This window comes from Sphingomonas sp. S-NIH.Pt3_0716, from assembly GCF_003950715.1.
GTDB classification, from domain to species: domain Bacteria; phylum Pseudomonadota; class Alphaproteobacteria; order Sphingomonadales; family Sphingomonadaceae; genus Sphingobium; species Sphingobium yanoikuyae_A.
In genome coordinates, this window is record NZ_QLJK01000036.1 from 1 (window position 1) to 48,455 (window position 48,455).

At 62.7% G+C, this 48,455-nt stretch carries 37 protein-coding genes and 1 tRNA gene; 17 read left to right on the forward strand and 21 right to left on the reverse strand.

From position 1 onward, the window contains the following. The 5 genes from rnpA to BRX37_RS22180 form a co-directional block, all read right to left on the reverse strand. A partial coding sequence (rnpA, locus tag BRX37_RS22160) for a ribonuclease P protein component (RefSeq protein ID WP_125989498.1) occupies positions 1-356 on the reverse strand: 356 nt, incomplete at its 3' end. A 32-nt stretch (positions 357-388) separates the two neighbouring features. Next, a complete protein-coding gene (rpmH, locus tag BRX37_RS22165; RefSeq protein ID WP_004210039.1) occupies positions 389-523 on the reverse strand; it encodes a 50S ribosomal protein L34 in 135 nt (44 codons plus the stop codon). Positions 524-693: 170 nt separating this feature from the next. Further along, complete coding sequence (locus tag BRX37_RS22170; RefSeq protein ID WP_169862883.1) at positions 694-1,461, reverse strand: DsbA family protein; 768 nt, start codon at positions 1,459-1,461, stop codon at positions 694-696. Continuing rightward, complete coding sequence (locus BRX37_RS22175; protein WP_125989539.1) at positions 1,458-2,804, reverse strand: M48 family metalloprotease; 1,347 nt, start codon at positions 2,802-2,804, stop codon at positions 1,458-1,460. Before BRX37_RS22175 ends, BRX37_RS22170 begins: the two co-directional genes overlap by 4 nt. Before the next feature lie 149 nt (positions 2,805-2,953). Then, positions 2,954-5,689, reverse strand: coding sequence for a ribonuclease E/G (locus tag BRX37_RS22180; protein ID WP_318276864.1), 2,736 nt, complete (start codon positions 5,687-5,689; stop codon positions 2,954-2,956). Positions 5,690-6,208: 519 nt separating this feature from the next. Between BRX37_RS22180 and BRX37_RS22185 the strand changes: the two genes are divergently transcribed. After that, the gene (locus BRX37_RS22185; protein WP_099234107.1) at positions 6,209-7,489 is read left to right on the forward strand and encodes an N-acetylmuramoyl-L-alanine amidase; all 1,281 of its coding nucleotides are present in this window, start codon (positions 6,209-6,211) and stop codon (positions 7,487-7,489) included. Between the two features lie 136 nt (positions 7,490-7,625). Continuing rightward, complete coding sequence (locus tag BRX37_RS22190) at positions 7,626-10,160, forward strand: penicillin-binding protein 1A (protein ID WP_125989500.1); 2,535 nt, start codon at positions 7,626-7,628, stop codon at positions 10,158-10,160. A gap of 33 nt (positions 10,161-10,193) precedes the next feature. On the opposite strand, the gene BRX37_RS22195 is transcribed toward BRX37_RS22190, so the two are convergent. Continuing rightward, complete coding sequence (locus tag BRX37_RS22195; protein WP_125989502.1) at positions 10,194-10,628, reverse strand: hypothetical protein; 435 nt, start codon at positions 10,626-10,628, stop codon at positions 10,194-10,196. 227 nt (positions 10,629-10,855) lie between these two features. Here BRX37_RS22195 and prfB point away from each other — a divergent pair, with 227 nt between their 5' ends. Both prfB and BRX37_RS22205 read left to right on the forward strand, forming a co-directional pair. Next, positions 10,856-11,983, forward strand: a complete 1,128-nt coding sequence (prfB, locus tag BRX37_RS22200; protein WP_004210053.1) for a peptide chain release factor 2 — start codon at positions 10,856-10,858, stop codon at positions 11,981-11,983. Beyond that, on the forward strand, positions 11,983-12,702 hold the full coding sequence (locus tag BRX37_RS22205; RefSeq protein WP_125989504.1) for a class I SAM-dependent methyltransferase: 720 nt from the start codon (positions 11,983-11,985) through the stop codon (positions 12,700-12,702). The genes prfB and BRX37_RS22205 overlap by 1 nt, the downstream gene beginning before the upstream one ends. 520 nt (positions 12,703-13,222) lie before the next feature. On the opposite strand, the gene BRX37_RS22210 is transcribed toward BRX37_RS22205, so the two are convergent. The 6 genes from BRX37_RS22210 to BRX37_RS22235 form a co-directional block, all read right to left on the reverse strand. Beyond that, a complete protein-coding gene (locus BRX37_RS22210) occupies positions 13,223-13,741 on the reverse strand; it encodes a sterol desaturase family protein (RefSeq protein ID WP_125989506.1) in 519 nt (172 codons plus the stop codon). A 115-nt stretch (positions 13,742-13,856) separates the two neighbouring features. After that, positions 13,857-14,597 carry a TorF family putative porin gene (locus BRX37_RS22215; RefSeq protein ID WP_010336908.1) on the reverse strand — a complete coding sequence of 247 codons (741 nt, stop codon included), beginning with the start codon at positions 14,595-14,597 and terminating at the stop codon, positions 13,857-13,859. Between the two features lie 270 nt (positions 14,598-14,867). After that, the gene (locus BRX37_RS22220; RefSeq protein WP_125989508.1) at positions 14,868-16,163 is read right to left on the reverse strand and encodes a mechanosensitive ion channel family protein; all 1,296 of its coding nucleotides are present in this window, start codon (positions 16,161-16,163) and stop codon (positions 14,868-14,870) included. Further along, positions 16,160-17,368 carry a cystathionine beta-lyase gene (gene metC, locus BRX37_RS22225; protein ID WP_125989510.1) on the reverse strand — a complete coding sequence of 403 codons (1,209 nt, stop codon included), beginning with the start codon at positions 17,366-17,368 and terminating at the stop codon, positions 16,160-16,162. The genes BRX37_RS22220 and metC overlap by 4 nt, the downstream gene beginning before the upstream one ends. Next, a complete protein-coding gene (gene sseA / locus BRX37_RS22230; RefSeq protein ID WP_017499054.1) occupies positions 17,365-18,213 on the reverse strand; it encodes a 3-mercaptopyruvate sulfurtransferase in 849 nt (282 codons plus the stop codon). Before sseA ends, metC begins: the two co-directional genes overlap by 4 nt. A 66-nt stretch (positions 18,214-18,279) precedes the next feature. Further along, positions 18,280-19,536 (reverse strand): hypothetical protein, encoded by a 1,257-nt coding sequence (locus tag BRX37_RS22235; protein ID WP_125989512.1) that lies wholly within the window; start codon positions 19,534-19,536, stop codon positions 18,280-18,282. Between the two features lie 109 nt (positions 19,537-19,645). Between BRX37_RS22235 and queF the strand changes: the two genes are divergently transcribed. The 4 genes from queF (at position 19,646) to BRX37_RS22255 (ending at position 23,682) form a co-directional block, all read left to right on the forward strand. After that, a complete protein-coding gene (gene queF / locus BRX37_RS22240) occupies positions 19,646-20,098 on the forward strand; it encodes a preQ(1) synthase (protein WP_125989514.1) in 453 nt (150 codons plus the stop codon). Between the two features lie 27 nt (positions 20,099-20,125). Beyond that, the gene (locus tag BRX37_RS22245) at positions 20,126-20,413 is read left to right on the forward strand and encodes a hypothetical protein (RefSeq protein WP_125989516.1); all 288 of its coding nucleotides are present in this window, start codon (positions 20,126-20,128) and stop codon (positions 20,411-20,413) included. 163 nt (positions 20,414-20,576) lie between these two features. Then, positions 20,577-23,225, forward strand: coding sequence for a M1 family metallopeptidase (locus BRX37_RS22250; protein ID WP_125989518.1), 2,649 nt, complete (start codon positions 20,577-20,579; stop codon positions 23,223-23,225). 49 nt (positions 23,226-23,274) lie between these two features. Then, the gene (locus tag BRX37_RS22255) at positions 23,275-23,682 is read left to right on the forward strand and encodes an NUDIX hydrolase (protein ID WP_125989543.1); all 408 of its coding nucleotides are present in this window, start codon (positions 23,275-23,277) and stop codon (positions 23,680-23,682) included. Positions 23,683-23,719: 37 nt separating this feature from the next. Here BRX37_RS22255 and BRX37_RS22260 read toward each other — a convergent pair whose 3' ends face one another. From BRX37_RS22260 to hspQ, 7 genes are all read right to left on the reverse strand, one after another. Continuing rightward, positions 23,720-24,790: a phytase gene (locus BRX37_RS22260; protein WP_125989520.1), complete on the reverse strand. Its 1,071-nt coding sequence runs from the start codon at positions 24,788-24,790 to the stop codon at positions 23,720-23,722. Between the two features lie 11 nt (positions 24,791-24,801). Then, positions 24,802-26,202, reverse strand: coding sequence for a purple acid phosphatase family protein (locus tag BRX37_RS22265; RefSeq protein ID WP_125989522.1), 1,401 nt, complete (start codon positions 26,200-26,202; stop codon positions 24,802-24,804). 76 nt (positions 26,203-26,278) lie between these two features. Then, positions 26,279-29,080 (reverse strand): TonB-dependent receptor, encoded by a 2,802-nt coding sequence (locus tag BRX37_RS22270; protein ID WP_125989524.1) that lies wholly within the window; start codon positions 29,078-29,080, stop codon positions 26,279-26,281. Between the two features lie 132 nt (positions 29,081-29,212). Continuing rightward, the gene (locus BRX37_RS26890) at positions 29,213-29,353 is read right to left on the reverse strand and encodes a hypothetical protein (RefSeq protein ID WP_017499045.1); all 141 of its coding nucleotides are present in this window, start codon (positions 29,351-29,353) and stop codon (positions 29,213-29,215) included. 145 nt (positions 29,354-29,498) lie between these two features. Next, the gene (locus BRX37_RS22275) at positions 29,499-31,463 is read right to left on the reverse strand and encodes an OPT family oligopeptide transporter (RefSeq protein WP_125989526.1); all 1,965 of its coding nucleotides are present in this window, start codon (positions 31,461-31,463) and stop codon (positions 29,499-29,501) included. A 90-nt stretch (positions 31,464-31,553) separates the two neighbouring features. After that, positions 31,554-32,342 carry a GDSL-type esterase/lipase family protein gene (locus tag BRX37_RS22280; protein WP_125989528.1) on the reverse strand — a complete coding sequence of 263 codons (789 nt, stop codon included), beginning with the start codon at positions 32,340-32,342 and terminating at the stop codon, positions 31,554-31,556. Then, positions 32,299-32,670 (reverse strand): heat shock protein HspQ, encoded by a 372-nt coding sequence (gene hspQ / locus BRX37_RS22285; RefSeq protein ID WP_004210078.1) that lies wholly within the window; start codon positions 32,668-32,670, stop codon positions 32,299-32,301. The genes BRX37_RS22280 and hspQ overlap by 44 nt, the downstream gene beginning before the upstream one ends. A 146-nt stretch (positions 32,671-32,816) precedes the next feature. Between hspQ and BRX37_RS22290 the strand changes: the two genes are divergently transcribed. The 6 genes from BRX37_RS22290 to BRX37_RS22315 all read left to right on the forward strand — a co-directional run bounded on the left by BRX37_RS22290 (position 32,817) and on the right by BRX37_RS22315 (position 43,756). Continuing rightward, positions 32,817-32,906 (forward strand) — tRNA-Ser (locus BRX37_RS22290). 153 nt (positions 32,907-33,059) lie between these two features. Then, the gene (locus BRX37_RS22295) at positions 33,060-34,382 is read left to right on the forward strand and encodes a tyrosine-type recombinase/integrase (protein WP_080727372.1); all 1,323 of its coding nucleotides are present in this window, start codon (positions 33,060-33,062) and stop codon (positions 34,380-34,382) included. A 244-nt stretch (positions 34,383-34,626) separates the two neighbouring features. Further along, positions 34,627-37,776: a helicase-related protein gene (locus BRX37_RS22300; protein WP_037522932.1), complete on the forward strand. Its 3,150-nt coding sequence runs from the start codon at positions 34,627-34,629 to the stop codon at positions 37,774-37,776. A gap of 24 nt (positions 37,777-37,800) precedes the next feature. After that, positions 37,801-38,640, forward strand: coding sequence for a DUF4391 domain-containing protein (locus BRX37_RS22305; RefSeq protein ID WP_051887078.1), 840 nt, complete (start codon positions 37,801-37,803; stop codon positions 38,638-38,640). Continuing rightward, complete coding sequence (locus tag BRX37_RS22310) at positions 38,637-40,742, forward strand: site-specific DNA-methyltransferase (RefSeq protein WP_125989530.1); 2,106 nt, start codon at positions 38,637-38,639, stop codon at positions 40,740-40,742. Before BRX37_RS22305 ends, BRX37_RS22310 begins: the two co-directional genes overlap by 4 nt. 11 nt (positions 40,743-40,753) lie before the next feature. Next, a complete protein-coding gene (locus tag BRX37_RS22315; RefSeq protein WP_037523492.1) occupies positions 40,754-43,756 on the forward strand; it encodes a restriction endonuclease in 3,003 nt (1,000 codons plus the stop codon). 55 nt (positions 43,757-43,811) lie between these two features. Here the strand turns inward: BRX37_RS22315 and BRX37_RS27455 are convergent, their stop codons facing one another. Continuing rightward, complete coding sequence (locus BRX37_RS27455; protein WP_318276867.1) at positions 43,812-44,201, reverse strand: helix-turn-helix transcriptional regulator; 390 nt, start codon at positions 44,199-44,201, stop codon at positions 43,812-43,814. After that, entirely contained in the window at positions 44,122-45,624 is a 1,503-nt protein-coding gene (locus tag BRX37_RS22325) for a hypothetical protein (protein ID WP_125989532.1), read from the reverse strand. The genes BRX37_RS27455 and BRX37_RS22325 overlap by 80 nt, the downstream gene beginning before the upstream one ends. A gap of 156 nt (positions 45,625-45,780) precedes the next feature. Between BRX37_RS22325 and BRX37_RS22330 the strand changes: the two genes are divergently transcribed. The 3 genes from BRX37_RS22330 (at position 45,781) to BRX37_RS22340 (ending at position 47,637) form a co-directional block, all read left to right on the forward strand. Continuing rightward, on the forward strand, positions 45,781-46,236 hold the full coding sequence (locus tag BRX37_RS22330) for a hypothetical protein (protein ID WP_037523493.1): 456 nt from the start codon (positions 45,781-45,783) through the stop codon (positions 46,234-46,236). Between the two features lie 118 nt (positions 46,237-46,354). Next, positions 46,355-47,056 (forward strand): nucleotide-binding protein, encoded by a 702-nt coding sequence (locus BRX37_RS22335; RefSeq protein WP_164522509.1) that lies wholly within the window; start codon positions 46,355-46,357, stop codon positions 47,054-47,056. Next, positions 47,053-47,637 carry a hypothetical protein gene (locus BRX37_RS22340; RefSeq protein ID WP_125989537.1) on the forward strand — a complete coding sequence of 195 codons (585 nt, stop codon included), beginning with the start codon at positions 47,053-47,055 and terminating at the stop codon, positions 47,635-47,637. The genes BRX37_RS22335 and BRX37_RS22340 overlap by 4 nt, the downstream gene beginning before the upstream one ends. The last annotated feature ends 818 nt before the right edge of the window (positions 47,638-48,455 follow it).

A 48,455-nucleotide genomic window follows, 5' to 3' on the forward strand; every position in this document is an offset into this window, starting at 1 on the left:
GCGCTGGGCATGATATCGACCTCGCCCTGGCCTTCGGGCCGGGTCAATATCTTGCCCAGCGCCTTTTCCAGTTCGCTGCGCAGCAGCGCGAAGTCGCGCTCCACGCCTTCGGCACGGCCGATCAGCACATGGTCGGCACCAGCCACACCATGCACAGGCAGCAGTTCGCGTGCCAGGACGCGAAAACGGCGCTTCATCCGATTGCGGATGACAGCGCCGCCTATCTTCTTGGTCACCGTGATGCCGATACGCATCGCCGGATCGCCATCGCCGCGCTCACGCACCAGCAGGACGAATCCCGGCATGGGCGCGCGTCGGCCCCGATTCGCCGCCAGGAAATCCGCGCGCTTGCCCATGATGGCAGGCGCGGCCGGCGGCGTCAGGTCGCTCAGGCGCTCAGGCTCTTGCGGCCGCGGGCACGACGGGCGCGCATGATGTTGCGGCCACCGGGGGTCGCCATGCGAGCGCGAAAACCGTGACGGCGCTTCCGAACCAGATTGCTCGGCTGAAAAGTGCGCTTCATCGTTCATTCCTCAAACAAACTAGAGAATCAGGTATGACAAAAAAGGGCCGCCACACGGGGCGACCGCAAGTCAGGGGCCGTCCGATAGGGAAATGGGGCGGAGAAGTCAATGGCGCTGCGCCGCGCTTCCCCGCAAACCCCTGCTTGTCCCGCCCGAACCGCTCTCGGGCTTACTTCCCGCGGGCGCTCGTCACCGCGTCCTTGAGCGAATCATAGCCGACCGCGCCGTTCAGCACCTGGTTGCCGATGACGAAGGTCGGCGTGCCGCTCGCCTGGAGCTTCTGAGCCAGGGCGATGTTCGACTGCAGCTCGGCATCATATTTGCTCGACGCCATCGCCGCTTCGGCATCGGCCTTGGTGATTCCGGCCTGGGTGGCGGCGCCGATAATCGATTCGCGGGTCACCTTGCCAGCGCCATAGAGCGCCTTGTGATAGACCATGTAGCGATTGCGCTCGGCCGCCAGCAGCGACACCTTGGCCGCGTCGGAGCTTTCCTCCGACAGGATCGGCAGTTCGCGATAGACGATCTTCACCTTGGCATCGGCGCCGACCAGCTTGGCAAGGTCGGGCAGCGAGGCGCGGCAATAGCCGCAGGCATAGTCGAAAAACTCGACCACGGTGACATCGGCATTGGCCGCGCCTTCCCATGCGCCGGCATAGGGCGTTTCGATCGTCTGGCGATTCGCGTCGATCGTGCCTTCCATCCGCTTGGCCTGCAGCTTCTCGATCGCCTGCGGGATGATCTCGGGATGCTCCAGGATATAGTCGTGGACGATCTTTTCGATCGCGGCCTTGTCGCCGGTGGAGACGCTGCCGGGCGCCTGTACGGCAAGGGCGGTGCCGGCGGCGCCAGCGATCAAGGCGAGGGCGCCCAGGGTCATCTGCATTTTCCTGTTGGATAGGGCCGCACGAAAGCTGGGCCGGGTCTGATCTGTCATCTTCTCTTCCGCTTCTGCTCGACGGCAGCCCGCGAGACCATCGCGATATCCTGCGCCCGCAGATAGTCAACCGTTCCGGGCTTCAAACCCTGCATCGCCGCGTCCGCACTGCGCAGCGCCATACTGTCCTGCCCGATCATCGAAAAGCGCTCGGCACTGGCCAGCGCGGCGCGCGGCGTGTCGCCGCGATGCTCGTAGACGACGCCCAGTTGATACCAGGCGAAGGGATTTTCGCGGTCTCGCGCGATCGCATTGCGCAGCACGGTCTCTGCCTCGGCATAATTTTTCTCATCCTCGGTCGCGATCAGGGCATGGCCCAGCAATACCGCGATCAGCGGCTGCTGCGTTTTGGCGACGGCCTCGCGCAGCGGTGGAATCGCCTCGCCAGGCCGCCCGCTCTCCAGCAGGATCTGGCCCTTCAGCTCCAGGAAATAGGGATCATGCGGCGCCGCCGTCAGCAGCGCGTCCGCCTCGCTCAGCGCCTTCTCGGGATATGCGCTCTTATGCCAGGCATAGGCGCGCGCATAATGGGCCGGGATCGACCGGTCGCTCTCGGGATATTTGAGCAGCGTCTGCTGCGGCTCCGATACGAAGCCGATCAGCTTCGCCTTGATCCGCTCGAACCGCGCTTCCAACTGGGGATTGGGTGGCGTGTCCCAGGCCGGATCGACCGTATAGACCTCGCGCAGCACATTGATGCGCTCGCCCGACAGCGGATGGGTGCGGCCGTAACTATTTTCCTGCGGAATCGCGAGGCGATATTCCTGATTCTGCAGCTTCTTGAAGAATTCCAGGCTGCCCTTGCCGCTCAGATGCGCGGCGCTCAGATAGCGCGCGCCGGCAAGGTCGGCGGAGCTTTCCTGCGCGCGCGAGAAAGCCAGATATTTGGACATGCCGACCTGCTGGCCCAGGCCCATGATGCCCATGCCGGCCTCCGCGCCGCCTGCCGCGATCGCCGCCGCACCCAGCACCAGGCTCAGCAAGGTGATGCTGGTCGCCTCCTTGATGCCGTCGGTGCGGATGACATGGCCGCCCTCGATATGGCCCAGTTCATGCGCGACCACGCCCTGCAACTGGTTCACATTGTCGGCCTGCGCGATCAGCCCGCTATGCACCCAGACATATTGGCCGCCCGCGACGAAGGCGTTGATCTCCGGATCATTGATCACCATTACCTGGACATTGCGCGGCTGCATGCCCGCCGCCTCGACCAGATCGCCCGACATGTCCGCCATGAAGGCTTCGGTCTCGGCATCGCGCAATATGCTCTGGGCCAGCGCCGGCCGCGCCATCAGCATCAGCGACCCCAGCAGGAGCGCCGTCAGGCGCAGCCACCGCGTCATCATGCAAAGCCTTGATGGGGAAGGGGAACAGGCATTGGCCCGATTTATGCCCTTCTCGCCCTGAACATCAAGTGAAGCCACGAAAAACGCCGCCATCCGACCCCTGGGGCTGGATGACGGCGTGTTTCATTCAGGTCTGAACTTCTGCCTTATTGGCCGAAGGTGCGCTGCCACCAGCCACGGCGCGGTTCGCCATTCTCGTCGCTCTCCGCCTCTGTGGCGGGGTCGGCAGTGACGGCTTCGCTGGCCGGTGCAGCCGCAGCCGGTGCCTCGGCCGGCGCTGCAGCGGCCTCGGTCACGGCCGGCGCGGCCTCGACGGCAGCTTCCTCGGCGACCGGTTCGACCTTCTTCTTGCGGGTGCGCTTGGGCTTGGGCTTTTCGGCCGCTTCCTCGGCAACCACCTCGACGGCGGGCGCTTCGGCGGCAGCAGCGGCTTCGGCCTCGACATCCGCCTTCTTCTTGCGGGTGCGCTTGGGCTTGGGCTTTTCGGCCGCTTCCTCGACGACCGGCTCGGCGGCGGGCGCTTCGGCAACGACTTCGGCCGGGGCCTCGGTCGCTTCGACGGCAGCCGGCTCGGCCGCCGCGTCCTTCGCCTTGCGGGCACGGGGGCGACGGCGCGTCTTGGGTGCTTCCTCGGCCGGAGCTTCTTCCGGCGCTGCATCGGCAACCGGAGCTTCCTCGACAGGCGCGGCCGCTTCGGCTTCGATCACCGTCTCAGCGCCGTCCTCGCCAGCGGTCTCACCGGCTTCGGCACCCGCTTCGCCACCTTCGCGACGGCGACGACCGCCACGGCGACCGCGGCGACCACGACGGCGGCTGCCGCCTTCATCCTCGCCTTCGGCGGCCGGTTCGGCGGCAACAGCCTCGGCATCGGTCTCGACGTCAGCCGATTCCTCGCCTTCCTCACCGTCTTCGGCGCCATTGTCTTCGCCGGTCTCGCCCTGCGCATCATCGCGCTGGCCACCACGGCGACGGCGACGGCGGCGACGGCGGCGACCGCCTTCCCGTTCCTCGCCCCGGTCACCGCGCTCGCCACGCTCCTGGCGTTCGGGGGCGGCTTCCTCCTCGATCTCTTCCTCTTCCTCGTCCTCGATCACGTCGAGGTCATCCTCTTCCTCCGCGAGCGGGGCATAGGTGACGACGCGTTCGGGGCGCGGACCGCTGGGCTCGACCGACATGCGGGCGCCCTCGATCTCGCCATCGGGCAGAACGACGATGCGCACGCCATAGCGCTGTTCGATCTCGTCCAATTCGCGACGCTTGTTGTTGAGGACGTAGAAGGCGGCTTCCTGGCTGGCGCGCAGGGTGATGACGCTGCCACGACCGCGAGCGGCCTCTTCCTCCAGCATGCGCAGCGCGCCAAGGCCCGCCGACGATGCGGTGCGGACCAGGCCCGTGCCTTCGCAATGCGGGCACTGGCGGGTCGATGCTTCCAGCACGCCGGTGCGCAGGCGCTGGCGGCTCATTTCCATCAGGCCAAAGCCCGAAATGCGGCCGACCTGGATGCGGGCGCGATCGTCCTTCAGCGCCTCCTTCATCGCCTTCTCGACCTTGCGGATGTTGGAGTTCATCTCCATGTCGATGAAGTCGATGACGACCAGGCCTGCCATGTCGCGCAGGCGCAGCTGGCGGGCGATTTCGCGCGCGGCTTCCAGATTGGTGGCGACGGCGGTCTGCTCGATGCCATGCTCGCGGGTCGACCGGCCCGAATTGATGTCGATCGACACCAGAGCTTCGGTCGGGTTGATGACCAGATAGCCGCCGGACTTGAGCTGCACGACGGGGTTGTACATCGCCGCCAGCTGGTCCTCGACGCTGGCGCGCTGGAACAGCGATACCGCGTCCGCATATTGCTTCACGCGCCGGGCATGGCTCGGCATCAGCAGCTTCATGAAGTCCTTGGCGGCCTTGTAGCCATGCTCGCCCTCGACGATCACTTCCTCGATATCCTTGTTGTAGATATCGCGGATCGCCCGCTTGATGAGGTCGCTGTCGTTATGGATCAGCTCGGGCGCGGCGGCGCGCAGCGTCTTCTCGCGAATCTCGTCCCACAGCCGGGCGAGATAGTCGAAGTCGCGCTTGATCTCGGGCTTGGTGCGCTGCAGGCCGGCGGTGCGGACGATGCAACCCATCGACGAAGGCAGCGCCATTTCGGCGATGATCGACTTCAGCCGCTTGCGGTCGGCCGCATTGCTGATCTTGCGCGAAATGCCGCCACCATGGCTGGTGTTGGGCATCAGCACGCAATAGCGACCGGCCAGCGACAAATAGGTGGTCAGCGCCGCGCCCTTGTTGCCGCGCTCTTCCTTGACGACCTGCACCAGCAGCACCTGGCGGCGCTTGATGACGTCCTGGATCTTGTAGCGGCGGCGCAGCGCCATGCGCTTGCGGCGCAGCTCGTCGGCCGCGTCGTCGCCCTTTTCGCGCTTGCGCCGGTTCGGGCGGCCGCCTTCGTTGCTTTCGCCTTCGCTGGCTTCGGCTTCGTGGGCGCCTTCCTCATCGTCATGATGGGTCGCTTCCACGACCTCGACGCCATCGTCGCCGGCGGCGTCCTCATCCTCGTCATAATCGGCGCGCAGCGCGGCCTCTTCCTCGGCATGCGCGCGTTCCTCGCGCAGCAACGCCTCGCGGTCTTCGCGCGGAATCTGGTAATAGTCGGGATGGATTTCGCTGAAAGCGAGGAAGCCGTGGCGATTGCCACCATAATCGACGAAGGCCGCCTGGAGCGAAGGCTCTACGCGGGTGACCTTGGCGAGATAGATATTGCCCTTGAGCTGCTTGTGCTCAGCGGATTCGAAGTCAAATTCCTCGATCCGGTTTCCCTTGACGACCGCGACCCGGGTTTCTTCCCGGTGGCGCGCATCGATCAGCATACGCATTGTCATTTATGTGTCTCCGGCGATGGCGGCCGCAGGCACTGGGCCGGGCCGCCACGCGATAGTGATGGGACGGCCGTGCGCGCGCCGGGTTCGGCGCGCGAGGCGGCATCGTCCAGGTTTGAAGGAAGAATTGCGTGTCTGCTGCGTCGGCAGGGCCGGACAGTGCGCCGGGCCGGACCATCCACGCCACAGCACCCGGTATCGGGGCCAGCGTGGAAGGAAAGTCATGCCTCATGCAGCGTCAACCTGTTGCGCATCGGCTCGAGCGACAGGCGCGCGCCGATGCAAATAATCAAGATCCGCAAAGGACCTTATTGATATGGTCGGTCCTCCCGGAATGTGAAGGGGTAGCAGTCATGGACGCGGGGAGCAACGGTCCCTGAAAAGATTATGTCTTTATGATGACCTTGATCGGCCGGTCGGCGATTCATGCTGAAACCGATATTAACCGTTTCATTTTACCCCGTCACAACAGCCGATGCTTAATCCGAAATTCAGCGTGGGGACGCTGGACGGATAGACGTCATGAAAATGGGCTGGACGGCCGATGGGCGCGCGTTGCACAAGCGGCGCATGCTCAACATAATTGCGCTGGCAACGACGATGCTGGCCGCGACCCCCGGCGATGCCGGCGGCATCGCGGCCGTGGATGTGCAGGGCGACCGCGTCACCGTTCGGTTCGACGATCGGGTGGAGGGCGCGTCCGCCTTCCTGCTCGACGGGCCGCGCCGCATCGCGCTGGATGTCGCCGGTGCGCAGGCCGGTGCCAGCCGCTATGCCGGTTCCAATGCAGCGGTCAGTGGCATTCGCCAGGGCCAGCTCAGCGACACCATGGCGCGCATCGTGCTCGACCTGACGACGCCGGCGACGCTGGGCGATCCGCAGATCGCGGCTGACGGCAAGTCGCTCAGCTTCTCGCTCCAGAATGTGACCGATGGCCGGTTCCGCACGGCCGTGGGGCAGGGGCGGCTGCGCTTCGACGCGCCCGCCAATATGAGCGCCCGGCCGCAAAAGCGCATTCATTCGATTACCGTGCCGATCCCGCCGGTCGCACGCGGCGTCGATCTGCCCGCGATCGAGGGCGTGCGCGACGGATCGCGCCCGCTGGTGGTGATTGATGCCGGCCATGGCGGTCATGATCCGGGCGCCATCAACAAGGATAATGGCAAGCGCGAAAAGGATGTGACGCTGGCGATCGCGCAGGCGATCCGGGACCAGCTGGTCAAGTCCGGCCGGGTGCGCGTGGCCCTGACCCGCGACGATGACCGCTTCCTTGTGCTGCAGGAACGCTATGGCATCGCCCGCAAGCTGGGCGCCGATCTCTTCATCTCGGTCCATGCCGATTCGGCGGAAAATGCCGATGCCCATGGCGCCACCGTCTACACCCTCTCCGAAACCGCGTCGGACCGGGAGGCGGCCCGGCTCGCCGCGCGCGAGAACAAGGCCGACGTGCTCAACGGCGTCAACCTCGGCAACCAGTCGGGCGACGTCTCCTCGATCCTCATCGATCTGACGCAGCGGGAATCGATGAACATCTCGGCCAATTTCGCGCGGCTGCTGCAGCGTGAGGCGGCACCCTATGTGCCGTTCCGCAGCGCCTATCACCGCTTCGCCTCGCTGATGGTGCTGAAGGCCCCTGACACGCCCTCGGTCCTGTTCGAGACCGGCTATATCAGCAATGCGGATGATGCCCTTTTCCTCTCCTCGCATGAGGGGCAGCAGGCGATCGCGCGCGGCGTCGCCCGCGCCATCGACGTCCATTTCGCGCGCAAGCTCGCCATGGGCAGCGGCCGGTCGGGCGGCTGACGCGCCTATCCGCGCATCGGTGCTGGTATTGAAGGACTTTTGACCGGGAGTCAGGATGTAGAGCCTGATTCACGCCATCGATGGAAACGCAAAGCGCTTCCATCTCAGGCGATCAGGCTCTAGAGCCTCTTCCACCATGGAAGAGGCCCGTTCCAATCCGCCCGCATCGTCCTTCGCCTATCGCCTGCGCCGTGGCGCCGGGGGCATTGCCGACCGGTTGAAGCCCTTGTGGCAGCGCCGCTTGTTCCGCTGGGCCGCGATCCTGCTCGGCGGCTTCCTGCTCGCCATCTTCCTGTTCTGGCTGATCTTCGCGCGCGGTCTGCCCGACGCGGCGACGCTGCTGGAATATGAGCCGCCGCTGCCGACCATGGTGCGCGACATCAATGGCCAGCCGGTCCACAGCTATGCGCGCGAGCGCCGGGTCCAGCTGCAATATAGCGATTATCCTCAGCAGCTGATCCACGCCTATCTGGCGGCGGAGGACAAGACCTTCTTCGAACATCATGGCGTCGATATTCCCGGTTTTGCCGGCGCGGTGTTCGACTATGCCAGCAAGCTCGGCTCGGGCCAGCGCGCCCGTGGCGGCTCCACCATCACCCAGCAGGTGGCGAAGAATCTTCTGATCGGCGATGAATATTCGCCCACCCGCAAGGTGAAGGAGATGATCCTCGCTTGGCGCATGGAAAATGTCCTGACCAAGCAGCAGATCCTCGAACTCTATCTCAACCAGATTTTCCTCGGCCGGAACGCCTATGGCGTGCAGGCGGCGGCGCGCGCCTATTTCGACAAGGACGTCGCCGATCTCCAGCTGCATGAAATGGCCTATCTGGCGATCCTGCCCAAGGGGCCGGCCAATTATCGCCCGGAAAGCACTACCGGCCATGCCCGCGCGATCGATCGTCGCAACTGGGCGCTGGGCGAGATGGAGAAAAATGGCTGGATCAGCGCGGCCCAGCGCGACGCCGCCATCGCCCTGCCGCTCGGCACCGTTGCCGCCCATGGCTCCAGCTTCGACGCCAATGCCGGCGGCTATTATATGGAGGAGGTGCGTCGTCGCCTGATCCAGCAGTTCGGCGAAAAGGCGGAGGATGGCCCCAACAGCGTCTATGCCGGCGGCCTGTGGGTGCGCAGCCCCTATGATCCGGTGGCGCAGGACCATACCCAGACCGCGCTGCGTAACGGCCTGTTGCGCTTTGGCGCCGGCCGCGGCTGGTCCGGCCCGGTCGGTCATATCGACCCCGACAAGGGCTGGGAACGCGAACTGGCCGCCAGCTTCATCAGCGTCGATTATGCCGGCTGGCGCGTCGCCGCCGTCATCAGCCGCGACAGCAGTGGCGCGCAGATCGGCTTTGCCGACGGCACCACCGGCACCCTGCCCGCCAGCCTGGCGCAGCTGCCCTATCGCCGTACCGGCGGCCCTGCCATCTCGGCGATGAAGCCGGGCGACCTGATCATCGTCGCCCGCGACGGCGCCAGCTGGGCGCTGCGCAATATTCCCGAAGTGTCGGGCGGCATGGTGGTGGAGGAAGTGCATTCGGGCCGCATCCGCGCGATGCAGGGCGGCTTCGACTATCGCCTTTCTTCCTACAACCGCGCGACCCAGGCCCAGCGCCAGCCCGGCTCGACGATCAAGCCCTTCGTCTATGCCGCCGCGCTCGACAATGGCATGACGCCGGCCTCGATCATCGTCGATGGCCCCTTGTGCGTCTATCAGGGCGCCGGCCTTGGCCAGAAATGCTTCCGCAACTTCTCGGGCGGCAGTGCCGGGCCGCAGACGATGCGCTGGGGCGTCGAACAATCGCGCAACCTGATGACCGTGCGCGCCGCCAGCCAGACCGGCATGGACCGGGTCGTGCGCACCATCAAGAATATGGGCATCGGCGACTATCAGCCCTATCTCTCCTTCGCGCTGGGCGCGGGCGAGACGACGGTGGAGCGCATGGTCAACGCCTATGCCACGCTCGCCAATCAGGGGCGCCAATTCGCGCCCAAGCTGATGGACTATGTCCAGGATCGGCGCGGCAAGGTGATCTGGCCCGAACGCTGGCATCCCTGTGACAATTGCAACATGGCCAATTGGGACGGCAAGCCGATGCCGCGCTTCGGGTTCGAGGGGCGTCAGGTGATGAACCCGATGACCGCCTATCAGGTCGTCCACATTACCGAGGGCGTGATCCAGCGCGGCACCGCGACCGTGCTGGCGGACCTCAAGCGCCCGCTGTTCGGCAAGACCGGCACCACCAATGGCCCGACCAATGTCTGGTTCGTCGGCGGCTCGCCCGACCTCGTCGCCGGCGTCTATATCGGTTACGACCAGCCGCGGAGTCTTGGCGGCTGGGCACAGGGCGGCCGCATCGCCGCGCCGATCTGGAAGGAGGCGATGGCTCCGATCCTGGAGACCATGCCCAAGACGCCGTTCATCGCCCCGGCGGGCATCCGCATGGTCGCGATCGACCGTCGCTCGGGCAAGCGCGTCTATGGCGCCTGGCCGACCGACGAGCCCAAGCCGGCGGTCATCTGGGAAGCGTTCAAGCCCGAATCCGAACCGCGCCGCACCATCCGCAAGGAGGAAGCAGAGGCCCAGGCCAAGGTCGCGGCCAAGGCGGATGCCGTCCGCACTCGCCAGCGCAACGACGCCGACTTCCTGCAGGACCAGGGCGGTATCTATTGAGGGACGGGCGCGTCGGCGCCCGCCCTCTTATCCTCAGCAGTGGCGCGGATTGGCGTCGCGGATCGACAGGCTGGTGGCGCCGCGCCGGCCCTCCAGCGCCTGCGCCAGCAATATCTGGGTTGATCGCACAGCATAGCAGAAGGCGCAGGCGATCGCGTCGCTGCAGGCATAGGGAACGGGGCCACTCCAGCGCGCCTGCAACAGGTCGATCAGCAGATTCTCGTCTTCGCTCAGCCGCGGTCCCCGGCCGGTGCGCAAGCCATGGCCGGTCACCTGCTCGCCCAGCCGCAACAGGCTGTCGAGCGCCGGGGATAGTTGTTCGCAGCCATAGCGCCGCAGCCGCAGGTGCAACTGGGCCATCGCCGGCCGGTGTCGGCGTCGCGCCGCTGCCCAGCAACGCACGGCGTCGAGCAGGATATAGAGGGTGGCCGGGCTGTGCGTCGCCGGCATGGGGGTGGTCGGGTTCATGGGATCGCCTTTCATCGAAAAGGTTTTCCCCCTTGATGCGCCGCCCTCGCGTGGGGCGGTCTGCGCCATCGGGCTAAGATGCCATTATGTCCGGCAGATTTCGGACCGTTGCCGCGCCCGCCCTCCGGCGGATTGATCTTCCCAAAAAGCCCGGCCTGGGATAGGGGCAGGCGTTTGATGCGTTCGGGTAGCTGACGCTGGACGCCACGAGATTCTGGAGACCTCCCATGCGCGCCGAAGCGCAGCAATATATCGACCGTATCGACGCCGCGCTGGACCTGCTGCGCCGCTTCCTCGACTGGGACCGTGCGCTGCGCCGGCTGGACGAGCTGAATGCCCGCGTCGAGGATCCGACCCTGTGGGACAATGCCAAGCTGGCGCAGGAGGTGATGCGCGAGCGCACCCGTCTTGACAGCGCAATCGGCGCCACCCGCGCGATCGAGGCGGAAAAGACCGACAATGCCGAACTCATCGAAATGGCCGAGGCCGAAGGCGATGAGGATATGGTCTCCGAAGCCATCGCCGCGCTGAAGGCGCTGGCCGAGCGCGCCGACGAGGACAAGATCAAGGCGCTGCTGGCGGGCGAGGCCGATGCCAGCGACACCTATCTGGAAATCCACGCCGGCGCCGGCGGCACCGAAAGCCAAGACTGGGCCGAAATTCTCAGCCGCATGTATCGCCGCTGGGCCGAACGGCGCGGCTATAAGGTGGAACTGGTCGACTATCAGGCGGGCGAAACCGCCGGCATCAAGTCGGCCACCTTCCTCATCAAGGGCGAGAATGCCTATGGCTATGCCAAGACCGAAAGCGGCGTCCACCGCCTCGTCCGCATCAGCCCCTATGACAGCGCGGCGCGCCGCCACACCAGCTTCTCGTCGGTCTGGGTCTATCCGGTGATCGACGACAATATCGATATCGAGGTCAAGGAATCCGACCTCAAGATCGATACCTATCGCGCCTCGGGTGCGGGCGGCCAGCACGTCAACACCACCGACTCCGCGGTCCGCATTACCCACGTGCCCTCGGGCATCATCGTGGCGTCGCAGAATGACCGTTCGCAGCACAAGAACCGCGCCACCGCGATGAACATGCTGAAGGCGCGCCTCTATGAAGCGGAACTGCGCAAGCGCGAGGAAGCGGCATCGACCGACTATGCCGCCAAGACCGAGATTGGCTGGGGCCACCAGATCCGCTCCTATGTACTCCAGCCCTATCAGCTGGTGAAGGATCTGCGCACTGGCGTCACCTCGACCGCCCCGGACGATGTGCTCGATGGCGCGCTCGATCCGTTCATGGCCGCTGCCCTGTCGCAGAAGGTCACGGGCGAGAAGGTCGATGTGGAGGATGTCGACTGATGATCCGCATGGTGCTGGCGGGGCCGTTGCTCCTGCTGGCAGCCTGCGGGCCGCTGGCAGGCGGCAATCAATCGGAACGCGCGGCCGGTGCCGCGTCCTTCCCCCGCGCCGACCGGCCGGTGGCGCCGATCGTGTCGACCCGCTGGTCGAGCGAAGAAGCGCGCGACCGGGTCAATGAGGCGGAGGATATCATGGACCGGGCCGGTATCCGGCCGGGCATGACCATTGCCGATATCGGCGCGGGCGAGGGCTATTACACCGTGCGCCTGGCCAAGCGCGTCGGCGCCAGGGGCCGGGTGCTGGCCGAGGATATATTGCCCGAGGTGATCGATGCGCTCAGCCGTCGCATCACCCGCGAAAACTGGACCAATGTAAGCGTGAAGCTGGGCGCGCCGGAAGATCCCAAGCTGCCTGAAAACAGCTTCGACCGCATCTTCATGGTCCATATGTATCATGAGATCGCCGAACCCTATGCGTTCCTCTGGCACCTCAGCCCCGCGCTGAAGGCCGATGGCGAACTGATCGTGGTTGATGCGGATCGGCCGACCGACCAGCATGCCACGCCCCGGCGCCTGCTCACCTGCGAACTGGCGGCGATGGGCTTCCGGCTGGAGGAGATGATCGCCAAGCCAACCGCCGGTGGCTATATGGCCCGTTTCCGTCGCAGCACCGCCCGCCCCGATCCGTCCAGCATCGTCCCCTGCGCGCTGCGCGGATAGGGGCCTGCCCAGTCCGGTTCGCGACGCGACAGTTTCATATCCGCCGAAGTTCACACCCTTATCGGGGTGATTCACCCTATTTGCGCCTGCCGCGCGCCGGTGGCGCGCCTGTAACGCGACAGTCGAGCAGAACGCGACGCGTCGCTGATGCGCGCCCGAAGCGACAGTGACGCGACAAGGGCGCGCCAGTCAGGCGTCGGCCAGCCATTGGCGGGATGTCGCGCATGGATTGGCGGGCACTTTCGTCCATGGACAAGGGTGGAGCAGAGAATGACCGAATAGGAAAGGGCGGCTGACGACCATTTTCCCCCGTTCCTTCTCCCTTGGAGGGAGAAGGATACGAAGCCTTGCCGCATAGCGGCTAGGCGAAGTTGGATGAGGGGGGCTATGTTGCTCCATTCATGCGAGGCGGCATCCCCCTCACCCAGCTACGACTAGGCAGCAAGCTGCCAAGTCTGCGCAGCCCTCTCCCTCAAGGGAGAGGGGTAGAATGTCCCCTTACCACCCATATCGCGCGGATCTAGTCCCGCGTGCCGGGCTGCCAATCCCTGGCCGCGCGCACGCCGGCCCGGCCGCGTCGCGCCAGTTCGCGTTTCAGGTCCGTGGGATGGGGCGCGATCAGGAAGCCGAAGCTGACGGTCCCTTCCTTGGTTTCGACCGCATGGTGCAGCCGATGCGCCTGGACGATCCGCTTCATGTAGCGCGAGCGGGCGACATAGCGGTGGCGCACCCGCTGGTGGACGATGATGTCGTGGAAGCCCAGGTAGATGGCGCCATAGGCGGCGACGCCGGCGCCCACGGCCGTCGCCCAGTTGCCCCAGCCCCATTGCACCCCGCCCAGCAACAGCAGGATGGAGGGCATGGCGAAGATCACGAAATAGAGGTCGTTGGCCTCGAAGAAGCCGGTGCGGGGGCGGTGGTGGCTGGCATGGAGGAACCAGCCCAGCCCATGCATCACCCAGCGGTGCATCACATAGGCAAAGCCCTCCATCAGCGCGATCGTGACGACGAAGAGCAGCAGGAGGGCGATCGGAGGCATCGGCGCCTTATAGGCAGCGGCGCGGGCCAAGGCGACCCGTAAAGACCGCATATAGGAAAGGGCCGCGATCCCCCCTGGAGAGCGCGGCCCTGTTCATCCCCGAAGGGAAAGCGGATCAGAAGGAAGCGGTGAGCGAACCGACCACGCCGGCCTTGCTGATATTGTGGCCTGCCGACGAATAAAGCGACTTGTCGGTGTCGACATAGGATACGCCGAAGGTCAGGTGGCCCCAGGTGTAGGTCGCGCCGATATTCCAGTCGGTATATTCCTTGCCGATGGTCAGGTAGCTCGGGCCGAAGCTGTGGCCCAGATGCGCCGACACGCCCAGCGGGGTGTTGGGGATCGAGGCCGAGACGTCGCCGGCGAGGTAGAGATTGTCTTCCTTGCCATTGCCGACGGTCAGCGCCTTCGCCTTGGGGGCGTAGTTAGCGGTCAGCTTGGCGGTGGCGGGGCCGAACGTGCCCTTGATCGAGGCATAGGGCTCGACGAAGTCGGTGTTCGCACCGGCATTGCCCGGATAGTAATAATAGAGGACGCCGACGTCGATCGTCGCGCCGCCGACCGTGGTCGAATAGCCGCCGATCAGGTCGAGTTCCTGGTCCGAGCCGTTGGCGACATATTCGTCGATCGAACTGCCCCAGGTCGAGACATAGAAGCCCGATTCATGGGTGACGGTGATGCCGCCCTGCAGCGCGAACTTCTTGTTGGTCTGCGAGATGCCACGGAAGCGATAGTCGCTGACGACGGCGGCATTGCCGGTGACGGTCACCGCGGGAGCGGGCTCATCCTGGGCCATGGCGGGTGCCGACAGCGCAACAAGAGCGAAGGCCGAGAGGCCGAGAATGGACTTACGCATGATAATCCCCTTGATGGTTCTGCGATCGTCCCGCCTGCGTCCAGGCGCCTGCCTCTATGCTTCCCCAGGGGAAGTGGGCCAGCTTGCCTCAACAAGTTTGGCCATGCCTGCGCGCGCTGCGGCGCACAAGATATTATTGCTGTTTCATGTCTTTTATGTCTTTTATTGTTGCTACGACGCAACAAGGCGCGCGGCCGCGTTCGCCGGATGTCCGGCGTATCTGCATGATAAAGCGTGATTTATCGGGTATTCGCGCGCGGTTGCGGTCGCTCAGGACGGGGAATGATCCGAAATGTCGGGCTTATTCATTGCTGGATCATGTCTGTCCTGCGGCTGCCGCAATTCGATGATCTGGCGCGGATAGGGGACGATGATGCCCTGTGCCTTGAACTTGTCCAGCACCCGCATCAGCACGTCGGATGTCACCCCGCCCACGCCATTTTCCGGATCGTTGATCCAGACGCGGATCTCATGCTCCAGCCGATATTGGCCGAGCGCGGTCAGCCATACCTTGGGCTCGGGATGCTTGAGCGCGCGCGGGCTTTCCTCGGCCGCTTCCAGCATCAGTTGCTGGGCCAGCGCGATGTCGCTGTCATTGCTGATCCCCACCGGGATGCGGACGCGGATATTGCGGTCGGAATAGGACCAGTTCTCCACCTCCTGCGTCATCAGATTTTCGTTGGGGATGAGATGCTTCTTGCCGTCGCGAGTGATGATCGACACGGCGCGCACGCCGATCTTGCTGACCCAGCCGAAACTGTCGCCGACCGCGATCACGTCACCCGGCTTGATCGACCGGTCCATCAGCAGGATGATGCCGGCGATCAGATTGCCCACCGTCTTCTGCAGGCCGAAGCCGACCGCCAGGCCCAGCGCCCCGGAAAAGACGGTGAAGGCGGTGAGGTCGATGCCCAATATGTCGATGCCGATGAAGAAGGCGGCGATGATGACGGCGATGCCGGCCAGCTTCTGGCCCAGCAACTTCTGGGTCGGGTCGAGATCGGGCGCCTTCTGGATGCTGCGCCGGATCAGCCGGTTGGCAAGGCGTATGCCGGCAAGCAGCGCGACCAATGTCGCCGCAACCGACAATAGGTCGAGCAGGCTGATGCGCCGCTTGCCCAGCGTCAGCGCGACATCATCGAGCATCGACCCGACCGGCGCGATGCCGCCGCTGCTGCCCGATATCACCATGACGAACAGCAGCAGGGCGAGCGGGGTAATCGCCCAGCGCGGGAAGCTGAGCGCCTGCAGCAGATGCAGCGCGAACAGGGCGACGGCGAGGGCGAGCGCGGCGCCCAGGATCAGATGGGCGATGCTGTCCGCCGGCCACAGCGCCAGTGCCGTCGCGAACAGCGGCGCGCTGATCGCATGGCGCAGCATCGGGCGGACATGGGTGGATGCCAGTTCGCTGAGGGCAGGCAGGCGCTCGCGGATGCGCGGGGCCAGCAGCCGCGCCAGGCCATAGGCCATGGCATGGAGCAGCAGCGCGATGCCGACCGCGATCAGCGGCTGGGTGATGTCCGCATTGCCCGGCAGCCGGGCCAGCCATGCGGACAGCTGCGTCATCCGCGTGCCGCCCGGAAGCGGGCGAGACCGGCGTCAAGGTCGGCGATCAGGTCGGCGGGATCCTCCAGCCCGATCTGCAGCCGGATGACCGGGCCTTCCGCCTGCCAAGTGGTGGCGGTGCGATAGCGGGCCGGATCGACCGGCAGGGCCAGGCTCTCGAACCCGCCCCAGCTATAGCCGATACCGAAATGGGCGAGCCCGTCGATCAGCGCAGCACGGGCCGCCTCGTCGCCGCCCTGCAGCACGAAGCTGAACAGGCCGGTCGAGCCGCTGAAATCGCGCGCCCACAATTCATGGCCGGGGCAGTCGGGTAGCGCCGGGTGCAGCACGCGGGCGACATCGGGCTGCTCGGCCAGCCACTGCGCGATCGTGAGTGCGCTCGCCTGATGCTGGGCCAGGCGGACGCCCAAGGTCCGCAGGCCGCGGCTGGCGAGCCAGGCATCGTCGGGGCTGGTCATCTGGCCGAACAGATAGGCGGACTGGCGGACCTTCGAGAACAGCGCCGCGGCGGCGGTGATCGACCCCATCATCACGTCGCTATGGCCGACAATATATTTGGTGCAGGCGAGGATCGAAATATCGACGCCATGGGCCAGCGCCGGGAAGAAGAGCGGCGTTGCCCAGGTATTGTCGAGCAGGGTGGTGATGCCGCGATCGCGTGCGATGGCAGTGATCGCCGGCACGTCCTGCACCTCGAAGGTCAGGCTGCCGGGGCATTCCAGGAAGATGGCGCGGGTGCGATCGGTCAGCAGCTCGGCGATGCCGGCGCCGATGGTCGGATCATAATAGAGCGTCTCGACGCCGAAGGGTTTCAGCACCTGCTCGCAGAAATTGCGGGTCGGGTCATAGGCGCTGTCGACCATCAGCAACTGGTCGCCCGGCCGCAGCACCGCCATCAGCGCGCAGGCGATCGCCGCCACGCCCGAGGGGAAGAGCATCGTGCCCTCCGCGCCCGGCTCCATTTCGGTCAGCGCGTCGGCCAGGCTCCAGCTGGTCGGTGTGCCCTTGCGCCCGTAGAAGAGCCGCTCATGCGTGCTGCTGCCGGCCGCCTTCCGAAGATGGGCGACATCGTCATAGAGGATGGTCGAGGCGCGCCACACGCCCGGACTGACGATCGCGCCGGGTTGCCCCGCCATGCCGGTCCAGTCGGCGCGGCGCCCGGCCTGCGCCAGCTTGGTCAGCGGCCTTCTGCTGTCTTCGCTCATGCGGCCGGTCCGGTCGCCTTGGGCGTGGCGGGGTCGAACCCCCATTCCGACCAGCTGCCGTCATAGAGGCTGACGTCATTCTTCCCGAGTGTTTCGAGCGCTGCAAGGATGATCGCCGCAGTCACGCCGCTGCCGCAGGTGGTGATGATCGGCCGGTCGAGATCGGTGCCGGCATCGAGCAGCAGCTGGCGCAGTTCCTCGCCCTGCTTCAGGCTGTTGTCGGCGGTGAAGAAGGCGGAGGAGGGGATGTTGCGGCTGCCGGGAATATGGCCCGACGCCATGCCGGGGCGCGGTTCGGCCTCGGCGCCGGTGAAGCGCCCCGCGCCGCGCGCGTCGAGCAGTTGCGCGGTGCCGCTGTCGAGATTGGCGAGGATGTCCGCCTTGCTACGGACCTGTGTGCGGTCGAGCCGGGCGACGGCGTTGCCCGGCGCGATGGCGGGCGTGCCGCTGTCGACCTGGCGGCCTTCGGCGACCCATTTGGGCAGGCCGCCGTCCAGGATCGCAGCCGATGCGCCCAGGCCATAGACGCGCATCATCCACCAGCCGCGCGCCGCGCTGTGGGTCGGGCTATTGTCATAGACGACGATGCGGCTGTCGGCGTTGACGCCCAGCGCCTGCATGCGCTGCGTCATCAGCGCGTCGGGCGGCAACTGGCCCGGTACCGGATCGGCGGGATCGCTGAGGCTCGGCAGGTCCATATAGGCGGCGCCGGGGATATGGGCCGCGTCGAACTCGGCGCGCGGGTCGCGCGGCGTGCCGGGCAGGAACAGGCTGGCGTCGAGAATGACGAGATCGGGCTTGCCGATTTCGCCGGCCAGCCAGTCGGTGGAAACGAGAATGTCCATGCGGCCCCTTTTGCCTTGTCCGACAGGCACTTTAGGAGCGCCTGGCCGGACAGGAAAGGGAAATGCTCAGGCCGGCGGCACTTCGGCGGCGGCGCGGGCGGCCGGCCGGCGAAATTGGCGCGGCCCCTGGTCGAGGCGGAAGGGCGACAGGCGTTCGGCGGGCGGATCCTGTTCCTGGCCGACGATGAAGGCGCGGCCGGTGCGGCCGGTGCCTTCGGGCGCTTCCTCATCCTCGCCCCAGCGATAATGGGCGTCGAAGGCGGCGATCGGCACCAGTAGCGACCGCTCGCCCATCGTCACCGGCACGATCTCGTCCTGGGCCAGGCGCAGCTCGTTGGTCATGCGCACGGTTTCGCCCGGCGCGATCGAGACGATCGAATGCAGCGGCATGCCGGTCTCGCCACCGAAGAAATGGCGCAGCAACGCATCCTGCTGCGCACCCGCATTGCCCAATATGCCGCGCACCATGATGTCGCGGGCCGGGCGATCGCCGCGATTATGGAGCAGCAGCGTGTAGCCGATGGTCACACCGATCAGCGAGGAGCGGGCGAGGCTGATGTCGAGGCCGAGGTCGATCCAGGGGCGGTCGCCGGCGTCGCTGGCCGGCGCCGATGCTACGGGTTCGGGGGCGGGTGCTGGCGTGGGCGCGGGAGCAGGCGCCGGAGCAGGCGGGGGCGGCGCGCTCGCCGGCGCGGCGTCGACGTCCTCCGCCGCACGACGGCGCCGCATCAGCAGGAAGCCGGCGATCACCGCCAGCGCGGCGATGGCAGCGGCGATCCAGGGCCAGCTCAGCCCCTGCGCTTCGCTTGCCGGCGCGGGTTCGGCAGTGGTGACGCTGTTGTCGGCCGTGACCGGCTCGGGCGCGGACAGGGCGGCCGGTGGCGGCGTTTCCACCGCATTGGCGGCATTGTCCGGTTCCGCCAATGCGGGCGCCGGGCTGGGCTGTGCCGGCGTGGCGTCGCGCGCGGCCGGGCGTTCGGCCGGGGTAGGGGCGGGCGTCGTGCGCGGTGTTTCGGTGCGCGTCGGCGCTGGCGTCGGTGCCGGGCGCTGCGAAGCAGGGGCAGGGGGGGTCGCGGGCGCGCGTTGGGTCGGCGCCGGCGTCACCGTGGGCGCGACGATCGGCGGCAGCGACGGAGTGGGCGTCGGGGTCGGCGTTGCCGTGCCCCGGAATACGTCGAGTTCCGGGCCTTGACGGCGCGGGTCATCGGCCGGCGGCGGCGGCGCGGCGCGCTGCAGATTGACGACCGGATCGCTGCCGGTGGCTTGTTGTGCCAGCGCAGGCGTGACTGCCAGCAGCGGCAGGGCGGGAAGGAAGAAACGCATAGACCCCATGGCCCTGCCAAGGCAGAAATTTTGCTGAACGCCAGATGAACGGATGGCCTTGCGCGCCGGACCGATGACAAATTGCGTGTAATCGACTACATGCGCCCTCATGACCGATACCCCGCTCCATCTCGGCCGCGCCAGCACCCTGCCGCAGCGGCCCGAGGACGCCGTCCTCGACTATGTCCCCAATCCCCGTCCGGGCAAGCCCTATCTGGTGCGCTTCACGGCGCCCGAATTCACCTCGCTCTGCCCGGTGACCGGCCAGCCGGACTTCGCCCATCTGGTGATCGACTATGCGCCTGGCGCGACCATCGTCGAATCCAAGGCGCTCAAGCTGTTCCTGGGCAGCTTCCGCAACCATGCCGGCTTCCACGAGGATTGCACCGTCGGCATCGGTGAGCGGCTGTTCATCGAAATGCAGCCGATCTGGCTGCGCATCGGCGGCTATTGGTATCCGCGCGGCGGCATCCCGATCGACGTCTTCTGGCAGTCGGGCGAGCCGCCCGCCGGCCTGTGGCTGCCGCCGCAGGACGTGCCGGGCTATCGCGGCCGCGGCTGAATATCTGATCCATAGGCTGCGCCGATCATGCAGGATGCCGCAAGCCTCATGGCTTTCTATCGTAATCGTCGGGCGGAACTGGACCCGTCCGACGGTTCGCGCTGGCATTTGCTGATCAAGGAAATTCGCCTGCGCGAAGCATGCGGCATAGACGAAGCCTATGCCATCGCCTTGACTGATCCCATCTGGCGGCGCTGGCTTGAGCGCCAAATTAATAGCAATCCGGCTTGCTGGAAGGCGGCATTGCGGCACGTGCGCGATAACGGCGATCGCTCGCTCATCGCCCAGCGAGACGGAAGGCTTTTCGTCCGATAGCCACTCTGCCCTTGTTGGACGAACGCACAACAGGCTTCGACCAACGACATTCTCTTGCGGATAGTTCACTTGACCCCCCGCGGGAAAGGGCCGATCCGGTTTGCATGTTGCGCGTGACTATGTCTCATTGCGCCATCCAAGCCGTATCGGAGTGCCTTCCCCCATGCCCTTGTCGAAAATCCTGCCGTTCCTGATGGCGGCCGCGCCGCTGGCGATCGCCGCGCCCGCGCTGGCCCAGACCGCGCCTGCCGGCCCCGCCGCCGGCGTCACCACCCAGCTGCCCCGTGGCGCCGCGCCCAGCCATTATGCGATCGAGGTGACGCCCGATGCGGCGAACCTCAAATTCACCGGCAAGGTGACGATCGATGTCACTGTCGCCACGGCCATGCCGGCGCTGGTGCTGAACGCGGCCGACCTGACCGTCTCAAGCGTCACCCTGACCCCGGCCAAGGGCAAGGCGATCACCGGCACCGCCAAGGTGGATGCCGATGCCCAGACCGTCAGCCTTGACTTCGGCAAGCCGGTGCAGCCGGGCAGCTACAAGCTGACCATGGTCTATGCCGGCATCATCAACCAACAGGCGAACGGCCTGTTCGCGCTCGACTATACCGACAATGCGGGCGCCGCGAAGCGCGCGCTCTTCACCCAGTTCGAGGCGCCCGACGCCCGCCGTTTCGTGCCGAGCTTCGACGAGCCGAGCTACAAGGCGACGTTCGACCTTTCCGCCGTGGTCCCGGCGGACCAGCTGGCGGTCGGCAACATGCCGGTCAAGGCGACCAAGGACATCGGCGGTGGCAAGAAGCTGGTGACGTTTGGCACCAGCCCGAAAATGTCGTCCTATCTGCTCTTCTTTGGCCTAGGCGAACTGGATCGCGCGACCAAGATGGCGGGCAATACCGAAGTCGGCGTCATCACCGGCCGGGGCAATACCGGCAAGGCGCAGCTGGCGCTCGATGCGTCGGCGGCGATCCTGCCTTATTATAACGATTATTTCGGCGTACCCTTCCCGCTGCCCAAGCTCGACAACGTCGCGGGCCCCGGCCAGAGCCAGTTCTTCAGCGCGATGGAGAATTGGGGCGCGATCTTCACCTTCGAGCGCACCCTGCTGGTCGATCCGCGCTTCACCTCCGAAGAGACCAAGCGCGCCATCTATGAAGTGGCCGCGCATGAAATGGCGCATCAGTGGTTCGGCGATCTCGTCACCATGGCCTGGTGGGACGATCTCTGGCTGAACGAGGGTTTTGCGAGCTGGATGGCGACCAAGGTCACCGACAAGCTGAACCCGGAATGGGAAGCCCTGCTGTCGCGCGTCGATGGCCGCGAGCGGGCGATGAGCCTCGACGCGCTCAAGACCACCCACCCGGTCGTGCAGAAGATCACCACCGTCGACCAGGTGAACCAGGCGTTCGACGCCATCACCTATCAGAAGGGTGAAGCCGTCATCACCATGCTCGAGGGCTATGCCGGCGAGGATGCGTGGAAGGCGGGCATCCAGTCCTACATGAAGAGCCACGCCTATGGGAACACCGTCACCGACGATCTGTGGAAGGCGGTCGAGGGCGCGGGCGCCAAGGGCCTGGTCAGCATCGCGCATGATTTCACCAGCCAGCCGGGCATCCCGCTGGTCAAGGTGGAGAACGCCCAGTGCCAGGGCGGCAACACCATCCTGACGCTGAGCCAGGGCGAATATAGCCGCGACGCCAAGGACAAGACGCCGCTCAAATGGAATGTGCCGGTGAAGGCGCAGGTGCAGGGCGGCGAGGCGCAGCGCCTGATCCTGCAGGGCAATGGCCAGATCACGCTGCCGGGTTGCGGCGCCTATGTCATCAATGCGGGCCAGACCGGCTATTATCGCTCGCTCTATCCCGCCGCCAATATCCAGGCGCTGGCCAAGGGCTTCAGCCAGCTGTCCAGCATGGACCAGACCGGCCTGATGGCGGACAATTTCCAGCTGGCGCTGGGCGGATACCAGCCGATCGGTCTGGCGCTCGACCTGGTCGACGCCGTGCCGGTCAATGGCAGCCCGGCGGTGCTGGCCGAAGTGCCCAGCTATTTGAAGAGCAGCTATGACATGCTGGAGGGCGACGCCGCTGCCCAGGCGAAGGTCGCGGCCTATGCCTCGGCCAAGCTGACCCCGGCGCTGACGGCCATCGGCTATGATGCCAAGGCCGGCGAAGGGCCGCAGGTGCCGGTGCTGCGCACCAGCCTGGTCGCGACGCTGGGCAGCATGGGCGACAAGGGCGTGGTGGCCGAGGCCGACCGCCGCTTCGCCGCGCTGGCGACCAACCCGGCCGCGCTCGACGGGCCGCTGCGCAATGTGTGGCTGGGCATCATTGCCCAGAATGCCGACCAGGCGACCTGGGACAAGCTGCGCGTCATGGCCAAGGGCGCGCAGAGCGACCTTGAAAAGAGCACGCTCTACGCGCTGCTCGGCAAGGCGAAGGACGAGAAGCTGGGGCAGCAGGCTCTGGATCTCGCCCTAACCGATGAGCCGGGCAAGACCACCAGCGCGGCGATCATCGGCCAGGTGGGCGTCGCCCATCCGATGTTGGCGGTCGACTATGTGCTGGCGCACAAGGCGCAATATGAGGCGCTGATCGACGTGTCGGCCCGCAGTCAGGCGCTGGCCCGTCTGGGCGGCGGATCGGCCGACCCGGCGATGGTGACCAAGCTGGACGCCTATGCGACCCAGTATCTGACGCCGGAATCGCGCAAGGTGGTCGACCGCTCGATCGCCGCGATCAAGACCCGGATCGAGACGCGCAGCCGCCTGAAGGCGCCGACCGCGGCCTGGTTCGCGGCGAAGAAATAAGGGCATGGGGCGGCGGAGCGATCCGCCGCCCTTTCCAGATAGGGACATGATGAATCAGACGGAACCGCGGGTCGGATGCGGCGCGGCGATCCTGCGCGATGGCAGCTTGCTGCTGGTGCAGCGTCGGCGCGAACCGGAAGCGGGCCATTGGGGCCTGCCGGGCGGCAAGGTCGACCTGCTGGAAACCATGGCCGCCGCCACCGAGCGCGAGATTTTCGAGGAACTGGGCCTGACGATCAGGGCGCATGAATTGCTGTGCCTGACGGATCAGATCGATGCGGAACGCGGCACGCATTGGGTGGCGCCGGTCTATTTGGTCGAGGATGCGCAGGGCGAGCCGGTGGTGATGGAACCCGAAGCGCTGGCGGCATGTGGCTGGTTTGCGCTGGATGCGCTGCCGCAGCCGCTGACCCTGTCGACACGGGCGGCGCTGGCCGCCTTGCAGGCGCGACAATAAGGAAGGGCGGCATCGCGGCCGCCCTTTCTGGTTTCGGTCAGTTCGGCAGGCCCAATGCCCTGGCGATGTCATCCCAGGCGACCAGCTTGAAATTCTGCGCCGCCGCCGCGTTATGGCCATCCTGTGCGATGAACAGCCCACCGGGATAGGCCGGGCCGAAATCGCCCAGCATCAGCTCGATGCCGTCGGTCTCCTCCGACCCGCCAATCGCGCCATCGACGACGCGGAAGCGACCGACATAGGCGTCGTCGGACAGGCGATAGGCGACATAGGCATTGTCGCCCTGGCTGGAGACGAGGACATAGCCGTCCTTCTCGCCAATCGCGGCGATGGCGACACCTTCGGCATCCATGACCAGATTCTTGCCGTCGGCCGCCGCGATCTTGGTGGGCGTGGTGGCGCCAGATGCGCGCGCGTCGAAGCGCCACAGGCCGACATCTTCCTCCGCGACATAGAGGATGCCGGTGCGGTCATCCACGGCGCAGCCTTCCGACTGGGTGCCAAGCTTCATGCTGCGGACGATATTGCCGGTCGGCGTGGCGCCGGACGCATCGAGCGCGACCTGATTGATCGTCCCGTCTTTCAGCACGATGAAAGCGTAGGTCGCCTCCGACGCCTTGTACAGACAGATGCCATAGGCCTCGCCCTTGCCGGCATCGACCTTGCCCAGGGCTGTCAACTTCGCTGTCACGCTGTCGAGGCGGAACAGGGCGAGCTTGGCGTTCGCCACATCATTGCGGTCCGACGCCACGACCAGGATCCCGGTCTGGCCATTGACGCTGACGCCATCGCGCAGGTCGACATTGTTGACCCGGCCCGCGTCCAGGAAATCGCGGGTCTTGCCGTCCAGGCCATAGACATAGAGGCCGGCCTTCTTGTCGGTGCCGACGATCAGGCTCGCGGCCGGATTGGCGGCATTGCGCCAGATCGCCGGATCATCCGCCGCGTCGGCATTGGGGGTGCCGACCGGGGTGGTTTCGCCGCGTGCGGTGACATTCACGGCCGGGGTCGCATTGGCGATACGCACTTCGACCGGCACTTCCGTTTCGGCGGTGGTGCAGGCGGCCAGCGCTAGCAGGCTGGTGAACGACAGGGCTAAGGGCTTCATCACGATATTCCTCACTTGCCGCGCGCGACGCATTTGCCGCCATCGGGGCCGATATTGCCGGTACAGGTGCGCACCGCGATGGTGGGTTCGCTGGTGTCGCTCAGGTGATTGCCGTCCGCCCGCTTTGTGAGGTCGAAGCCGTCATAGAGCTTGCCAGACGCGGTATAGGTGCGGAATTTCAGGCGATCGCCATCCACGTCCACGACTTGATAGAGTTCGGTCGCTTCGGCGGTCTTGTCCGGCTGGGTGCGGGCCCGGTCGTTGAGGCCGTACATTTTGGAGCCGGTGACCGAGACGAGATAGACCGGCCCTTGGATCGCGCCATTGGCCCGCGCCTGCGCCGAAGCCTCGCGCCCGGCTTCGGAGGTCAGGCGGCTGTAGCAATGGTCATGGCCCTGCAGCACCAGATCGACCTTGCGCTTGTCGAACACCGGCTTCCACGCGGCCTTCACCTCGGACGTGTCCTGCGGCCGGGCGCAGGTGAAGACGGGCTGGTGGAACAGCACGACATTCCATTTCGCCTTGCTGGACGCGAGAGTGGCGTCCAGCCACTGCGTCTGCTGCGCCATGGTGCCAAGGTCGATCGCCGACGTGCCGTCGAGGATGATGAAGCGCACCCCCTGATAATCGACAAAATAGGTGGTCCTGAGGCCCGGCACGCCATTGTCGGGCAGCGCGAATTGCAGCGGGAAATAGGGGCCGAGCGTGCGGCTCTCGCTGCCGTCGGGCTTCACCACATCGACATATTCATGATTGCCGGTGGCGGGCAGTTGCGGAACGATCGACCAGTTATAGCTGCCGGCCTGGTTGAACTCGCCCCATTCGTCATCATGGTCGAGGTCGTCGCGCTGCGCGGCAAGATCGCCGGCATGGGCGACCAGCTCGATCCCGCCATTGGCATGGAAAGCCTGGCGGATGACGCGGCTGGCATAGGTCAGGATACCGTTCTGGATGTCGCCCAGATAGAGGAAGCGGAACGGCCTGGCCTGCGCCGCCGCCGTGCGGAATTGTAGCCACTCGCTCCAGCCCGCGCTGCCCTTCAGCCGATAGGCATAGACGGTATCAGGCGTCAGATTGTCGAAGCGGATCTGGTGATAGAGCGCCGGGCCATTGGCGCTGTCCTTGGCCGTGCCGGCGGGACCGGTCACGGTCCTTGCCTCCTCCTCCAGCGTCGGGCCGTCGACGGAGATGGCGATCTGCGCTTCGCTGGCGGTCTGGGCGGCATCGGTGCGCCAGGCGACCGCCATGCCGCGCGAAGGGTCGGCGGCGGGCGTCAGCATGATCCGGTCGGGCAGGGTGCGCGCCGCATAGGGCGTGCCGGCGGAGCGGGGCACGGGCGGGCTGGCGGCGGTCTGGGCGGAGAGCGGCGCGGCGCTCGCCATCAGCAGCATGGTCAGGAACAGTCGGGACATGGGCGTCCTTTCCGGGAAAACGGGACTTGCCGGCCGCGCAAGGGCGCGACCGGCAAGCAGGGGAAATCGAACGGGATCAGAAGCTGGCGGAAATACCGAACTTCGCGGTCCAGTTATATTCCTCATATTGGAGCAGGCGCTTGCTGCCCTCGAAATTCTGATAGGCGAAATATTTGGCGTTGTTGACGTTGACCCAGTCGGCGAACAGGCGGACGCCGGGCAGGATCTTGTACTTCGCGCTCAGGTCGAGCTGGAAGTGGTTGTCGACAATACGGTCGGTGTCCGGACCATCGCCGATCTCGTCCAGATATTTGCTGCGATAGGTGCCGGCGGCGCGCAGCGAGATCGGACCCTTTTCATAGCCCAGCACCGCATTGAAGGTGTGGCGCGAAGCATTGGGCAGGCCGATCTTGCGGGTATAGGCGTTGTCGTCCCCGTCGTAGCTGGTGATCTTTCCGTCGGCGTCGGTGAAGGTGTAGTTGAGGTTCACCAGGAAGCCATCGAGCGGCGCCGGCAGGAAGTTCAGCACCTGGCTGAACGAGAGTTCGACGCCCTTCACCTTGGCGGTGTCGCCATTCACATAATAGGATGCCTCGCTATAGGCGACGCCATTATAGACGCCGTCATCAAAGTCGCGGACCTGCGCGCTATAGTCTTTGATCGACTTATAGAAGAGGCCGGCGCTCAGTGCGCCATTGTTCGAGAAATACCATTCGGCCGAGGCATCGAAGTTCCAGGCGCGATAGGGCTTCAGGTTCGGATTGCCGAACTCGGCAGCATAATCCTCGTCGAGGATGAAGCGCGGTGCGAGCTGCGACAGCTTGGGACGGACCAGGCTCTTGTAGGCGGCGGCGCGGAACACCAGGCCCTGGCTCGGTTCGAAGCGGGCGGTCAGGCTGGGCAGCCAGTCGGTATAATGTTTGGTGAAGACATTAGGCGTTGAGATGACGCCAGTGGTTTCGCCTTCGTCATCCAGTTCATATTCGGTGACATTGCCGCGCAGCACGTTGCGGGTCTGCTCCATGCGGACGCCGCCGATGATGCGGACCTTCTCACTATCCCAACGGCCCAGCAGATAGGTGGCGAGGATATCTTCCTTCGCGCTGTAATCCTGCGCTGCCGATTCATAGGCGCTGGTGATCGGATCGAGTTCGAACTCACCGATATTGTTGTAGAAATAATCGGTAGCTTGGCCCTTGCCGGGCAGCGGGCCGAGATCGGACAGGCGATAGGTCTGGGCGCCCAGCACATCGGCCAGGTCCAGATCGGCATCGCCATAATAGTTCATGTTGAAATTATAGCTCTTCTTGCGCCAGCGGGCTTTCATGCCGGCTTGCACGGTGAAGGTGCCGCCGTCGGTGGCGAAGGCGCGCGATACATCGCCTTTCAGCGCATATTCGCGGTCGCGCGAGTCCGACAGGGCAGTCTGCTCGACGCGGTTGAAGCTATATTCCGACGGGTCGTTGAACAGGTCGGCGCCGCTGGTGACATTGAAGGTCGGCACGCGCGGATCGGCATAGTTGAAGCCGACATCGACGCCATCGCCGTCGAACCGGGCGCGCCAGCGGATCGGGTCGATCGACCCCTTTTCCTTTTCGGTCGATTCCGACCAGCTACCCGAATAGGTCAGCTTCCACGGGCCGGTTTCGGTGGTGCCGCCCAGCACCAGCGACTTGATGCGCTGACGCTCGAAACGGTCCTTGAGATCGCGGCGCACTTCGATGCGGCCATCCTCGTCGGTGAAGTTGGCGCTGTCCGCATCGCCCGAAGCGGGCTGCTCATCCAGGACGAAGGTCAGGCGGCGACGATATTCATGGTCTTCAAACTGGTTGTAGATGCCGCGGGCATAAAGCTTGGTGGTGTCGGACGGCTTCCAGTCCAGGTTCAGCGTGCCGCCGATGCGCTTACGCTGAACGTCATAATCGCGATATTCGAGCGTTTCTGCATAGGCGATGCCGTCGTCGCTGGTGGTCCAGTCCGCAGCTTCGATATTGTCGGTCTCGAACTTGCGCTTGTAATAGCTGAAGCCGCCCGAGATGCCGAAATTGTCGCTGAGGCGGGTGGCAAAATCGACGCTGCCCTTGGGCGTTACGGCGTCGGCATAGTCGTTATAGCTGCCTTCCAGCTTGACCGAATAGAGATCCTTCTTGCGGTCGAAGGCGCTGGTGGTGTTGATCTCGATCGAGGCGCCGATCGTATCAGCGTCCATGTCCGGGGTCAGCGACTTCTTCACTTCGATCGATTCGATCAGTTCCGAAGGCACGACGTCCAGCGCGACCGAGCGGACATCGCTTTCCGGGGCGGGCAGGCGGGCGCCGTTGACCGATGCGGCGTTGAGTTCCGGGTCGAGGCCACGGACCGAGACGAAGCGGCCTTCGCCCTGGTCGTTCATGATGTTGACGCCGGGCAGGCGGCGCAGCGATTCGGCGACATTCTGGTCGGGGAACTGGCCGATCGCGTCGCGGGTCAGGACGCTTTCGACACCGTCGGCCGCGCGCTGGCGCGACAGGGCCGATGCCTGGTTGGCGACCTGGCCGACGACGATGATCGACGCGTCGACGTTCGAGCCGATGCGGATGTCGGCATCGACATCGCCGGTGGCGGGCACGACGACGGTGGTGCGCACCGGGTCGGCACCGGTGTAGCGGGCTTCGATCGTGTAGGTGCCCGGCGCGACGTCGGGGAAGCGGTAGGAGCCGTCACGGCCGGCTTCGGCGATGCGCCCATTTTCGACGATGCGCAGCTGGGTCGACTGCAGCGCGCGGGTGCCGGTGCCGTCGGACACGGTGCCGCTGATGGTGCCGGCCAGGGCGGCGACGGGCATGGCGGTGGCAAGGATGATCGCGGCGCGGCTCGCGCCACGGAACAAGGTCTTCATGGTGAATGCTCCCCTTCGGTTGGGGAGGCCATTGGCGATGAGTCCTTACGGCTTCATGGCAATATGATTGCAGTTAAAAGTCTGAAAAATGTAACTTATGTGACGTGATGCAGGGGCCACATTATGGGGCGCTCAGTCGCGCCGCCGGCCGCTGCGCCGGGACAGGCCGCCACGATGGTGCAGCCGGCCGCCTTTTTCCAGCCGAGCCATATGGTCGATGAAAAAGACGGCGCCGATACACAAGATGATGGCAATCAGGAATTCGGGCGGCATGTGGGCTCTCCAGCCTTTGGGTAATGCTGGAGAATTAAACCGCCGGACATAGGGTTTCGAGCCGCAGGTCGGCCCATATCCATTCTATTGTCGTAGGATTTTGAAGAATGGGGCGACCTGGCGTCGGTCGCCCCATCTCATCTCGTCAGGCGAGCGGCGCGGTCGCCCAGTGGCGCAGGCGCGCATAAAGGGCGGCGATCACGCCGGCGAAGATCAGCACCGACAGCGGCACCGCCCAATGGCTTTCGCCGACCAGCGCCAGCGGTGCGTCGCTGTCGGTGGAGGCGACGACGCCGGCAAAGGCGACGCCGAACAGGCTTTCGCCGACGATGAAGCCGGTCGCCATCAGCACGCCCATGCGCTCGGCAAATTCCGGGTTCGCCTGGCGCAGCGACCAGCGATTGTAGAAATGGCCGATCACCGCGCCGACCGGGATCAGCAAGGTCAGTGCCATTGGCAGATAGATGCCCATGCCGACCGCGAGCGGAGGCAGGCGCATCTTGCCGGTCTTGCCGAGCAGTTCGTCGAGCGCGACCACGACCACGCCGATGCCGGCGCCGAAGCCGATCAGGCCCCAGTCGAGGTCGCCGCCGAGCACGCCCTTGGCTAGCGCGGAAATGAGCGCAGCCTGCGGCGCGGGCAGGGCGGTCGCCTTGGCACCGGGCGCGCCGGCAAAGCCGAAAGCGCTGTTCAGGAGGTCAAGCACCGGCGGGATCACCAGCGCGCCGAACAGCACGCCCAGCACCAGTGCGATCTGCTGCTTCCACGGCGTCGCGCCGACCAGCTGGCCGGTCTTGAGGTCCTGGAGGTTATCGTTGGAAATGGTGGCGACGCCGAACACGATCGCGGTGGTGAACAGCGCATAGGCGATCAGCGCCTGGCTCTGTTCGGGATGGCCCGAGCCATAGATGGCGGCGAGGATCAGCGACGCACCCAGCACCGCGAGGATGCCGACGCCCGAGATCGGGCTGTTCGACGCGCCGATAAGACCCGCCATATAGCCGCAGACCGAGGCGATGACGATGCCGGCGACCAGGATATAGGCCAGCGTCAGGCCGATGATCGGCACCGGATTGGCGGCGATCGGCCCGCCCTGGGCGAAGATCCACAGCAGCACGGCGATCGGCACGAGCGAGGCGAGGATGGTGCCGAAGACGATGCCGATCGGCAGGTCGCGCTCGGTGATGTCCAGAGTGCCGGCGTCGCCCGACTTGCGGACCTTGGCGGCGTTGAGGGCGGAGCGGATGCCGCTGATGATCGGACCCAGGATCTTGAGCAGGGTCCAGATCGCGGCAATGCCGATCGTGCCGGCGCCGATGAAGCGGGCCTTCATGCGGAAGGTGGTGCCGACCAGGTCGGCCAGGTCCGCGCCGGCGGGCAGCGGGCTGGTGAGATAGGGGACGATGCCAACCCAGCTGATCAGCAGGCCGACGAACATGGCGGCGCCGACGGAGATGCCGACCAGATGGCCGACGCCGATCAGCGCCATCGAGAAGCTGGTCGAGACCGAGCTGGCGCCCGCGCCCAGCTTGAAGAAGGTGGCGGCTTCCTCGGCCAGGATTTTGGTCTTGGCGATGATCGAGAAGCCGGCGGCGGCGATCGAACTCATCACGATGGCGGCCAGACCGCGCTTATTCTCTTCCAGGCCCTCGCGCGAACCGGCACCGACTTTCAGTACTTCGGCGGCGGCGACGCCCTCGGGATAGGGCAGGTCCGATCCGGTGACGAGCGCACGGCGCAGCGGTACCGAATACATGACGCCCAATATGCCGCCCAGCGCGATGGTGCAGGCCGACAGCCAATAGGGGAAGCCCTGCCACCAGCCGATGATGACCAGGCCCGGCAGCACGAAGATGATCGCCGACAGGGTGCCGGCGGCCGATGCGATGGTCTGGACGATGTTGTTTTCCAGGATCGTGCCGGTCGCGAACAGGCGCAGCACCGCCATGGAGATGACGGCGGCGGGGATCGAGGTGGCGAAGGTCAGGCCGATCTTGAGGCCCAGATAGACGTTCGCGGCGGTGAACAGCAGGGTGATGAGCGCGCCCAATATGACGCCGCGTAGCGTCAGCTCCGCCATCGGCACGGCCTTGGCCGAATCGGTTGTCACTGCTCTTTTCCCTTCGCCAGTCGATCGATCAAGCGGCTGGTAATAATGTTGCTGGCGCTTGGATCAATCTTAAACTGGCCGGCAGGACGGTCAGGAATCGCGGCCGGCGCCCGTATCCGCCAGCACGGCATGGTCCAGATAGGCGTCGACCAGCCTGGTCCAGCGCTCGTAACCGCGCGGATTCATGTGCAAACCATCGGCACGGAACAGCGATGCATCGGGCAGGCCGTCAGTGGCGAGCAAGGGGCGGCCGACATCGAGATAATCGAACTTCATCGCCTTGCTGCGCGCCGAAACGGTCATGTTGACCGCCGCCATCTGGGGCCAGAGCGTCCAGCGGATCGGGCTGGGCTTGAGCGAGAGATAGGCGATATGCGCCCTGGGATAGTCGGCGCGAAGCTGGCGGAGCAGGGTCAGCACGTCGGTAGCGACCTTGTCCGGCGTGGCGCCGGCGGCCAGGTCATTCTCGCCGACATAGACGATGATCGAGCGTGGCTTGGCCTTGGGCAGCAGCCGTTTGTAATAATGCAGCACGTCGGGGGTGGTCGCGCCGCCAAAGCCGCGATTGACCGTACCGATATCGGTGAAGCTGCCCTTGATGTCCCACAGGCGGATGCTGGAACTGCCCAGGAACAGCGTGGCGTCGGCGACTGGCGGGCCGGCCGCTTCCGCTTTCGCAAAGGCGGCGATCTCGTTGGAGAAGGGGAAGGTCGGGTCGGCATTGGGAACCGCGACCTTGTCCGGCGCCGGGGCCTGCGTCGGCAACGGGGCAGCCTGCAACGGCCCGGCCGCGGCGAGCAGCAGGGCAAGGCCCAGCGCCGTCCGCCAGCGCGGCTCAGTGCCGGTGGCGCGGGCGCAGCTGATATTTGCCATCCGCATAATCGCCGAACAGGCCGGTGATCGCCGGGTGATCGACCGGCTCCTCGCTGTCGTCGGCCACCAGATTCTGCTGGCTGACATAAGCGACATAGCTGTTCTCGCCATTTTCGGCGAGCAGGTGGTAGAAGGGCTGCTGCTTGTCGGGGCGGGCATGTTCGGGGATCGATTCATACCATTCCTCGCTGTTGGCGAAGACCGGGTCGATGTCGAACACCACGCCGCGAAAGCCGAAGCTGCGATGCTTGAGGACATCGCCGATGCTGAAGCGGGCATGGACGACCGGCGGGGCGGTGATGCCGGTACCGATATTCTGAATCGTGACTTTCATATGACCAATTTAGGGTGCCCGCGCAGGGAGACAAGAAAAATACCGAAAAGGGTGCTTGGCAAGGATGGAATCATTCGCTAATGGGCGCCGCTCGACCCGATCGGTGCGGCATTTTTCCTTGCGGTTCAATGCTTCCGGTCTTCTGCGGAGAGGTGGCAGAGTGGTCGAATGCACCGCACTCGAAATGCGGCGTGCCCGTGAGGGTACCGAGGGTTCGAATCCCTCCCTCTCCGCCACTTAGTTTTCCAACGAAATCCAATATTATCCAAAAAACCCCGTATTAACGGGATTTTAGGCTGTTCTCGCGTCCAAGCGGATCCAGCGATATCCAGCCCAAGCCAGCATCATTTGGGGGCATTTTGGGGGCATCGAATTGAGGGTTTGGGGGCATGCTAACTGACGCGGCAATTCGCAAGGCAAAGCCTAAGGACAAGGACTACAAGCTAGCCGATTCCGGTGGGTTGTATCTGTTCGTGACGAAAGCTGGTCACCGCAGCTGGCGGCTGAAATATCGTTTCGCAGATAAAGAGCGACGCTTGGTGTTGGGAAGCTACCCAGATGTGTCGTTGGCCGAGGCAAGGGATCTGAGGGATGACGCCAAGCGTCTGCTGCGGGACGGCCGGGATCCGGTGATCGAGGCAAAGAAGCGCAAGCTCGCTAACTTGGTCCAAATGGAAAACACGTTCGAGAAGGTGGGCCGACAATGGTATGCTGATCAAGTGGCTCGCTGGAAGCCAGTGCATGCGGCAGATGTCATCACGAGCCTCGAACGAGATATTTTTCCTGCCATTGGCGGGCTGCCGATAACGGACATCGACGAGCCTCTTCTTCTTGCCACGCTGAAAAAAGTCGAAGCCCGAGGGGCTATCGAGACTTCTCATCGCTTGCTGCAGCGGTGTTCGTCGATATTCAAATATGGCAAAGGCATCGGTGCCTGCCGCGAAAATCCTGCGGTTGATATGAAAGTAAGCCTCAAACCTGTACCTCCGGCTCGCCGGTGGCCAGCGCTGACGGAACTAGATCAGCTTCAGGCTTTGATCCGTGCAGTTGACTGCTCGGCCTCCCATCCGATCACCCGTCTTGCATCTAGAATGATGGCGCTGACTGCTCAGCGACCAGGGATGATTCGCACCGCGCCTTGGAGCGAGTTTGAGGGCATCGATTGGGATAATCCAGATGAGCTCGCGGAGAGACCTTTGTGGCGTATTTCAGCCTCTCGCATCAAGCTCGTGCTGGAGCTCCGTGAAGATGAGGCCTTCGAGCACCTTGTTCCACTCTCGCGGCAAGCCGTCGAGGTTCTGCATGCGGCTCGTCGCCTTTCAGGTCGTGGACCCTTGGTTTTCCCAGGGGCGCGAAGCGGTTTGGAGCCATTGAGCGAAAATGCTGTCGGATATTTATATAATCGAATCGGCTATAAGGGGCGCCATGTTCCGCACGGGTGGCGTTCGTCATTCTCAACGACAATGAATGGTTTGGTAGAGCGAACACATCCAGGCTCAGATCGCCTCCTGATCGACAGGCTCATTATTGACTTGATGCTGGCGCATATTCCAGCTGGAATGTCCGGCAGCGAACTGATTTACAATCGAGCTGCCTACATGGAGCGCAGGCGGGAACTCGCACAACAATGGGCGGATATGCTATTGCATGATCAGCTGGCAGCGAATGTACTTTTGGAAGGCAGAAGGCGCTCAAAATCCAATACGCGCTGAGGGGCATTCGGAGCGAAAGCATTTGCAATAGGCGTAGCGACTGACCCAGTTTTACGTACTCATGCCGTTAATACGGAGGAGGCGAATTCTGGCCTGTCGGCATTTTGGCTATCGAACAGGATGCTAGCCCATTCGATGCGCCTCTGATCATTTGTTGAAGAGTTGGGCGGGTGCTTTAAGGCTCAATTTAGCGTTGGTAGCTAGCTGCTAACATGCGCGTTGACCTTTGTTCGGGGGTGGCTGGGTGCGTTTGGTTGCGAATTCCGGTAGTGATCGGGTCATCGATATCTTGAAGGAATTGCAAGGTGTTCGCTTGCATGTCCTTACTGAGCGTCTCTCCTTTTTAGGCGCGAGCGATACGCTGGGTGGTGGGGTTAAGGGCATTGAGCGTCTTTTACTCGGCGCCGCTGCTGAAACTGCTTTGGCCGGCGACGATGCCGACCGAATTCGCCGCAATCGCCTTCAAGGCCGGGCGGTGTCTACTGCGCTGGCAGGGGCACTCGCGGCGGCGGACATCAGGCAGACGCGATTACCTCCTTCGCAATCGGTGCTTCTCTCGTCGTGCGGTGCGGTCATTGGCAATTGCAGCCTGACGACTGGCGGCTTGGGTGTCGCGCCGCAGTCACGTTTGGGTTTCGTCCAGCAGACCGAGAATGACACGGAATTGGCCATGGTCGGCCAGTGGTTCGAAACGGAGTGGAGTGCTGCCAATCCTAACGGGCCGGCAGTATCAGCACTGACCGAAGCTGTCTCAGCCGCCGCCGCCGATCACGCCCCCAATGCAGTTTACATGCAGGCACTTCATCAGCTTTTTTCCGAAATGGAAGCTGGTACTTACGAATCACGTATCGTGGATTCAGCAACTGGGATCCGTGAAACCCAGGTCTGGTCGAAGCTCTACCGATTCCAGAAGGACGGCGTCATTGGCGCCATCGACAAGTTGCAGCGCTTTGGGGGCTGCATCATTGCAGACAGTGTGGGCTTGGGTAAGACCTTCGAGGCGCTGGCCGTCATCAAATATTTCGAATTGCGCAACGCCCGCGTACTCGTCCTTGCGCCAAAGCGCCTTCGCGAAAACTGGACGCTGTGGACCCGCAATGATGTCCGCAACATGCTCGCCGCCGATCGCTTCGCCTTCGACGTGTTGAATCATACCGACCTGTCGCGCGAAGGCGGGCAGTCAGGTGACATTGATCTGGGCCACATCAACTGGGCCAACTACGATCTGGTCGTCATTGATGAGAGCCACAATTTCCGAAATCGCCCCGCAGGCAAAGGCGAACGCGAAAGCCGATATGATAGGCTGCTGAACGCCGTCGTGAAGGCCGGCGTAAAAACCCGTGTGCTCATGCTGTCCGCAACGCCGGTGAACAATCGGCTTAACGATCTGAAGAACCAGATCGCCTTCGCCACCGAAGGTCACGACCAGGCACTTGCCGGACACGGGATCGCCAGCATCGCCGGGACGATCCGCATAGCGCAGGGTCAGTTCAACCGCTGGCAGCAATTGCCGGAAGGCCCGCGGACTCCGGCAAAGCTACTGGAAATGCTGGGCTTCGACTATTTTCGCCTGCTGGATCTGCTGACCATCGCCCGCAGTCGAAAACATATCGAACGCTACTACGGAACCGCCGAGACCGGCACTTTCCCGGAAAAGCTGACGCCGGCCAACATAAAGTCCGACGTCGATCTGACCGGCACATTCCCGCCGATCGTCGAGGTGAACAATGAAATCCGGCGGCTGAAACTCGCGGCTTTCGCGCCGCTCCGTTATGTGTTGGACGATCGCCGGGCGGCATACGAGCGTCGCTATAATCAGGATGTGGCAGGCGCAGGCGGCGGCGCCAGCGTGTTCCGCCAGCTGGACCGCGAAGAAAGCCTGATTGCACTGCTGCGGGTCAACCTGCTCAAGCGCATGGAAAGCTCCGTCCACGCCTTCGCCCTGACCATCGGCCGCCAGTTGGAGGCGGTCGAGACGCTGATCGCCCGGATCGACGCGCATGACGACAGCGTGGCCGCGCCCATGATCGACGATCTGGACGATGACGATCCCGCCTTCGATCAGCTTGGCGTCGGCCGCAGTGTCCGCGTGTTGCTGAGCGACGCGGATCTTGTCCGTTGGCGTCAGGATCTGGCCGAGGATCGCGATCGGCTGGCGCGCCTTCATGAACAAGCGCGCCGGGTGACGCCGGAGCGCGACGCAAAGCTGGCTGACCTTAAGAAACTGATCGCCGACAAGCTGGCCGACCCATTCAACCCCGGCAACGTAAAGCTGCTAGTGTTCACCGCCTTTGCGGACACGGCTGCCTATCTCTATGACGCGATCCGCGAAGACTATCCGCATCGCATGGCACTGGTGACGGGATCAGGCCGCAACCGGACGACCCATCCCAAGCTCACCGCCGACCTTAGCTCTATCCTGACCGCCTTCGCGCCCGGCGCGCGATCGCGGCCAGAGTCGCTGGCGGGCGAGGAAGAGATCGACCTCATCATCGCCACCGACTGCATATCCGAAGGCCAGAACCTGCAGGACTGCGATTGCGTCGTGAATTACGACATTCACTGGAACCCGGTCCGCATCGTCCAGCGCTTCGGGCGCGTCGATCGCCTGGGCTCTCCCAATGCCGTCATCCGGCTGGTCAATTTCTGGCCGAACATGGATCTGGACAGCTACATTGGCCTGGAGCGCAGCGTGTCCGGCAAGATGATGCTGCTCGATGTGTCCGCGACCGGCGAGGAAAACCTGATCGAGGCGCAGGCGGGCAACCAGATGAACGATCTGGAATATCGCCGTCAGCAGCTTGAAACCTTGCAGTCGCGGGCAGTCGATCTGGAGGATCTGTCCTCCGGCGTGTCCATCACCGACCTGACCTTGAACGACCTGCGGCTCGATCTGGCGCGCCTTTCGCCGGACGAGCGAGCGGCGCTGGGTCGGCAACTGATCGGGACCTACTCCCCCATCTTCGCCAACGACGATTTTCCGTCCGGTGCGCTGTTCGTCCTGCGTGCCGCCACCCCGGCGGCGGAGCGCTCGATTGCGAAGGGTGATCCGCTCTTCCCCCATGCGCTGATCTATGTCGGCATGGATGACCGGATCATCCTGCCGCATAGCCAGCCCAAGCGGATGCTGGACCTGCTGCGCCTTGCCGCCGCTACCCCGGCGGACCGTCAGGCCGAGGCCTGGGCGCGGTTCGATGCTCAAACGCGCGGCGGAGATGCGATGGAAACATGGCAGGCGCTGCTCTCCGCTGCCATTCGGGGCGTGACCGGCAAGGCGGAGGAGCGCGCGGTCGAGAGTCTGTTCACCACCGGCGGCATCGAAGGATCGGGCGGCGAGAGCGGGCTAGATGATTGGGAGGTCGTCTGCTGGCTGGCGATCCTGCCACCTGCATGAGGATGGCCGCATGAGGGCGCTGGCATGACGATCACGCCCGCCGATATTCGCGCGGCGCTGGCCCTGCCGCCGATGAACGCCCCGGCGCGCCGTCTGCCCAAGGACGTTCTGGCGCAGCACGGCGCGGCCAATAGCGCTGATCGCAAACTGATCGACAGCATGATCGAGCGGCTGGACTGGTGGGCGACACTGTCTCCGGTCACGGTGGGCATTGCGGCTGGCGTTGATGAAGAGCGGCCAGTCCCGGCCATTCAGCTGCTGGCGATGACAGCACGTATTGAGCCGACACAGCGGCTGCTAACCCTGATCCATCGCGCCATTCCTGTGCCTATCATTCTTGCCACGGCGCTGCCGGGAAACGCGGGAACCCGGCTGAGCCTTGCACTGTTGCGCCGGGCAGAGCGGATCGCGGACCAGATGGTCGTCGAGCGTCTGGTGGTCGCGCCGGATCTTGTGGATGCGCAGGATGCAGCGTCGGCGGCGTTCCTCGCCAGCCTTCCGCTACCGGGCTTGCCACAGACTGGCCTTGGCGCAGCTTATGGCGCGCTAGTCGAACGGGCCGAGGCGCTTGCCATCGCTGGGATTGTGAACGCGCCGTTTCAGCTCGCGCCGGATGCAGCGACGGCTGAGGCGCGCCGGGAGACGCTGGCGCGATACAGGGCGACGGAGACAGGATGGCTGGCCGCCCGCGCCGCCGCACGGCGGGAAAAGCGGCTGGCTCAACAGGTTGAGCTTGGCAATCAGGCCCGGGAGCTTAAGGATAGGCTTCAGGCCATCGCGGGGGAGTTGGCCGAAACTCCCATCGCTCGACCAAAATTTGTGAAAAAGGATGTGCGCCTTGGCGTGCATGGAGATGAAGTGTGACTGACGCCAGCGACCCCATTCCCCAGATTGCCCGCGATAATGAAGCAGCGGGTAGCGGCAACCTTGTCACAGGTAATATCGCGCGGCTGAAGGGGTTGTTTCCAGACATCGTGACCGACGGAAAGGTCGATTTCGAGATACTGCGTGAATTGCTCGGCGATGCCGTCGAAGAAGGCGAGGAACGCTATGGTCTTAACTGGAAGGGCAAGCGCAAGGCGCGGGCTTTCGCGCTGACGCCAAGCCTTGGGACGCTGCTGCCCACGCCGAACGACAGTGTAGATTGGGATTTAACGCAAAACCTCATGATTGAAGGAGACAATCTTGAGGTAATGAAATTGATTCGTCGGTCGTATGCTGGGAAAGTCGATATTATTTATATCGATCCACCATACAATACGGGCAAGGATTTCGTTTACCCTGATAATTATCGAGAATCTATTTCTCAATATCTTGAAATTACGGGCCAATCCGGCGCGCGCGGCGAAATATCAACTACTAACAGAGAGGTTAGCGGGCGATTTCACACCGACTGGCTCTCTATGATGCTGCCGAGAATAGCATTGGCAAAAGAGTTTATGCGAGAGGATGGAATTTTCCTCTATAGCATAGACGACGCGGAGCTTTCGAACTCTAGGGCGTTGCTGGATGAAGTTTTTGGCCAAGAGAACTTTTTGGCTACTATCATGTGGGATAAAAGTCGAAAGAATGACGCAAAACTGATATCTGCTGGGCACGACTATATCCTAATTTACGCGCGGTCGAAAAGCCGACTTCGGTCCGACGGTGTCATGTGGCGGGAATCAAAGCCCGGGACGAAAGAAATCTGGGAAAAATATCTCGAGCTTAGGGCTGCAATTGGTGAGAATGATGCGCTTGTCGAGCAGAGCTTGCAGGAATGGTTTCGAAGCCTGCCGAAAGATCACCCTTCGCGTAAATGGAGCCGCTATAAGAGGGTGGACAAATATGGCCCTTGGCGGGATCGTGACATTTCTTGGCCTGGCGGTGGTGGTCCGACATATGATGTGTTGCATCCTGTCACAAAGAAGCCTTGCAAAGTTCCAGAACGAGGATGGATTTACGCTGACCCGGCAGAGATGCAGCGCCAAATAAATTTGGGGGCGGTGGAGTTTCGCGAGACTCATGAAGACCCGCCATTTCGAAAGTTTCACCTCAAACCCAGGTCTTACGAAACTTTCGATGACGATTTTGAAGATGTCGAAGATGCGGCCGATGATGAACTGGCAACCCAAGTCCGGACAACGTATTTGTATAAGCAATCTCAAGTTTCTGTAAAAGATCTTCGAGATTTGATGGGCGCGAAGATCTTTACGAATCCAAAGGATTATCAAGAGCTAAACAAATTGTTTGAGTATGTGTCTGGCGGTAAACAAGATTGTCTGGTGATGGATTTTTTTGCCGGTTCCGGGTCCACTGGGCATGCGCTGCAGGTGGCAAACGCCTCTGATGGAGGGCGGCGGCGGTTCATACTTGTGCAATTGCCGGAACCGCTCAGCACCACAAAGAAAGAGCAAAAATCTTCAGCGAAATTTCTTGAGTCTATGGGCAAACCTCTAAACATCGCCGAACTGACCAAGGAACGCCTGCGTCGTGCTGGAGCGAAAATCCGCGAAGAACATCCAGACGCGACGATCGACACCGGCTTCCGCGTCTACAAGCTGGCCACGTCGAACCTGAAGCCGTGGCAACCGGATGCCGGGGATTTGGAGGCGAGCATCCTGGATGCCGTGGATAATGTCCTGCCTGGTCGCACCGAGGAAGACCTGCTGGTTGAGTTGCTGCTCAAGACCGGTATCGATCTCACGTTGCCGGAAGAGAAGCGCAGCATCGCGGGCCAGACCGTTCACGCGCTGGGCGGTGGGACGCTGATGGTATGCCTGGGCAATATTGGCGCCAATGACGCTGAGGCGTTGGGCCAAGGCATGGCGGATTGGGTCGATGAACTCGATCCGGTGCAGGCCACGGTCTATTTCAAGGATGCCGGTCTGGGGGCTGACGGCAACCGCGCGGCGACCAAGGCGAACCTTGCAGCCATTCTGCGTCAGCGTCTGGGCGATCGCATCGCCAAGATCGCCAGCATCTGATCGGCCAGCTGATGAAATTCGTCTTTGAAGCCGAACTACCGCATCAGGTCGCCGCCATCGACGCCGTGGTCGATTTGTTCGCTGGGCAGGAGGAACGCCAGTCGCTCTTCACCATCGCCCCGCGGCAGATCGCAGGCGAGCTGGAATATAACGAAAAGCTGTTGGGCTATGCCAACCGCTCGGACCTGCTGGAAGAGGTGGTGCTGGAGAACCTGCACATTGTGCAGAACCGCCATGCGCTGCCTGCGTCCCCAGACCTGAATGTCGCCGCAAAGGGCAAGAAGGATGCCGGGGGCGACTATGGCATGGATTTCACCGTTGAGATGGAGACGGGCACGGGCAAGACCTATGTGTACTTGCGCACCATCTTTGAGCTGAACCGGCGTTACGGCTTCACCAAGTTCGTCATCGTCGTGCCCTCTGTCGCCATCCGCGAAGGTGTGAAGAAGACGATCGAGCAGACCCGCGACCATTTCCGTCAGATCTATGATGGCGTGCCGTTCGAGAGCTTCGTCTATGACAGCGGCGACCTGTCGCGGATCATCGATTTCGCCTCATCCTCGTCGATCCGCGTGATGATCGCCACGGTGCAGTCGCTGGGCAGCAAGGCAGCCGTGTTCCAGCAGGCGCGCGAACAGACCCGCGACATACCCGGTGTAGAATGGGTCCGGTCCACCCGGCCGATCATCATCGTGGATGAACCGCAGTCGGTCGATGCGAATCCCAATGGCGCCGGTCGTCAGATCATGCGCGCGATGCAGCCACTGGCGACGATCCGCTATTCAGCGACGCATGTGGCCAAGTTCCACCCGGTCTATCGCCTCGACGCCTTCGACGCGCATGATCGGGGACTGGTGAAGTCGATTGAGGTTGACGGCGCCCAGATCCAGGACGCGGACAACAGCCCCTATGTGAAGCTGCTGGAGGTGGAGGCGAAGAAGGGAGAGCTTCCGCGCGCCCGTGTTGAAATCGCAAAGCAGATGAAGGCTGGCGTGTCCCGCCAGTCCGTGTGGGTGTATGATGGAACGGAACTGACAGAGGATCAGGCGTCCGGCGGACGGACCATCTATGCCGGATACCGCATAGGCATCATCGAAAAGATGCGCGGCGGTGGATCGATGCAATTGATCGTCCCCGGCGACGGCGTGAAGCTGCTGGAGGTCAACGACACCTGGGGCGATGTCGATGCGGCGTCGCTCACCCGCGCGATGGTGCGCCAGACGATCGAGCATCATTTCCGTAAGGAGCAGCGCAACCGGCCGCTGGGGATCAAGACGCTCAGCCTGTTCTTCATCGACAAGGTTGCGGACTATCGCCTGTATGATCAGGGGGGCGTCGCGCAACCCGGACCGTTGGCCACCATGTTCGAGGAAGAATATGCGAAACTGTCAGCACAGCCGCGCTTCCAGTCACTCTTCGCCGATGTCCCGGCGGACGCGGCAAGCGCGCATGATGGCTATTTCTCGCAGGATAAGAAAGGTCGTTATACCGAGCCGACCCTGAACGCCGCCGGGGAATTCTCGAACCAGAAGAGCCGCGACGAAGCCGAGCGGACCTTCGACCTCATCATGAAGGACAAGGAGCGGCTGCTGGACGAAGCGGAACCGCTGCGCTTCCTTTTTTCTCATTCCGCACTGCGCGAGGGTTGGGATAATCCCAACGTGTTCCAAATCTGTTCCCTGCGCGAAATGGCCAGCGAGACGCGGCGCCGTCAATCCATCGGACGCGGTCTGCGTCTGTGCGTCGATCAGACCGGCCAGCGTCGGCGTGACGAGGGGGTGAACGTCCTCACCGTCATCGCGCAGGAGGGCTACAAACAGTTCGCCGAAGGCCTGCAGACCGAGATGGAGCAGGCGCTCGACATCAAGCTGGGGATTGTCACTGCCGATCTGTTCGCCGGGTTGACCTATGCCCTGCCGAATGGCGAAACAGCCATCGTATCAGTAAAGGAAAGCCGCGCCGTCTTTGATGGACTCGTCTTGGCAGGGCTGGTCGATGATAAGGGCAATGCGAAACCGGAGTTGCGGAGCGCGCTTGCCCAGAACGCGGTGCCGCTCCCGACCGAGCTGCCAGAGCAGGCCGCCAAGCTGATACGTGACATGCTGCATCGTCTGGCGCGCAAGGTTCAGGTCAGCGATGCCCGCGAAAAGCGACAGGTGAGGCTGAACCTGAAGGTGCTGGAGGGGCATGACTTCCAACAGTTGTGGAACCGGATCAGCCAGAAGACGACCTATCGCCTCGACTTCGACGATGCCGCATTGGTGGCACGATGCGCCCAGGCGCTACGGGATATGCCGCGTCCAGGCGAGGCGCGGGTGACTTTCGAACTGGCCGAAATGCTGATCGGACGAGAGGGCGTGACCCCGGAGAAGCGCAGTACGTCACAGCCACAGCGCCTTGCAACTACGTCACTTGAAGTGCCAGACCTGCTGGGCGAGCTGCAGAACCGCACGGAACTGCCCCGGAAGGTGCTGGCCGACATCCTTGTCCAGTCAGGTCGACTGTCTGATGCGGCGGTGAACCCGTCTGCTTTCGTTGATGCCGTCACAGCAATCATCCAGGCCGGGAAGCGTCTGATGATGACGCGAGGCATCGTCTACAAGCCGTTGGACGAATGGTGGGCGCAGGACCTGTTCGTTGCGGAGGATGATGTGCCGGTCGATAGGCTTGTGGCTGTTGAGCACGCCCCGCTCGATCACATCGTCACTGACTCAAATATCGAGGCGGAACTGGCCAAGGCACTCGACATCAGCGGCTCTATCAAGGTTTTCGCTAAGCTGCCCGCCGCCTTTAAGGTCATGACGCCGCTTGGCACTTATAATCCGGATTGGGCGATTGTCCGTCAGCACGACGGACGTGAAGATGTCTATTTGGTCAGCGAGAGCAAGGGCGACCTCAATACACTACGCGAAGCGGAGAAGGCGCAGATTTCCTGTGGAAAGGCGCATTTCGCAGCATTGAATGTGCCTTTTGTGACGACGTCGAACATAGACGGCATCCTGAATCAGGTTTAGCGGACGATGGAATACATATTGCAAGTGAATTGAGTATTGGCGTTGGGGAAGGTTTCTACTTTGGGTTTGCGCACCATTGTTCTATTTCTTCCTCTCGCCATGCTGTGCAGTTATTAGAAATTTTCACCTGTGGCGGAAATGAATCTGCTGCAATTTTATTGTATAAAGTTGAACGTTTTAGTCCTGTGCGGCGCAGGACCTCAGGAAGGCGCAAAAAGCGAGACACAGGCCGATTAATCACTGAAGGCAATTCTGCTGACATGTGCGACATATATATCGGTACGATAGCTGCGATCAGGCTTTGTCGATCCTTTTCAGGACGGTCTCCTAAAGCGGCCGCTAAGCTCGCAATCAGCCGGGCCAGTTCATCCGAACCGGCCCGGGGCTCGGGGATTGCTCCGTGAGCGACGTTCCAATTTGTATTTAGTGCGCGAGGGTTGGTCATACCCAACTCTAGGCTTTGTCACTCGGTCCATGGAGGTAGACGATTTGCGGTTTAATCCAATCCTGAAGTCCGGCAGCAGGTCAATCTCCTGAACTCCCGCTAAACTCAGATTTGCGTCGAGAGGCACGCATTCTCGATTTTTAGCACTTTTTACCGGGTAGCCTCGCTTGGCCCTCGTTAGCAGGGATATGCCTGCCACATTGCCATCGTGGTTGTGTGAATTTATTTGTGGTAAGAGGCTAATGTTTTTGCCATCGGAATAAAATGCTGTGCCAGCTTGGCTATCCTGAAGAATGATTGTTCTGATTACAAAAAGTATTGTCGTTGCGTCGCTTTGCCTTTTGGCAGGTAGATCTGCTGAGCGCCATGCCTGAAATGCGTTTTTACGCTGAATTGGGTTTATAGAAGTCATCTGCATTTTGCGTTTCGAGAGATTTACAATTCTAAGAGCGCCAAAGGCGACTTGGATGCCAGAACTTATTTCAAAAAAGTAGGTGGACGCTGGGGTGCTCTTGAAATTCGAATTGTCTTCATTTTTTCGGGTATCGAATGGTGGTGATTTCTTTATTTTATCAATGGTAGATTTTATATCGCCAAAAGTGATGTGCAATTCTTTGATCAGTTTTAAGAATTTTCCATCTTCGTCTTTCTCGGAAAGGCCTATTGATTTGGCTATCTCGCGAGCAAAGTCCTCGTTGAATTTTGACGCGAGGACAGGAGGCCGTCCCCTTCCCAGCGGCAAATTTTTGGTTTTTAGTTCGCTTTGGCGGAACCGATACTGATATGCGTCGGCGATGTCGGACATGAGCTCCAATGGAGCTCGTTCTTTCATGTCACTGTAATCAAACGGGAGGAAACTGCCGGCGTCTAAAGCGACGGCGCGGGCAGCGATCAGTTGTAACTCAAACGCCGAGTACACCACCAGCATGTCTGCGATGCAGGATTGCGTACGCGTTAGTTCTACAGATGTCAGATTCAAAGTCGACAAATGATCTAATGCCTGGCCGAGATGTCCGCTGATGACCTTGAAAAAAAGAGCCTTATCCCATTTGCGTATCGCAATGAGATCCGCAGCCAGTTTCGCCGTTCTTACATTGAGAGCATTCGCGAGAAGGAGGCGGGCTTCTGAGTGGGGCTGAGCGCAAAGCATATGATCCAAAAGTTCGGTAATCTGCTCTTCGTCTTTGTTCTCAAGACTAAGTGCAAACTCCCCCGGCATGTGGATGCGATGGTCCATCAAATGCCCGATTGGTAGGCTAGCGAGATTCTGCTCAACGAACAGGCGAGCGAGATACTCATTGCGGTCCATATTATGTGTCTGGGCGTTCAGTACGACGTCACGCGCCATCGATCTCACTACACCCATGTCCACCTGTCCGATCCCAAAGCCAGGTTTGATGAAATTTCGAGTATCTACAAACATCTGACTTTGCTCCGGCGAACTGGTCCCAGGCGCTTTGGAAGAAGACCCTAAAGGTCTGATTAAAAATCAAATCGTCTACCGCGAAACATCCATCGATCGCTGACTAACATCGTCCTCATCGAGCCACAGTGGTTCGGTTTGAATGAGGATGTAAAGATGACTAACGATGAAGCGGAACTCGGCGCGGAAGTGGCGCGCGAATTGTTAGCAGATCGCGAGTTGCTCGCCGCGCCGCAGGTGGCGGCCGCCCGGTTCGTGAAATCTCTTCTGGCGGCAAACCCTCGGGTGAAACTGCCGGCGATTGTCGCCAATCAGAAAGCAAAGAATTGGATGGAGGCCGCGCGGGTTACGCCGTCGATCCTCCGTGAAGCGCTGGCTGCCGGGCGCAAAGAGCTCCAAGCGGCTGAGGCAAAAACCGCATTGAAAAGGCCGAAAACACGCCGGAAAACTACCTCGGTCGAAGTCCCGTCGGTCTCGTCACTGTATGCGTCGCGGTCTGAAGCCGCTTTGAAGACTTCAATCCAATCGAAAGCGAGCGGCGCGCGCGGTGACACTGCTCCGGCGCAACCACGACACGTTGATCTGTACAGCGACGTGATGGTGCCAAACTGAAGCTGATTAGCTCTTCTAGCGCATCGCACCACTCAAAATTCTTCTTGAGGAACATACTATGTCTGCAAAGGCAGGGTCAATTTATCCAGAATTTCCGTCCATTACGTCACCATCGCCTATGCCGATTATCATCGTGGGCGGCGACAAGGGCGGCCTCGGTAAGTCGCTCGTCGCCCGTATACTGGCTACGCTGCTGCGTTCGGCAGCGTACCAGGTTATGGGTTTCGACTGTGATGCGCGCAACGCCCATTTAGACCGATATTATCGCAACGTCATGCCTGTAACCAGGGCTTATCTCCGTCACGCCGATGGTTGGGGGCTACTTCTCGATGCTTGGGAAAATTCTCCGAGTGAGGCCGTACTCTTGGTCGATTTGCCGGGGAACGTGGGCGACTCGGTTGAACGCGAGATGCACCGTGTGCATCGAGCAGTTTCCATGCTCAATCGCGAAATCCTTCACATCTGGGTGCTTGATGAAGAGGAGGATGGTATCACTCTATTGGATCGCGTCAAAGAGTTTGCGCCACCGCAAAAAACGCTGGTTGTAATGAATGGACGGTTTGGCGACAGTCCTCGTGCATTCGTGCTTTGGCATGAGTCTGAACTGCGCGAAATATTGCTTGCAGGTGGTGCGGCGGAAGCCTTCATTCCATCGCTGCAAATCCGGCCTCGCACTAAGATCGCTCGTGCACGTTGTCCGTTCGATGATTTGTCAACGTTGAAGCTAAACATTTCCGAACAAGTCGACTTCCAAATTTGGTGGGAGGGCGTCGTACGCGCCTTCCGTCCCTTTTTCATGCAGTCGGGGTTCATCCTATGAAACAGCTTGTCGAACAGATGCATCGCGATTTGTTGGAGCGCGAGGCAAGTCCAGACGACTACATCAGGATGCATAAATTCCTTCGGCGACTCCCCGTTGAAATGCGGGATTCGCCGGGCGTCCTGGCTGAGATCATTTTTCGATCAGAACATGTCCGCCAGATTGATGAGGTGGTTAAAAAAGCCTCATTCGAGGCGCAGCAGACCGTGCACCGAGACTTGCCAAAACGAGTTGAGAAGGCAGCGGAAGCCGCCTTCCATACCTTCCGCGATCTGATGCCAGTCGATAGTCGCGATGCCAAAGCTCGCCATTATCGCTGGTCTACAATTTGGACGCTGTTCGTTTTGATCATCGGTATTCTCGCCGGAGGAGGCGTCACTAAATGGTGGCTCTCTCGGCCGGCAATACGCCACCACGCAATATCAGAGTTTGACTTCAATCACTGCATCAATGCCGCCTTCGGAGCGGCGGCGGTCAAAACGAGGAATGGTCGCAACGCGTCTGATTATGATGCTCGACAGTATCTCAGCGACTCCCGCATTTGTGCGGCAGAATATGCCGACCGTCTTTCAAATCAGTAGCGAAAAGCCTGTCAGTTCAATGTTGCTGTACTAACGGGCGCTTCCCTACGCCTTCGGCTCCGTCCGCAGATACCTGCGGATTCACGTTTAGGAGGCTTCCAAACTATTTAGGGAGGAAATTAGCCAGGGCTGGCCAACGACTACCGCGCATGAGCACGAGGAAGTCAGCTTTGTCGCGTGGACGCTCTGGCGCTGCCTTAGTCGTGGCCGGACCTGGCCGGGGAGGAGCGCTGCCCTCCCCTGGACCCCTCCCGCCAAGATGCTCGAAATCTTTGTTTCTGGAGAAAATGAAATGACCCATCGCTCAGGCAGCGAGGTTCGCGTGCGCACGCTCGTGCTTCCGACCCGCTGGTCTCGCACAGAGTACGATCGGCTGCTGGAGATCGCGCAACATTCCGATGTCTCAGCTGCTGAGGTTCTACGCCGTCTAGGCCGTAAACTCATAAACCGTGATCACCTGAGCTTGCATGCTTTAATCTGCTGCCGCCTCAGTGTGCAAAGAAAGCCGAGCCAAAGAATGCAACCAAAAGGAGCGTTAAAGCGGCAAGAGGGACGAGGAGGGCCCAAAGCAGGATCCGAGAAAGCCTCGCGCTTAAGACGCTCTGCAATGCCAAGCTGACAGGCGGTAGCACGAGCAACGCCGGGTAGACCCAACTGACTCGGTGCTTGTCGGGCAGTAGGAGGCGCAACCCCTGTCATCGGTCGTGCAATTCTCCGCAAAAGTGGGCTTTGAAAATTCCCTAGTTGGTGGCCCCTTCATCTCATTCTGCCGGGGCTAGCCCCGGCAGAATGAGATGAGCCGACATTGTCCTCATCTC

Coding starts and splice junctions, on each gene's coding strand:
- BRX37_RS22340 (WP_125989537.1), top strand. CDS start 47,053: ATGAAACAGCTTGTCGAACAGATGCATCGCGATTTGTTGGAGCGCGAG.
- BRX37_RS22195 (WP_125989502.1), bottom strand. CDS start 10,628: ATGAACCCGACCACCCCCATGCCGGCGACGCACAGCCCGGCCACCCTC.
- BRX37_RS22175 (WP_125989539.1), bottom strand. CDS start 2,804: ATGACGCGGTGGCTGCGCCTGACGGCGCTCCTGCTGGGGTCGCTGATG.
- queF (WP_125989514.1), top strand. CDS start 19,646: ATGACCGATACCCCGCTCCATCTCGGCCGCGCCAGCACCCTGCCGCAG.
- BRX37_RS22245 (WP_125989516.1), top strand. CDS start 20,126: ATGCAGGATGCCGCAAGCCTCATGGCTTTCTATCGTAATCGTCGGGCG.
- BRX37_RS22215 (WP_010336908.1), bottom strand. CDS start 14,597: ATGCGTAAGTCCATTCTCGGCCTCTCGGCCTTCGCTCTTGTTGCGCTG.
- sseA (WP_017499054.1), bottom strand. CDS start 18,213: ATGGACATTCTCGTTTCCACCGACTGGCTGGCCGGCGAAATCGGCAAG.
- BRX37_RS22190 (WP_125989500.1), top strand. CDS start 7,626: ATGGAAGAGGCCCGTTCCAATCCGCCCGCATCGTCCTTCGCCTATCGC.
- BRX37_RS22210 (WP_125989506.1), bottom strand. CDS start 13,741: ATGCCTCCGATCGCCCTCCTGCTGCTCTTCGTCGTCACGATCGCGCTG.
- BRX37_RS22185 (WP_099234107.1), top strand. CDS start 6,209: ATGAAAATGGGCTGGACGGCCGATGGGCGCGCGTTGCACAAGCGGCGC.
- BRX37_RS22295 (WP_080727372.1), top strand. CDS start 33,060: ATGCTAACTGACGCGGCAATTCGCAAGGCAAAGCCTAAGGACAAGGAC.
- metC (WP_125989510.1), bottom strand. CDS start 17,368: ATGAGCGAAGACAGCAGAAGGCCGCTGACCAAGCTGGCGCAGGCCGGG.
- BRX37_RS22270 (WP_125989524.1), bottom strand. CDS start 29,080: ATGAAGACCTTGTTCCGTGGCGCGAGCCGCGCCGCGATCATCCTTGCC.
- BRX37_RS22220 (WP_125989508.1), bottom strand. CDS start 16,163: ATGACGCAGCTGTCCGCATGGCTGGCCCGGCTGCCGGGCAATGCGGAC.
- BRX37_RS22235 (WP_125989512.1), bottom strand. CDS start 19,536: ATGCGTTTCTTCCTTCCCGCCCTGCCGCTGCTGGCAGTCACGCCTGCG.
- rpmH (WP_004210039.1), bottom strand. CDS start 523: ATGAAGCGCACTTTTCAGCCGAGCAATCTGGTTCGGAAGCGCCGTCAC.
- BRX37_RS22170 (WP_169862883.1), bottom strand. CDS start 1,461: ATGACAGATCAGACCCGGCCCAGCTTTCGTGCGGCCCTATCCAACAGG.
- BRX37_RS22255 (WP_125989543.1), top strand. CDS start 23,275: ATGAATCAGACGGAACCGCGGGTCGGATGCGGCGCGGCGATCCTGCGC.
- prfB (WP_004210053.1), top strand. CDS start 10,856: ATGCGCGCCGAAGCGCAGCAATATATCGACCGTATCGACGCCGCGCTG.
- hspQ (WP_004210078.1), bottom strand. CDS start 32,670: ATGAAAGTCACGATTCAGAATATCGGTACCGGCATCACCGCCCCGCCG.
- BRX37_RS22330 (WP_037523493.1), top strand. CDS start 45,781: ATGACTAACGATGAAGCGGAACTCGGCGCGGAAGTGGCGCGCGAATTG.
- BRX37_RS22265 (WP_125989522.1), bottom strand. CDS start 26,202: ATGTCCCGACTGTTCCTGACCATGCTGCTGATGGCGAGCGCCGCGCCG.
- BRX37_RS22280 (WP_125989528.1), bottom strand. CDS start 32,342: ATGCGGATGGCAAATATCAGCTGCGCCCGCGCCACCGGCACTGAGCCG.
- BRX37_RS22325 (WP_125989532.1), bottom strand. CDS start 45,624: ATGTTTGTAGATACTCGAAATTTCATCAAACCTGGCTTTGGGATCGGA.
- BRX37_RS22180 (WP_318276864.1), bottom strand. CDS start 5,689: ATGACAATGCGTATGCTGATCGATGCGCGCCACCGGGAAGAAACCCGG.
- BRX37_RS22335 (WP_164522509.1), top strand. CDS start 46,355: ATGCCGATTATCATCGTGGGCGGCGACAAGGGCGGCCTCGGTAAGTCG.
- BRX37_RS22305 (WP_051887078.1), top strand. CDS start 37,801: ATGACGATCACGCCCGCCGATATTCGCGCGGCGCTGGCCCTGCCGCCG.
- BRX37_RS27455 (WP_318276867.1), bottom strand. CDS start 44,201: ATGACCAACCCTCGCGCACTAAATACAAATTGGAACGTCGCTCACGGA.
- BRX37_RS26890 (WP_017499045.1), bottom strand. CDS start 29,353: ATGCCGCCCGAATTCCTGATTGCCATCATCTTGTGTATCGGCGCCGTC.
- BRX37_RS22315 (WP_037523492.1), top strand. CDS start 40,754: ATGAAATTCGTCTTTGAAGCCGAACTACCGCATCAGGTCGCCGCCATC.
- BRX37_RS22260 (WP_125989520.1), bottom strand. CDS start 24,790: ATGAAGCCCTTAGCCCTGTCGTTCACCAGCCTGCTAGCGCTGGCCGCC.
- BRX37_RS22205 (WP_125989504.1), top strand. CDS start 11,983: ATGATCCGCATGGTGCTGGCGGGGCCGTTGCTCCTGCTGGCAGCCTGC.
- BRX37_RS22250 (WP_125989518.1), top strand. CDS start 20,577: ATGCCCTTGTCGAAAATCCTGCCGTTCCTGATGGCGGCCGCGCCGCTG.